The organism is Oribacterium sp. P6A1 (assembly GCF_000702885.1).
Taxonomy (GTDB): domain Bacteria; phylum Bacillota; class Clostridia; order Lachnospirales; family Lachnospiraceae; genus Oribacterium.
Window position 1 is genome coordinate 173015 of the sequence record NZ_JNKO01000001.1, and the last position, 57671, is coordinate 230685.

Genomic DNA, 57671 nt, shown 5'->3' on the forward strand with positions numbered 1-57671 from the left:
AAGAATGATTCCTCGTAGGCTTCTATAGCTCTACCGTATTTTCCCATACGTAAGTATGTATCCCCAAGCATATTCAAAAATACATGTCTTTCAATATTTTTGAGTTTCTTGTATTCACTCTCAAAGCGTGATATCTCAGCCTGAGTATAATAGTTGCTTTCCCTGAGTATCATGAGGAGCAGTCTTTCCTGATTGCCGTCATCCCCCGCCATCATGAACTGCTCAAGTCTGGCGGCAAGTATCCCCATGTTAAGCTCATCTCTGAGCCATGCAGTGAGCTTATGATCAACAAATTCCGAAGGAATGATAACGGGATATCTGTAGATCACATAGCTGAGCTCCTGAATCGACCATAGATCAATATCTAATTGTTCATAGTAAAACGGATGTCTCGCACCCTTATTACATAATAGTAAAGCCATGAATTTTTCCTATCGTTATTTTTCCGATAAATCGATTTCTTCTACAATTTCTTTATCCGAGGCAGGGAAAATGTCTCCGAACCCCAGATCCCTGACAGTCACCTTAAGGGTGTCGGCATCTGTGAACTCCGTGGACATACGTATCCTGGTTGTACGTTTGTCTCTCTCAGGAAATGTATCAAGCATCATGCGCAGTCTCAAAGGTCTCTGAGGCTTCGATATGGATGTTACCTGAAAATCAATGTAATCCTGATCATCAAGTATCATCTCATAGCAAGAGCTTGTATCCATCCAGCTTTCACCAGCGCGGACAATGGGAAGAGTCTCCGATTTCTCATTCAGAGTAACCTTGACAGAAACATCTGCTCTTGAGCGTGTATCGCAAAGTATCATGTACTCTTCATTCTTTCCCTCAGCCTTGTTCCTGACACATATCTCGGCACCAATGGCAAACATTCCGGGCTCTATGAGAACTCTTCTTCTCTTGCAGATATAGTTCATGAAATTTGTGGCAAAATTGGTATCCTGAAAACCTCTTCCGGACAGGAATACAGCTGAATATGATTTGTTGTTCATAACTCTGTCCGCCACTGTAGTGAGTATCTTATCTGCAATCTTACCCCCCGAAGTGGTTTTCAGTATATCCAGACTAAATGCCTCATCCTCCGCTTCAGAACCTACCATAACATATCGCTTTGTACCTCTTGAAACATGCATCTCATAGTAGTACAGACACTGATTGTTAAGCTCAAACATGCCCACCATACGGTTAAACAGGCTATTGTCCTGATCAAGAACAAAATGTGCAAAGCTTTCGGTATGACTCATGATGTAGACATTATCCTCTGCCACCCCTGCTTTTATCATAGCTTCCTTAAGCTTACTCACTATATCACGGTTGGGCTTTCTTATGGTAATGGCCACGATGTCATCTTCGGTCTTATTGCTGTCCTTGCCTAAAAGCTCACGAAAATAACGGGCCAGAATATCTATCGCCTTGTATTTAACCCTGGAAATGGTGGCAGTACCGTTTTTTTCAAGAAGACTTAACAGCTTGTCCACGATGACTCCGGAACCTGCAAGAGTTGCCTTGTAGGCATCCTCTCCGATGGTCCATTTGTCCTCTGTTTTGTCCTTGGCGATAACAGTCGGCTGAAACCTCGATACTGTTTTATCATTTATGCAGATGCACGTATAATCATCATTTAGTGAAATTCCAATATAGCGATTCACTTAATTATTGCTCCTTATCTTTTGTTTCGATCAACTCTTTGGTAAAAAGCTCATCGATAACCGACTCATTTTTCACATAGCGAAGCATGACTTCGCGAAGCTCCCTGTCGTTGTCCAGACCAAGCAGGTCGGACATCTCATTCAGGATATCAAAGGTATCTCCCTTATGGCGCACACATTTATCAGCCTTGATGGTGCCGCTATCCGCTACATCTTCTCCTCTTGTTTCATCAAAGATCTGGTATTCCGCCTTCTCTCTGGAGAAAAGAGTAATGGGCCGAACATAAATGTTCTGGTAGACTCTGCTGATCTCTTCTTCCTCAAAATCCTGTTCATCCGGAAGTATCCTCATCTGGAGTGTAGGTCTTACATACTTATCCCCATGATACTCTATATAGTATTTATCCATTACCCAATCCGGGATACGAATTACATCACTCAATGTTCTTGTATACTTGAACACCAGCTTCTTCTGAATAAGAAAATCGATAACATCCTGTAAGACCATCTTTTCTTCACCGGTCAGTTTCTTGTTCTCTGCCATATGCCTTGACATGGCAAGAAGATATATCATAGGTACTCTTTCTTTTATCCTCTCATCCCTGACGATTCCATAAATGTCTTCAAAAACATCATCTGATATCTTCTGTCCATGGATGAAATAATCTATAGCACGCTTTGTGATATATGCCCGTATCAGGACATTCTGTGTATTAGGCTGTTTTCTGTATATATGATATACATCGTCAAGACCATCTTCAGCCCAGCAGAAAAGCATCTGAGCCAGAAGTCTTTCTGTCATGTCTTCAGTATCGGCCTTGGTTTTTATTCCCTGACGGAGTATAGCGATCATATCAGCGGAAATTCCGTTGTACTCCTTAAGAAGGTAATTCAGGATATCCTTATCGCTTGTACCCATCTTAAAGATCTTACGGGCAAGCAGCATGACATCCTTTGAATGTGAGACTTTCTCATCATTAATAAGAAAACGTCCAAGCTTTTCAAGATACTGACGCTTTATTCCGGAATCTTCAGTCTGAAGCAAAAGCTCGTAGGCATCCTCAAAAAGATTGAGTTTTATATATGTCCTGATAAGAATATCTCTGTCCTCATCATTATGACTTGTGATATCAATGTTTCTTAAGAACGTGATATCTGAATCATCAATAAGCCTGTCTGAATCTTTTGTAAAGGATTCATGATATATAAGTGCCGCATGCTCAAGATATGAACGATAAGGTCTTGAAATGTCCATATCAGCCGCCACCTGTTCTATAAGTCTGAGCTGATCTATGGTCCTGATACCCTTCTCTGCGATCTTTTTGGCCCTGACAAGCTTAAGCATGGCATGCTCAGGCAATATCTCAAAGCACTTCCTTTCAAGATCCTCCTTGTGCATGATACGGGTCAGACTATGTTCTACATCGATATATCTGTTACCGTAATCATCCTGGAAAAGAAGTTCACTGTTGTCAAAGAATACAGGAACATAGGCGGATCCGTCCTTTAACTGATAGACCTCTTCTCTGTTGAGCTCTCTGTACTTGATCACAACATAACTCATTCTTTGATCAGTTGTGGTCACCCTGCATGAACGAAGTATAGCCGGAAGAACCGAAGCTATCCTTTCATCGATCATATCAGAAAGGATCATCCTGTCATAAATTACACTGAGTCGTTTGTTAAAAGCCGATTTAAGCAGTTTGTCTATGGCGAAGCTCTGTATCTTATGCTCATACCTCTGATAAACGTCATCCGACTCCGAAAAATTCATGAGAATATTGTAGTAAAGCGGAAGCTTCATATTATCTTCCATAGTGCTTTCATAATCAAAGTACAGATAGACTTCCCTGGGGAGTCTGCCGCTCCATCCCTTAGGCATGGCAAACATATAATACTCATAAAGACGGGTAATATTGGAGCCCATTTCTATGGCTCTCTGATAAATATCAAATGCCATCTTATCTGTAGCGCCTTCTCTTATACAAATTCCGGCGGCCTTTTCTATAAGCGGTTTGTCATCTACCTCCAGGGCAAAAACATCCTGAAGCTTTGATGAATCCTCATGCTCCGATGATTCAGCTCTGCACTCACAGGCTTCTGAATTCACTGAAGCTCTGTTTTCCTGATTTATTGCAGAAAGAAACTGCTCTAATGCGATCTTTCTGTCGTGTCCGCTTTTCAATCCCTGGTATATGGTATAAAGCCTTGAATCATGCATGAATCCGGCTTCTTTAAAATCATCGTAATCAAAAACACGCACAGCAAAATCAGGGTCTTCTTTACAGAAAGCAGCAAAATCTTCCGCTGTATGAAGCCCCGAAATAATTTCATTGGATTTATATGATGAACGGACATCAAAAGAATAGGTCACCTTTACCTCGCCTCCGTTCGATACGATATAAAGCTGGCCTTCGATCTTGTCACCATCTTTCATCTTACGTGTATCTACTACACATCTGATGAGAGAACGTATGCCTCCAAAAGCATCCTTCTGTACAGTGACATGTGGATTATCAGAATATATAAGTCCCTTTAACAGTATTCCGTTTTCTGAATATATAATGAGTTCAAATTTTGCAAGCTCACCGATATCAACAGTACCCTTGAATGATGTATCACTCAATTTGAGAACCGGTCTGTCAAGCTCAACTATCCCCCGTGCAAGTTTATTTATGCGTTCTTTCATTCTATATGTTCTCCTGGAAAATCTCCATGAAAGTATATATTAACACAGAAAAAGACCTTGTTAAAGTAAATTTCAAGGTTTGGCGCTATTTCACTAAGCTTATGCGGTTATGAACATTGAAATACAGCTGTTTTCTTGATATCATAATCAGACAATATATTAACAAAGGAAATATAAGTATGATAACAGAACCACTTACATTATACAAACTAATGATTCTTTATTTATTAAAGACCGTAAATTACCCTTTAACAAATAATCAACTGAGCGGTTTTTTTCTGGATTACGAATATACTACATATTTTACTCTTCAACAAGCCATCTCGGATCTGGACGATGCGGGGCTTATCAAAACGCATCCAAGCAAAAAGTCCACAAGATATGAAATCACCCAGGAAGGATCCAATACCATTGAGCTTTTCGGCAACGATATCTCTTCCGGCGCAGTGGAAGATATGAACAGGTTCCTGAAGGAAAACAAGATGAAGCTACGTCAGGAGTCTTCGAACTACACAGATTATTACGAGACTGAAACCGGCGATTACATCGTTCATGCCGAGGTAAGGGAAGAAAACAATATTCTTTATGCCCTTGATATCAATGTTCCGGACAAGGATTCCGCAGAGCGCATGTGTGCCAAATGGGGAGAAAAAAATCAGGAGATTTATGCATTCGTTGTGAAAAATCTTCTCAGCTGAGCTTTTCAATTTTTAAGCTATAAAAAAAGTGTTTCCGCTGTGGAAACACTTTTTTTATTACTTATTCCTTCTTTATATCCGGCGTATATCATTCCGTTTAATAAAGCCTAAAGGAAAAGTCAAAATCACTTATCTGATGCCGCCTCAGCGATTACTTCTTCCGGCTTCTCGGCATCGAGTTTCCTGATATCCTCTCCTGTCTTTGAAGAAAGGAGCTTTTCTGCAGAAACCAGCTTTACACAAAGTGTGAAAAGATTTGCTGCTGTCTTCAGATCATCAAGAGGAGGATATGTAGGAGCGATACGTATGTTTGTATCTTCAGGATCCTTATGATAAGGGAAGGTAGCTCCGGCATCCGTAAGCTTTACTCCTGCTTTCTTGCAATGATCCACTACAGACTTTGCGCATCCCGGAATAGTATCGAAGCTGATAAAGTATCCTCCGTTTGGCTTTGTCCACTCTCCGATTCCCAGGCCTTCAAGATTCTTAGCAAAAACATTTTCAACCATCTCAAACTTAGGTCTGATGATTTCCGCATGCTTACGCATGTGCTCAACCATACCGTGGATGTCACCGAAGAAACGAACATGTCGAAGCTGATTTACCTTGTCATATCCGATGGTCTGATGCTTCATCTGACTTCTGATATCATCAAGGTTGTTGGATGATGTTGCAAGTGCGGCGATTCCGGAACCCGGGAAAGTAATCTTTGATGTGGAAGCAAACTTATATACCATATCAGGATTACCGGCGCGCTTACACTCTGCAAGAATCTCGATAAGATAATCCTGATTCTTGTCATACAGATGGTGAATACCGTAAGCATTGTCCCAATAAATACGGAAGTCCTTGGCAGCAGGCTGAAGTCTTGCAAAACGGCGGACAGTTTCATCATTATAGCTGTATCCCTGAGGATTTGAATACTTCGGAACACACCAGATTCCCTTTATAGTTTCATCTTCCTTTACAAGCTTCTCAACCATGTCCATATCCGGACCTGTGGGAGTCATGGGAACATTGATCATCTCTATACCGAAATATTCAGTGATACCGAAATGTCTGTCATATCCGGGTACAGGGCAGAGCCACTTAACCTTATCAAGCTTGCTCCATGGAGTATTGCCCATTACACCGTGTGTCATGGATCTTGAGATGGAGTCATACATTACGTTCAATGATGAATTACCGTAAATAATGATATTGTCCGGATTGTTTTCCATCATATCCGAAAGAAGCACCTTTGCCTCATCGATACCTCCCAGAACGCCGTAATTTCTACAATCGGTTCCGTCTTCACAGTACATATCGGCTCCACTTGTAAGAGCATCCATAAGACCCATGCTGAGATCAAGCTGCTCCTTGCATGGCTTACCACGGCTCATGTCAAGACTCATCTCCATAGCCTGATATCTTGCGTACTCTTTCTTAAGTTCCACAAGCTCCTTTTGAAGCTCTTCTTTTGTCATCTGTGTGTAAGCTTTCATCAGTGGCCTCCTGCCAAAAATATATTTTTGCCGCCGAGATCGAAAAAGTTCAGGTTTTCAGGAACTGTTTTGATCCGTAAAAAGAATGATCGTTAAATTTCAAACTTTTACATCCGAGTATAATCAAAAAGCCCGATGCATGCAAGCATCGGGCATCAAAAAAAAGCTTTTTCGGCTATATCAGATATAACAGGGAGATCATCCGGATATCATGGCTTCATTTTTCTCCAGGGCAGATACTCTTGTGGAAAGAAACTTTTCTTCTCTCTGTGCATCCTCATCATCAGGATACTGATTTAGGTAGGCCTTTATTTCATTATAAGCCTCTTCCCACTGAGCGGTTTTCTCATAATAAACCACCTTGTCATACTGTAAATCCCTGTCATTCCTGATACCCAGAGCTTCCGCTCCATCAATTTTTTCTTTGGCGGTATCGGTATCACCTGCATCCAGTGCCTCAGAAGCCTCCTTTACCATCCTTTTGGCATCAAGCTGTGCCTGAAATTTGATGTACTCATCTTTATCTCCATTCACTTCTCTGAGAGTTTTGAGTGACTTTTCGGCAGCTTCCAGGTCTCCGCTCATGTATTCAGCCTCTGCTCTGTACATCAGTATGTCAAACTGAAGCTCACCTACTTTTCCGTCACTTAACTCCATAGCCTCATTAAAGGTTTCAACCGCCTTTTCATACTTGGCCTTCTGAAGCTCTTCTATACCCTGAAGTCTCAGTTCATCAACCTTTTTCGAAGAACATGCCGTAAGAAGCAGCATGAGTCCAAGCATCATACCTATGGAAATACGTTTTATGATAATGCTATATTCTGACATTTTATCAATAATCCCCAACTTTATATATCAATCACTTTTGGACTTTAAAGTCCCTGCTTTATATATTCCCCTTGAAAAACGTCACCTGATTTTAATTCTTGCCTGTCGAACCAAATCCACCTCTGTCTTCGTTTCCGAGAGATTCAACCTCATCAAATACGATATGAGGCTGGTGCTCAATGATCCTGAACTGGCAGATACGGTCATTCACATGAAGCTCCGTATCTCTTGTGGCGAAAACCGGCATACGGATTATGTCATTGTCACCGCAGTATGTTTCATCAATAACTCCGAGAGAGTTAGTCTGTATAAGTCCGAAATTCTTGAATGTTGAACTTCTTGGGGCAAGAAGCATCTCATATCCGTCGGGAACCTGAAGTGATATGCCCATGCTGATTAGCTTAAAATCCCCTTTTCTGAGGCTGACATTTTCAGCAACTCTAAGATCGATCCAGTCACTCTTTCCTGCAATATACTCAAGCTTTTCGATTTCCTGTGAATGATACTTTATCTTAATTGTCTTCTCCATAATTCTCCTTATTATCTTCCTCTTCTAAAGATTCTTCTTTTGCTTCCGGAGCGGTAACTTCTTCCTGTGTCAATGTTTCTTCATCTGCTTCCTCATCCGAATCATCAGGCTGAGCCGCCCCCATGATGTCAACCACCTCATCATTGACTTCCTTCTTTATTTCTTCCTCCATCTCAGGATTAAGATTCGGAAGATTATCAAGAGAGCTTATGCCGAATCTTCTCAGGAACTCCTCAGTAGTGGCAAACAGTGCAGGTCTTCCCGGAGCATTGAGACGTCCCACCTCATAGGCAAGGCCATACTCAACCAGCTTATTGACAGCATGATCCGATGAAACACCTCTGACCCTTTCAATTTCAGCCTTGGTAACAGGCTGTTTATACGCGATTATGGCAAGAGTCTCCATGATAATATCTGTAAGCACAGGTTTCTTGGGATGCTTGGCCACTCTTATAAGAGCATCAAAACACTCGGGATTTGTTGCCATCTGATAGTGATTGGCAACCATCTGTATGATGATTCCGCCCTTTCGCTCTTCATATTTCTTCATAAGTCTTTCAATAGCCTTTTTTGCAGGTCTTTCGCCGCAGTCAAGGGCTGTCTTTATCTCTTCCAGACTTACGGAATTTCCCTTTGTATATAAAAGAGCTTCTACTATATTTTCCTCTTGGGTAAGCTCATCATTGAACTCTCTGTCGATTTCCATGGCAAGCTTTTTCTCTATGGAATCAAGCTCCGGATCCTCATCGATAGGTAATCTCAATTGTTCATTTTTACTCATTGATTACAAGTCCTCCAGATTTGTAAGATCAAGATCTTCATCCGACTGATTGGGATCCAGTACCTCGGTTATATCCATATCACCGAAGGGGGTTTCCTGAACCAAGGTGATACGTCCCATCTTCATAAGCTCAAGAATGGCAAGAAAACTTACCACCACATCCATCTTATCCTTTTTCTTTCGTATCATATGACGGAAAGAAAACTTATGGTGTCCTCTGACATATTTAAGTACATCACGTATACGTCCCTCAAGAGAAATCTTTTCCTTCTTGATGACACCGAACTTTGAACGTACCTTATCGATAGAATCTTCCTTACGTCTCATTACATCTTCAAAAACAGTCTTGAGACTTTCGAGGGTCACCTTTTTCAAAAGATCATCAAGATCTATAGGCGGTACATACTTTTCAACCTCCTTTGGAATGGTAGGTCCTTTATAGTAGTATCGGTCTGCATCATCCTCCCTTTCCTGAAGGATCTGTCCCATAAGCTTATATTTTCTGTATTCGAGAAGTCTCGCCACAAGTTCTGCTCTCGGGTCTACTTCCTCACCGGTCTCTTCATCAACCTCTCTCGGAAGAAGCATCCTTGATTTTATTTCAAGAAGGGTTGCGGCCATAACAAGGAAATCCGAAACTATATCCAGATTTTCCTCTTCCATATGGCTGACATAATCCAGATACTCTGCAGTGATCTGAACTATGGGAATATCAAATATATCGATCTTATCCCTCTCGATAAGATGCAGTAAAAGGTCAAGGGGACCTTCAAATTTATCAAGTTTATATGTGATTTCAGGCATATTACTATTCCCCGGGTTTAAGTGTTATCAGACTGATCTCCGGTCTGTTATTGATTCTGATGTTTACTGAATGGGTCCCAAGTCCGCGGTTGGCTATAAGTGTCCCGTTTTTATATTTATGCTCTCCGGCACTTTCTTTGACAAAAAACTGATACTGTGGTGTCATCAGGGCTCCTAAATACGGAATATATACAGTTCCTCCGTGATAGTGACCCGAAAGAACCAGATCCGCACCATATTCAATTACATTTTTATAATGCATAGGCGTGTGGATCATCACAATATGGAACTTATCCCCGTCAGGTGTGCCTGCCATTCCTGTAATCTGACTTTCAGTCAATTCTTCACCCTTTCTAAGAAAAAGCGGAGTGTAATATCTCATAGGGAGTGAAATACCGGTTATATCAAAATCCTCAAAAGAAACAGAGCTGTTATCAAGCACACAAACCTTTAGAAGTGCACTCTTCAGCTCTTCTGCACGATCTTTTGAAATGTCCTGTATATATTTATCATATTTTACAGTGTCTTTGCAATCATCGAAACCCGCTTTCTGAAACAGACGCTGTTCGTGATTACCATAGGAAAAATATATTTTATACTTTTTTTCCAGCTTTTCAAGAAGCTTTATACTGACCTTGACTGAGTCTCTGTCCTTATATTTTCTGTTTTCATGGACCTTATGTGACCTTATGAGATCACCGCCTATAAGTATAAAATCAGGATTAAGTTCATCTATTTTTTTTATCAGTTCCTCATTATCTTTTCCGAATTCTTTTTCATGAAGATCCGATATAAATACAAATTTATGCTCTGATTTCAGTCTTGGAGATGAAATAATATACTTATAAACTTTCAGTTTACTTCTTTCCCATTCAGATATAATTATAGTCACACTGACACATAACAGTGTTAAAATTATAAAAATCTTTGCCATAGAAAACATAATATGTATCCCCTTATAATAGCCATCATGCATCAAAATTTATAATTATTCAAAGCAGTTAATTGACAGACAGGTGAGCCGGGAGAGCCTGTTATCAATTACCGGTCATCCTAAGCACTGCTTAGGCAACCGCAAAACGTAAGGCGATGCAAAAGGATTTGCAGCCTCCAAGTGATGCATGTGCAGCAATAGAATATTGATTATATATTAATCAATATCAAAACCCCAAAGTTTTATCATAAAACTTGTCCAATAGTTAAAAGGAAGTAATTATGGATCTCAATTTATTCGAACCGGCATCTTATGACGACATAATATCTTATGCACCATTCTGGCGTACTCTGAAAAAGAAGAAACTATCTCAATACGATCTGATCACCAAAATGGATATCTCTTCCAGTTTGATCCAAAAACTGAGGACAGATAAACCCATCACATTAAAATCCATCGCCATGTTATGTTTAAAGCTGGGAATAGCACCTACAGATGTCTTTATGTTCTGCATTGACAGAGATAAACCTAACTAATTATATCATAACGACCAATACAGCGTTTGACGGTCTTATCACGGTAATCTCCCATCAAAGATGGTCGATTTCGCGTTGCCCGTCAAGTCCTGCATTGGTCTTTTATGCAAGCATAACGCCCAATGCAGCGTTTGACGGTCTTATCACGAAAAATGTCGGGTGCATTTCGCTCCCGACACTCTTATATCCTTTTCAGGACTGTTTATATTTCTTTCTGACCCTCTGAATTCTCATTCAGCTCTGCCTGCTCAGTAACTTCCTGAGCTGCATACATGGCTCTCACTTCTTCAAATGGTGTCTTACCGCCTTCTGCAGAAGCTTCGGTTGTCGCTGAAGTTTCATCAGCATTTGCCATTTCCGAAGATCCCGATACTGCATCTTCTCCTGTCACTGACGGGGCTGTTTCGGAATCTGCCGCATACTTCTCAGGATGAAGCTTTCTGTCTTCCTCCTTCTGAACGTCATGAAGAATGTGAAGGAATTCTTTACCGGTTATGGTTTCTCTCTCGATAAGATACTCGGCTATGCGGTCAAGTGCAAATCTGTTTTTGCTGAGGATATCCTTAGCTTCTTCGTAGCACTCCTTAAGTATGCGCATAACTTCGATATCAACCTGAGTGGCAGTATCATCTCCACAATTCATAACAGAACGTCCTGTATTGAGATACAGAGATTCCTGAGTGGCAAGTCCCATAAGTCCGAACTTTTCTGTCATACCGTACTGGGTAACCATGGCTCTGGCAAGTTTAGTTGCCTTTTCTATATCATTGGATGCACCTGTTGTAACTGTATCAAATACAATCTCCTCAGCTGCTCTTCCGCCGAGATATCCCACAAGCATGGCATGAAGCTCAGCCTTTGTGTTGAGATACTTCTCTTCTTCCGGAACCTGCATTACATAACCGAGAGCTCCCATGGTTCTCGGAACAATGGTTATCTTCTGAACAGGCTCGGCATCCTTCTGGATAGCTGATACAAGGGCATGTCCAACCTCATGATAGGAAACTATACGTCTCTCTTCCTGTGAAAGGATACGATCCTTCTTTTCCTTACCTACCAGTACAACTTCAACCGCTTCAAAAAGATCTGCCTGGGATACTTTCTTGCGTCCATGCTTGACAGCTGTGATAGCAGCTTCATTCATCATGTTTGCAAGATCAGCTCCTACTGCGCCGGAGGTGGCAAGGGCGATTTCATTAAAATCAACTGTCTCATCCAGCTGGACATCCTTTGCATGAACCTTCAGGATGTTTACACGTCCTTTAAGATCAGGCTTTTCAACCACGATACGTCTGTCAAAACGTCCCGGTCTCAGGAGGGCAGGATCGAGAATCTCAGGTCTGTTGGTGGCACCCATGACCATGATTCCCTTTGAGGCATCGAAACCATCCATCTCTGAAAGAAGCTGGTTAAGTGTCTGCTCACGCTCATCATTTCCGCCGTAACGTGTATCTCTTGTTTTACCTATGGCATCGATCTCATCTATAAATATAATACAGGGAGCGGACTGTGTGGCATTCTTAAAAAGGTCTCTTACACGACTGGCACCTACACCGACGAACATCTCCACGAAATCGGAACCCGAAAGGCTGTAGAAAGGAACCTGAGCCTCTCCGGCAACAGCCTTGGCAAGAAGAGTCTTACCTGTTCCGGGAGGTCCCACAAGAAGGGCACCCTTCGGAAGCTTGGCGCCGATGGCAGTATACTTTGTCGGATTATGGAGAAAGTCTACGATCTCCACCAGGGATTCCTTGGCCTCGTCCTCACCTGCCACATCCTTGAAGGTAACTCCTGTTTCCTTCTGCATATACATCTTGGCAGTTGACTTACCAACCCCCATGATACCGCCGCCACCGTTACCCATACGGCGCATGGTCATATTCATAATGATAAAGATAAGTACGAAAGGAATAACTATGCTTATCATGGCTTCCATGATATATCCCGAATTATCCGGCTTCGACTTATATATATCAATGTTATGACGCAGCATACGGTCCACAAGATTCTCAGCATCAGCATTGATAGGAACAACAAAATATCTGATGTTCATCTGATTCAGGTACTGGCTGTACTGATCCATGTTGGGAGCGTCGCCAATACTAGATTTATCAACTGTCGCCTTCGGATAGATAGTAATATCCGAATCTCTCCACTCTACTCTGGAAATCTGATTTCCATCAATCATGGAAATAAATTCCGTATAGCTTACCTCCTGTGTCACACCGGATACGAAAAATCCTCTTATCAATGTGTATACAAAGAAAGTAATAACCGCCGCTATGATCAAAATGATAAATGTCTGGCTAGAATGATTAAATCTCTTCCCGTCATTACCTTTGCTGTTATTATTATCCATTTAATTCTCCATCCCCTGATATGAAGTTATACTTACTGCTTTTAACAGTTATTTTAATTATAAAGAAGCACTGACGTAAAATCAAGGAAATGGATGTGAAGCATAACTTCACAAAAAAAGTATTTTTCTTCTTATTTTTCAAAAAAATCATCCGAAAGGCTTTCCTTATCTTTCGAATTCATGGATAAATATTCCTGACCGTAGCTTTGGCTCGAACCATGTGGACTTTGGCGGCATAAGAAGCTGATGATCCGCAACATTTATCAGCTCGTCTATTCCTGTGGGATGCATAAGGAAAGCAACTGCCGGACCGGTTTCCTCAATGGTTCCGTCCATCACATGACCGTATGTATACTGACTTACTTTCTTCTCAAGCTCCTTTATGCCCCTGATACCGCCCACAAACTCGATACGCTTGTCGGTTCTCGGATCCCTGATTCCAAGAAGGGGTGACAGAATAAGGTCCTGAAGTATGGAAACATCCAGGGATCTCACAGGATCATTTTTACGTTCCTCCACTACCTGATCCTTGGCTCTTAAAAGGAACCATTCACCCGAAATATACATCAGCATCTCACCTTTAACCTTCGGTACAAATGCTTCCTTCACATTGAATACAACAAAATTTTCTTCTATGCTGAGCATCAGGTCTTCAGGGGCAAGTCCTCTTATGTCTTTAACAATACGGTTGTAGTCCATTATCTTAAGCTCGTTGTCCGGAAACAGAACAGAAAGAAAGAAATTGAACTCCTCTTCTCCTGTGTAATCAGGATGCTCCTTACGGCGCATAAGTCCAACTTTTACAGCACTTGCCGCACGATGATGTCCGTCAGCAATGTAGGTGGCAGGTACCGATGCAAACTCCGTCATAAGTCTTGAAACAAGCTTATCATCATCTATTTTCCATACTCTGTGGCGTATATTATCATCTGATACGAAATCATAAAGAGCAGCCTTCTGTTTCTCAGAATCAACTATTTCTGTAATTTCTTTTCTTTCACGATAGGCAAGGAATATAGGCCCCGTCTGGCATGAACAGCTGTCTACATGTCTTATACGGTCCTGCTCCTTCTCTTCCACAGTATTCTCATGCTTCTTGCAGACATTGCTGAGATAATCATCTATGGAGCTTAATGCAGCGATACCCGTCTGGGTACGTCCATCCATGGTGAGTTCATATATGTAATAGCAGGGTACCTCATCCTTTACATAAATGCCGGCTTCTATTTCGGAGTTCAGCATCTCGGAGGCTTTTTTATATACCTCCCGGCTGTACATATCGTAGTCTTCCGGAAACTGGGTTTCAGGTCTGTCTATATTCAAAAAAGAAAGGGGATGGCCCTTAACCTTTTCTCTTGCTTCCTGCCTTGAATAAACATCATAGGGAAGTGCCGCCACCTCACTGACCGCCTCTCTGTTTGGACGTATAGCCTTAAATGGTTTTACTACTGCCATGATCTACCTGTTCCTTTCTCTTGTTGAATGTTAAATTCCGAATGGTCCGTCTGAAATCAGCTTGACGGCCAACGCGGAATCAGCCGGAGGAAATCCCTCCGACTGATTATTGTATATCCTAAATATGAACTTATCAAATTCGAATTAAAAGACATAAACAGGTTTCACAATATTCCGCCCACAGAGATGAACAGCGGAGCAAAAACAAGTGATATGACCGTCATAAGCTTTATGAGAATATTTATGGATGGCCCTGAAGTATCCTTGAAGGGATCACCCACAGTATCGCCTACAACAGCTGCCTTATGGGCCTCGGAGCCCTTACCTCCGTTATTACCATCCTCTATATACTTCTTTGCATTATCCCAGGCACCTCCGGAATTTGACATAAATATGGCCAGCATGACTCCTGATACCAGTGCACCCGCAAGCAGGCCTCCCAGAGCTGCCACTCCCAGTAAAAGTCCTGTAAGAAGCGGAGCTGCCACAGCAAGCACACCGGGAATTATCATTTCACGAAGAGCAGCCGTTGTTGATATACCGACACATGACTTATAGTCCGGACGTTTTGTTCCTTCCATGATTTCCGGATCTTGATGAAACTGCCTGCGAACTTCCTCAATCATGGAATAGGCCGCTCTGGACACCGAATTCATGGTGAAGGCGCTGAAAATAAAGGGAAGCATACCTCCTATAAGAAGTCCGATGGTCACTCTCGTCTCCAGTATGTTGATGCTTGAAAGATTAACAGAATCAGCATAGGAAACAAACAGTGCCAATGCTGTAAGAGCAGCAGATCCTATGGCAAAGCCTTTCCCCATGGCCGCGGTTGTATTTCCCACAGCATCAAGCTTATCGGTTATGCTTCTCACGGATTCATCAAGACCTGACATCTCTGCGATTCCGCCGGCATTGTCCGCAATGGGACCGTAGGCATCCACTGCAACTGTTATTCCCGCCGTGCTCAGCATCCCGACGGCTGAAAGTGCTATTCCGTACAGACCCATGGCTGTATAAGCAACAAAAATCCCTATACATATAAGTATAATGGGAACAGCCGTAGACCTCATGCCCACAGCAAGTCCGGATATTATATTCGTTCCGGCTCCGGTTTCCGATTCCTTTGCTATCTCCCTTACAGGCTTATAATCACCTGAAGTGTAAAACTCCGTAACTCCGCCTATCAAAACTCCCACTATGAGTCCGGCTATGACAGGTACAGAAGCCCTGATGCTTCCGAATATAAGAAAGCTGGCCAGAACAGAAACAACGAACACTACTGCGCTTGCTATGAAGCTGGCACGATTAAGTGACTTATGAGGATTCAATACTTTTTCATCCTCATTTTTTTCTTCATCTGCGGTTTCTTCGGTGGATATCTTCTTTTTTCTGTCTCCTTTTCCCACAAACAATGATCCGAATATTGCAGCCCCGAGTCCGAAACCTGCTATCAGAAGCGGATATATCACTCCCTGACCTTCCGAAAAGGCCGCTATTCCCAAAGTAAGGGCGGATACCAGAGCTCCCACATAGGATTCAAAAAGATCTGCTCCCATACCTGCAACATCACCTACATTGTCACCTACGTTATCCGCAATAACAGCCGGATTTCTCGGATCATCCTCCGGAATCCCGGCTTCCACCTTGCCTACAAGATCTGCACCAACATCCGCAGCTTTAGTATAGATTCCTCCGCCAACACGGGCAAACAGCGCTATGGAGCTTGCTCCAAGAGAAAATCCTGATAGAACCCCCACATCCTTTGTAAAAATATATATGGCCGAAATTCCCAGAACGCCGAAACCTGCAACACACATTCCCATGACAGATCCGCCTGCAAAGGCTATCTGAAGAGCAGAATCCATTCCCTTCGTCATGGCGGCATTGGCTGTACGTACATTTGCCCTGGTTGCTATGGTCATACCGAAAAAGCCCGCAAGAGTAGAAAAGAATGCCCCGGCAAGAAAACAGGCTGCACTAAGCCAGGAGCCTATTCCAAAACCTATAAGTACAAAAAGAGCCGCTACGAACAGAATAAGTATCCTGTATTCAGCGAGTAAAAAAGCATGCGCCCCCTCGGAAATCGCACCTGCGATCTCCTTCATCTTTTCATTTCCTTCTTCAGCACCGGCAACACGTCCTGACTGAAATCCTGCAAAGATCAATGCACAGAAGCCAAGAACAGGAACAAGATACAATAATGCGTCAAATGATATCATATTCGATCCTCCCGATTACTAAATGATCCATGATCCGGCTACCTTAGGTTTCATGGATCAACCATGTGGAAACTCTGTTAAACTAATGTTTTTGGCTGCTTTAAAGATCAACTGAATATTCATATTTATTACTTATAATTATAAAGAATTATTGTGCTTATATCGTAATTTTAAATAATTTTAATAAATCAAAGTGCAAAAAAACGCTGTACCACAAATGATATGTACCCTTCTTATCGGTTTGTCCGGTAAAGAGGGCACATATCAAATTCGGTGCAGCGTTTTTTATACTATACTATTCTATTCTCTTATATTTTACTTAGCCTGTCAGGCATCCACACTATATTACTTAACCTTACGGACTCTCAGAATTCCTTCAATCTTTCCGAGATTCTCAAGACCGTCATCTGTTAAATGCTGATCGATATCCATAAGAGTATATGCGTAATTGCCTTTTGACTTGTTCTGAAGGCCGTCAATGTTTATACCGGCGTCACCAAGGGCCTTTGTTATCTGTCCCAGCATGTTAGGGATGTTTCTGTGCAGAATCGCAATTCTTCCTCCACTCTGGCAGACTCCCATATCTGTATCCGGGAAATTTACCGAATGATGGATATTACCGTTATCAAGATAATCCTGAACCTCTTCCACAGCCATTACCGCACAGTTATCCTCTGCTTCCTCTGTGGAAGCCCCAAGATGAGGAAGTACCACCGCACCATGCATGTTTGCCGACTTAGCATTAGGGAAATCAGTGACATAGGTCTTTACCTTACCCTTATTGAGAGCCTGAGCCATATCATCATCATTTACCAGAGTGTCACGGGCAAAATTAAGGATATGTACTCCATCCTTCATTCTGCTGATGGAGTCCTTATTGATCATTCCCTTTGTTGAATCAAGGGCCGGTACATGAACAGTGATGTAATCACACTTCTCATAGATTTCATCCACAACTGCTGCATGATGTACCTTCTGACTGAGGTTCCATGCGGAATTAACAGACAGATACGGATCATATCCGTAGACATCCATTCCGAGATCGACTGCAGCATTGGCAACAAGTACACCGATGGCTCCGAGTCCGATAACTCCCAGCTTTTTACCCTTTATCTCGGTTCCCGCAAAGTTTTTCTTTGCCTTTTCAGCATTCTTTGCGATATCAGGATCTTCTGCATTCTGCCTGATCCATTCTGCTCCGCCTATTACATCACGGCTTGCAAGCATAAGTCCTGCTACCACAAGCTCTTTAACGGCATTTGCATTGGCACCGGGAGTATTGAATACAACGATTCCCTGCTCTGCGCACTTATCAAGGGGAATATTGTTTACTCCCGCTCCTGCACGTCCGATGGCACGGAGGGTAACAGGAAAATCCATAGACTTCATATCAGCTGAACGTACAAGTACAGCTGCAGCATTATCGATCTGATCCACAAGTGTGTAGCCCTTACGGAATTTTGTTGTTCCAACACGGCTTATATTGTTAAGGCAAAAAATTTCACGATCTTTCATTTTACTCTCCTCACTTGTTGTTCTTCTCGAAGTTATCCATGAACTCCACAAGCTTTACAACACCTTCCTTAGGCATGGCATTGTAAATGGAAGCTCTCATACCGCCGACTGTACGATGACCCTTAAGGTTTTTGAATCCTGCTGCAGAAGCCTCTGCAATGAACTTCTTATCCAGTTCTTCATTTCCTGTTATGAAAGGAACATTCATAAGGGATCTGTCCTTGGGAACAACAGTACCCTTGAACATTTGAGAACCATCAAGGAAATCATAGAGTATCTTTGCCTTCTCTTCGTTTCTCTCCTTCATAACAGAGAGTCCGCCCATTTCCTTTAACCACTTGAACACAAGTCCGCATACATAGATGTTGTAGCAAGGAGGTGTATTGTAAAGTGACTTGTTGTCTGCATGTGTCTTGTAACGAAGCATGGTTGGAGTACCCGGAAGAACATCCTCTGTGATGAGATCTTCACGGATAACAACTATGGTCACGCCGGCAGGACCTACATTCTTCTGAACTCCGCCCCAGAGAACACCGTACTTTGAAACATCCATAGGTTCGCTTAAGAACATGGAAGAAACATCTGAAACAAGTGTCTTTCCCTTTGTGTTGGGGAGTTCCTTAATTGTGGTGCCGTAAATCGTGTTGTTCTGGCAAATGTATACGTAATCCGCATCATCATCTATATCAAGGTTACTTAAGTCCGGGATATATGAAAAGGTTTTGTCCTGAGAGCTTGCAACGATATTAACCTTACCGTACATCTCGGCTTCCCTGGCTGCCTTCTTTGCCCACTGACCTGTAACGATGTAATCAGCAACTTTATTCTTCATCAGGTTCATGGGAACCATGGCGAACTGTGTGTTTCCTCCACCCTGAAGGAAAAGTACCTTGTAATTATCGGGAACAGAAAGGAGCTCACGAAAATCAGCTTCTGCCGTATCCAGAATGTTCTCATACTCCTTGGATCTATGTGACATCTCCATGACTGACATACCCGATCCATGGTAATCAAGCATCTCTGCTGCACAAGTTTTAAGAACTTCTTCCGGTAAAACTGCAGGTCCTGCACTGAAATTGTAAACTCTGCTCATCTTCATAATCTCCTTTGAAAAAAACTAATATTTAAGAATTAGCCAAGGCAACGATAACAACAGGTTATATCTTCTATTTATTATCTTTCCTCCCGGACATGACCATAATATAGCACCATTTTGCTTTATCTAGTATATAAAATATTTTTATGTATTAATACAGATGCAATTCACTTTATAAGCTCTGCTATTTTATCTCCCATTTCGTCGGTATGAAGCTTTTTAAGTCCTTCTGCGCTGTCATCCATGATATCTCCGGTTCTGTATCCCTGTGCCAATGCTTCTGCCACAGCATTCTCAATGGAATCAGCTTCCTTCGTTAGATTAAAGGAGTATCTGAGCATCATGGCAGCACTAAGAATGGTTGCAAGAGGATTCGCGATATTCATTCCGGCAATATCAGGAGCCGATCCTCCTGAGGGTTCATAAAGGCCGAAGCTGTCTTCACGGAGAGATGCTGAAGGAAGCATACCGAGGGATCCTGCAATCTCAGCCATTTCATCGGAAAGTATATCTCCGAACATATTCTCGGTTGCAACCACGTCAAACTGTGCCGGATTTCTTACAAGCTGCATGGCAGTAGAATCCACAAGTGCATTCTCAAGCTCCACCTCCGGATAATCTGCGGCAACCTCTGCAAAAATCCTGCGCCACAATCTGGAGGAATCGAGAACATTGGCCTTATCAACCGAAGTCACCTTTTTATTTCTCTTCATGGCAATTTCGAAAGCCTTCTTTGCTATACGTCTTATCTCATAATCGTGGTATTCCAATGTATCTATGGCGACTTCTTCTCCATCCACAACCTCTGTCTTACGCTTACCGAAATAAAGACCTCCCGTAAGCTCTCTTACCATCATGACGTCAAAGCCCTTGTCGGCTATGGACTCACGAAGAGGGCAGGCTTTCTTAAGCTCAGGATAAAGGTGTGCAGGCCTCAGATTACAGAACAGTCCCAGAGACTTTCTAAGCTTCAGAAGACCTGCCTCGGGTCTCTTCTCAGGTGGAAGTTCGTACCACTTTGACTGACCAACCTTTCCTCCGATGGACCCCATGAGAACTGCATCCGAAGCCTTGCACTTCTCTATGGTCTCATCTGTGAGAGGTTCTCCGTAAGCATCTATGGAACAGCCTCCCATAAGTACCTCTTCAAAGCTAAAGCTGTGTCCGTAAACCTCACTAACCCTCAGAAGGACCTTCCGGGCTTCTGCCACGATCTCAGGGCCTATGCCGTCTCCCGGAATAGTTGTTATTTTAAAATTCATAGGTTTTTCTCCTTTATTTCACTAACCTTCATGACGCTTTTCCCGTAGCCGGATGAAACACCGGAGAACTTCACAAGCATCATACATATTTTGTCGTCATAACTCTTATATATATTATAATACCGAGCCATTCTGATAGTACAAATATATTTCCGATATGACTGTTATCACTTTCAGGTAAATTTCAAGACACGAGACTCTTCACTTACAGTAGATTTAACCGGGATCCGGCATAAAGCTCCTGTCCTCAGGAAAGCTAAATATAAACAGGCAATTGTTCCGGGGACTAAGGTCAGGAGACTTTTTCGCCCTGAAATGCTGAATGCAGGATAATCCTGTCCTGTTATCTCTAACAGGCAAACTGTATATACACTGATATATATGCTATGATGTGATTGTCAAAAAGTTCATCAGCCTGCATCTCCTTTTACTCTCTCGAGACGGAGAAGACTTATGACACTTATATCCTCTTTATTTTTTAATAATCTCTCTAAAGGATGGAATCATGGAACATCACGACTTTAAATTACATTCTGATTATGCCCCCACAGGTGACCAGCCAAACGCCATAGACCTTCTGGTGTCCGGTTTCAAGGATGGAAATCAGTTTGAGACCCTGCTTGGTGTCACAGGTTCAGGAAAGACCTTTACCATGGCAAATGTCATTCAGGCCGTAAAGAAACCGACTCTTATCATTTCCCACAACAAGACACTGGCAGCCCAGCTCTATTCGGAGATGAAGGAATTTTTTCCCGAGAATGCGGTTGAATACTTTGTGTCTTACTACGATTATTACCAGCCTGAGGCTTACGTTCCTTCTACTGATACATATATAGAAAAGGATTCAGACATTAACGATGAAATCGACAAGCTGAGAAACTCAGCCATGGCTTCCCTTGCAGAAAGAGATGATGTCATCGTTGTTTCATCGGTTTCCTGCATATACGGTCTCGGTGCTCCGACAGAGTATCTCAATATGGCCATATCTCTTCGCCCGGGAATGCAGAAGGACAGAGACCGGTTTATACGGCAGCTCATAGACATTCAGTACAACCGAAACGATATGGACTTTAAACGCGGCACCTTCCGTGTTATGGGAGATGTGGTTGATGTATTTCCTGCCAGCGAAGGTGAAGAAGCCTACAGAGTTGAGTTTTTCGGTGATGAAATAGACCGTATAACCCGTATCAATGCTCTCACCGCCAAAGCGACGGCCACCATGGAACACATCATGATCTTCCCCGCAAGCCCCTATGTCATCCCTCAGGAAAAGCTTAACCTTGCCTGTGAAAACATACTTTCGGAACTTGAGGAAAGAGTCAGGTACTTTAAGGACAATGATAAGCTGATTGAGGCACAGCGTATTTCCGAAAGAACCAATTATGACGTGGAAATGCTTAAAGAAACAGGCTTCTGCTCCGGCATAGAGAATTACACAAGACACCTTAACTTTGCAAAGCCCGGAGAACCGCCTTATACACTTATGGATTATTTCCCGGATGATTACCTGATAATTATAGACGAGTCCCATGTTACCCTTCCGCAGGTAAGAGGTATGTACAACGGTAATCTCTCCAGAAAGACCACCCTTGTGGATTTCGGCTTCAGACTCCCCTCTGCTCTCGATAACAGACCCTTGAATTTCGAAGAGTTCGAGCAGAAGGTGGATCAGATGCTTTTCGTTTCAGCGACCCCGGGTGATTATGAGGGTGAACACGAGCTGATGAGAGCCGAGCAGATCATCAGACCTACCGGTCTCCTTGATCCCGAGATCGATGTACGTCCCACAAAGGGCCAGATCGATGACCTTATATCCGAGATCAAAAAAGAAACCAGAAAGAAAAACAAGATCCTCGTCACCACCCTTACCAAAAGAATGGCTGAAGATCTCACCAAATACCTTAAGGACGCAGACATTCGCGTTAAGTATCTCCACTCGGATATAGATACCCTGGAGCGTGCCTCCATCATACGTGATATGCGTCTCGATAAATTTGATGTACTTGTGGGAATCAACCTTTTGAGAGAAGGTCTTGATATACCTGAAGTTGCACTGGTGGCCATCCTGGATGCGGATAAGGAAGGCTTCCTCCGTTCAGAAACCTCACTTATACAGACAGTAGGAAGAGCTGCCAGAAATTCCGAAGGCCATGTAATCATGTACGCCGACAACATTACCGACTCCATGAGGCGTACCATTACAGAAACAGAACGCCGTCGTAAAGTTCAGATGGAATACAACAGGGAACACGGCATCACCCCTACCACCATAAAGAAAGCCGTTGCGGATCTTATAGCTATTTCAAAGGCAACCAACATTGACGACGAAAAGCACGGACTCAAGAAGGATATCGAATCCATGACTCATCAGGAACTCGATAAACTGATCAGAGAACTCACAAAGAAGATGCGTGCCGCAGCTGCCGAGCTCAATTTCGAAGACGCCGCAAAATACCGCGACAAGATAGAAGAAATCCGAAAAACCATGAACAAAGAAGACTGATTTCAGAAAATTCCGTGTTAACTGCACTAAGTCTTACTTGTTGAAAGAACTGCCTGCTCTTTATCGGATGTATGAGGCACACTACATATGCATGGAAAATGCGGCAGGGACATGTCCCGCCGCATTTTCCGTATCATTTTGCACCCCACCGCATTTTCACGAAAAAAGAGGGTCGCACCCGCAACCCTCTAAACTGAAATCACATATAGTTCTTGTCCTTCACCGCATCCCTTGTCTTATCCCAGGTGGGCTTGCACTTCTTGTAGTGTCTCCTGTAATACTCACTGTACATTACATCCACAAGGAAAAGCTGGGAAATCTCCGCGGAAGTTGAACCATCCTGAAGGGTACCCTCATTGGCACCGCAAAGAAGAAGAATATCCGCATACTGGGTAAGCTGTGACTTCGTGAACCTGGTGATAACTATGGTTCTGGCTCCGGCCTTCTTTGCAGACTTTGCAATCTCAACAGTATCCTTTGTGGAACCGGAATATGAGAAAATAAGTGCTACATCATTGCTGGTAAGAGTGGAGGCCATAATAAGCTGCATATGAGCATCCATATTACATGCCACCTTAGGCTCGATACGAAGGAATTTGTTCATGGCCTTCATAGCAGTAAGCATAGAGGTTCCGACTCCGAAAAATACTATACGTTTTGCATCCGTAAGAGCATTCATGGCCTCAGTCATCTGCTTGCTGTCGATAAGAGAATATGTTTCCTGAATAGCGGAGATATTCTCAGAAAGAACCTTCTTGGCAAGTTCAGCTATATCATCTTCCAATGTAATGGTCTTGTCCTCTGTGACTGAAAGTGAAGAATCATTGGACCTCATGCTAAGAGACAGCATCATCTTGAATTCCTGATATCCCTTTACATTCATGGTCTTACAAAATCTGAAAACAGATGTATCACCAACATCACAGGCTTCGGCCAGATCAGAAATAGACATAAATAGCACCTGTCTCGGATTTGCCAAAATATAATCTGCGACCTTTTTCTCAGCCTTGGTAAATTGATTATATGCTGAACGAATTTTAGTAATGTAATCCTCCTGCATCGCTTTCTCCTCTCAAAGTGTCAAATTGCAAACACAACAAAAAAACGAAATTAAATTCTTGAATTATCATAGCATGAGCGAAAATTTATTTCAATTAAAAGAATATTAAAAAATATCACTTTCATTTTGATTATTAGAATTTTACTTACGTTTATTCACGGCTTGTATTTTTGAACTTTATGCCTTATAATTAGGCAGTTGATATTTCAATTTAATATTGTTTCTATAGCTTAACAGGATAGAGCGCAGGCCTCCGACGCCTGTAGTGACGGTTCGAGTCCGTCTAGGAACAGAAAAACCCTGAATCTTCCGATTCAGGGTTTTTTCGTCAAAATCTGTCACCTGTTCAACCTGTTTGCAGGAAGTTACATATTACATCCAAAGTGAAATCGGGTTCGGAGCTTCTCTCTTACCCGATTTCACACATAGTGTATTACCTTTTAATACCTAAACCAATCAAGGTCTCCTGGTGCCGCAGTTTGTACAGAAATTACCTGTATTTTCTGTTCCGCACTCAGGGCAGAACCAGTTAGCCGGCTTTGGTCTTGGCTTTCCGCAGTTGGTACAGAAGTTTCCGTTATTGCTGCTTCCGCACTCACATGTCCAGCCTCCTGCCTGCATCTTAGGAGCTTCAGCTCCACCTGTCGCACCTGCTGCACCTACAACTCCCTGAGGAGCAGTCTGAGGTGCCTGGCCCATAGGAGCTCCCTGAGGCATCTGACCCTGCTGCATCTGATTCTGCTGAGCCATGCCGTAAAGATTGTTCATGTTCATGCCGCCTGCCATGTTTGCCATGTTCATGCCGGCAAATGCCATCATAGGACCTGTGCTTGTATTGTTGGCAGCATCCTTCATTGCCTGAGCCTGAGCAGCTGCAAGTGTAGCACCTGCCATACTAGGATCACGAAGTGTGGCATTGAGCTGAAGGGTCTGGATCTTCTGAGCATCCTCATCGGAGATGGTTGCCGAACTGAGTCCGAAGGCAGCGATCTCTACGCCGTAGTTCTTTCCCCATGTCTCTGTAAGATGTACATTAAGAGCTGCAGCAATATCATCTGCATGAGCCGGAAGCTCTGAATAACGGATGCCCTTGGCGGATACATCTGCAAATGCAGGCTGAAGAGCTGTAAGAAGCTCAGACTTAAGCTGTGAATCGATACGGTCACGTGTGAACTCATCTGTTACATTGCCGCAGAGTTTCTTGTAGAAAAGAATAGGATCTGAGAGTCTGTAGCTGTATTCACCATGGCAGCGTACTCCGAACTCTACATCAAGATTGATGTTCCTGTCGATAAGACGGAAAGGAATAGGATTCTGTGTTCCGTACTTGTTTCCGATGATATCCTTGGTGTTAAAGAAGTAGATTCTCTGATCTGTGGCTGTATCACCGCCGAATGCCACACGCTTTTTCCACTGGTTGAAGGAATCGATAATTCCCTTACCGAGTCCGCCGTAGAAAATAGAAGGCTCTGTTGATGAATCCCATGTAAACTGTCCCGGCTCAGCACTGAATTCAACAATCGCACCGTTATCAACGATGATCATGCACTGTCCCTCATTTACAGCGATCACAGCTCCGTTTGAAATAAGATTGTCAGAACCCTTTGTGTTGAAATTGTTCTTTGCCTTGCGAGGTGTTCCCTTCTTCATCAGAACGTTCTCACTCATTGAGTCGCAATAGAAGTATTCACGCCACTGATCGGCAAGAACGGTATTGATCGCACCCGCAGCAACCTGCAAAAGTCCCATAAAACTTCCTCCTCTAAACTATATAATCTCTTGTGGGTTAAGAAGCTCGAAGATCATGGCATAAATACACAACCCGAAACTTTTTCCCTTTGTCATTTATTATAAAACAATTTTTTTCCGCTAACAATAATAGATACTTTCAATATTTTCACTTTCGAATAAATCTTTCTTTTTTTACTCATATTGAAATTATGGGGAAATTTCATATCCTATGATATAATGATATAAGTGTCATAAGTCTTCCTCCACTTGTGCTTGCACAAAAGTGGAGGATAGACTTCATGACACGCCCCACATGGAGCACGAAAGGACGATTTATCGGCCTGAGAGTGCGGAATGTGGGATGAACGCGAGAGCGCATAGCGCGAAGCGGTCCTATATCGACTTTTGCCACTCACGTTTTTTATATCATAGAAAAAAAGGAGAATTACCATGGATCTGATACCAAGCTTTTCCGTTGACCATACCAAGATCATTCCCGGCATCTTCACCAGCAGAGTTGATGATGTGAATGGTTCAAAGATCACCACTTATGACATAAGAGTCACAAAACCCAATGTTGAGCCTGCTGTTGATGTAGCCGCCATGCATTCACTTGAGCATATCATCGCAACATATTTAAGGAACGATCCTGAGTGGAAGGATGAAGTCATTTACTGGGGTCCCATGGGATGCCTTACAGGTTTCTATCTCATCCTTAAGGGCAGCCGTGCACCTAAGGAAATATTCGATCTTCTCTACAGAGCTTTTGACTCCGTGAAGAACTCCGAAGAGGTACCGGGATCAACAGCCGAAAACTGCGGAAACTGCCTCATGCATAATCTTCCTATAGCCAAGTGGCATGCAGCTAAATTCGCCGCTTATTTAAAGGAGAACGAAAACAACGATCTTATCTTCGAGTATCCTAAGACAGAAAGACTCGTCACAGATGACGGCCGTCAGTTCTTCGATTCATAAGGTATTTTTAATCCGAAAGTTTTATTACATATTGAGAAGTAACCGGAACATGCCGTAAAAACTTTAATATTTTCATCCGCTTCAAAGAATTCATGATTTACAAAGAAAGCTAATGAAATAAAGACTTTAAACATTAAAAAACTCTCCTGAAGGTTCTTAATTCCTTCAGAAGAGTTTTTTCTTTATATGCAATTCTATTTTATTTACAAAAACACGTTTACCGGATCAATGCTTCCGGGCGCCTTATAAATGGAATCCCGGTATCACATCCGACCAGTCATTGATTCCTATGACCGCCTTTGCAAATTCCGAAACCTGCAGGGAACTTGCCGGATCATCTATAAATTTAAACACCTCTCTTGCCGGCTTTGCAAGAAGCAGTCCATCTGAGCCTGTAGTTGAGAGTCCGAAGTAAAGACCGTCCTTTGTCTCTCCTGCGTTATCTAGCTGACGGGAAAGCATATAGGCATCGATATCAGGATTGTTCTCAACGATGTAGTGACCGTAGGCAACTGCAGCAGCCTGTTCTGTCTGTGCATCCTTGCTGAGATTCTTTACAGAACTAAATCCCTGCTCTGTCATGAAAATGTTTCTGACGGAACCGTTATTGTCAAGCATCTGAGCGTTATGCATATAGTTTGTAAGTACACTAAGATTGATGTAGCTTACAACAGGCGATGTCACATCCTGTGTGACCTTTCCGGATGACTCATCATCCCAGAAAACAGGGTCAGTCAGAGGATACGGGTAAGGATGTATGGCGAGAGCCCAGTTGGTTCTTCCCTCTTCCTCATCGAGAGAAGCGAAGGTATCGAGTACGTCCTTTCCGGGATACTTTCTTACAGAGCCTGACTCTGTAGGAATAGTCCAATAGTAATCCAGTGAGAACATAACGTTGTCATTGGCAGAAACCGACTTTATGGCATTGTAAAATACCCTGAAGGTCCTCTGGAAGATTCTTGTGTATTCCTCTACTGCATAATTTCCAACATAATTCCAGAACTGATTGTTTATCTCGTTTCCTATTACCCAGTTTGTGATCTTTCCATGGCTGTTATGACCGTTATATCTGTTGGCAAGGAAGGAAGCCATGGCCTTCACCATTTGGAATCCTTCCTCTGTTTCAACATTGAAACCATAGTACAGTGCTGCATCTTGGGACTGAACGGCAGTTCCCGGTCTGTACAGATCAGGCTGCTGGCTGTTCCAGCCGTTGACTATTCCTGCAGTAACCGCTATTCCGCTGGCACTGAGCCGGTTTATCTCCTGATCCAGCTGATTTATAAGACCTGAGTCAAAGGAATAAGTTTTTCCCTCAAAGCTGTAATTTATGCCGCTGCCGAAAAGCTGGCTTGTGGTTATGGCTATGAACGCATGCTTAATGTTAAGGTCGATGGCATCATCTATAATATTGGGGTCAACCATCAGACCCTTCTTTCCGAGGTTAAGAGCCGGACTCTGGTCAGCGGCTATAGCCTCCGGGTTCGATATATAGCATCTGTTCGACACGATGTAGTATCCGTCTTTATGAGGTACGGCAAGCACGAAAGCATCATAAAGTCTGTTGCTTCCATCCTCCCTGAAAAGATCCACCGTAAAGGTCAGCTTTCCGTCACTGATGTTTCTGGATACAAGATAATCATTTCTGCCGGAAAGATCCGTCTCGTATGGTTTCATATCAAAGAGATAAACCTCATTGACCTGACCTGCAATTGCCGATGCATCAACAGTTACGTTTATCTTTGTCGGATCGTAAGGATTAAGTGTTACGCTTTTAACTCCCGCATAGCCTGAGACTACCGTAGAAGCATTGAGGGAATCCCTGGTTGTATAGTCAATTTTATAACTGTATGCGGTTTTTGAAGCTGATGTTCCGGGTTCATAACCTGTTGATGCTGAAGCTGTCACTGATGTACCTGCTACAGGCCCATTCACTGAATTAACATCCACTCCTCTTCCCACAACATCTGCAAAGACTGAAGTTCCTGAAGCAGTCATGATGACTCCGGTCAAAAGCAGAGTGAGCATACTCTTTTTATTTAGTTTTAATGTCATTTACTTTTCCTTTCGATAAATCAATGAACTTCAAGGAAAGAGACCACTGCCTCCGCCCTTTGACTAAGGATAGCATCATGGTTTTTTTCATCCTATAGCTTTTTTCTTAAGCTTAAAAACCTTTTGATTAAGATTATAAAAAAGAACTACACAAAAGGATAAAGTTCCTTAAGTGTAGTTCGAATAAAATCACTTGTAATATAAGTCTGAAATATACGGAATCCCGAATACTCCCTCAAAAATCGTCATCTCTTCCCGGAAGTCTCATGCTTCTACAGAGTTTGCAATTTTTTTATAGGTATCTTCATCTACAAGTCCGAAATAGAAATCCTCATAGTTTTTATGGTCAGTTCCATAGTAAACTCTTACATCATAGCAGCGGTCCGTAAACCTGTATGCGGTACCGTCCTCCGCATCTTCCATGAACACATCCTCAGGAAGCATGGTGAGCTCCTCTCCCATACTTACCACCTTTTTCAGAACACGGTTTGAAACTCCCGCATCCTGTTCTTCCACATATTCATTGATGTAAAAAATCACATCCGCCTCTGAATAATATTCGGAAACCAGATGAAATGCGGCATTCTCGGAAACAATAAATGCTGTTTTATCCTTCTTTGTAACAGGATCGTTTACCTTGGAAACGATATGTTCACTGTCAACCACTATCTGTATGGGGCAGGCGGCGCCAACACCCTTAACGCTTGTCTGGGCAAATGCCTGCAAACCAAGAGATACTGTAATCCCTGCTGCCGCAAACATGCACCTGATGATATTTTTCAATAGCATGAATGTACAAAGCTCCTTCTTAAGACTTCATGTCAATAGTAAAAAACTACGATATGTAGGAATATTTAATCTTTTATACAATAGCATTATATGATAAAAGGCGGATTGAGACAACCCAATCCGCCTATATGTAAACTAAACTTAAGACTACGTAGATATTTGTGCAAAAAGCTTTAGAAAAATAACAGTACCCATAAGAAAGTTTTTATGAAAAAGAAAACTTATATCCATCAGGAGAAGATCTTTACAAAATTCTTCTTGCCGCGCTGAACAACAACACCGTCCTTAAAATCCTCTGCTGTGTAAGATGTCTTAATATCTGTAACCTTTTCACCTGCTACCTGAACACCGCCCTGCTGAACATTCTGACGAGCCTCGGATCTTGACTTGGCTAGTCCTGAAACCGCAAGGATTCCGCAGATATCGATGGCACCGTCTCTGTAGTCCTCCGCCTTAAGAGTGTACTTCGGCATGTTCTCACTGTCACCACCGCCTACGAATATAGCCTTGGCAGCTGAGTCAGCCTTATCAGCCTCTTCCTTTCCGTGAACAAGCTCAGTAAGTGAGTAAGCAAGTCTCTCCTTAGCCTTGTTAAGCTCTGCACCTTCCCACTTAGCCATCTCCTCAATTTCAGAAAGAGGAATGAATGTAAGAAGTTTAAGGCACTTGATAACGTCAGCATCGTCTACATTTCTCCAGTACTGGTAGAAATCATAGGGAGTTGTCTTCTCAGGATCAAGCCATACAGCACCGCTTGCTGTCTTACCCATCTTCTTTCCTTCCTTGTTGGTAAGAAGTGTGATGGTAAGGGCGTGGGCATCCTTTGCTTCCTTCTTACGGATGAGCTCTGTTCCGGCAAGCATGTTTGACCACTGGTCATCACCGCCGAACTCCATATTACATCCGTAATCCTTGAAGAGACGATAGAAATCATATCCCTGCATAAGCATGTATGAAAACTCAAGGAATGTAAGTCCCTGCTCCATACGATTAACGTAACATCTTGCACGAAGCATATCGTTTACCGAGAAGCAAGGTCCGATCTCACGCATAAAATCAAGGAAATTAAGATTTCTGAGCCAGTCGGCATTGTTCACAAGCATAGCCTTGCCTTCACCAAACTCGATAAAACGGCTCATCTGCTTCTTAAAGCACTCACAGTTATGATCGATCTGCTCGATAGTCATCATGGTACGCATGTCTGAACGTCCTGAAGGATCTCCTATCATAGCTGTTCCGCCGCCTACAAGAGCTATAGGCTTGTTTCCGGCTTCCTGAAGACGCTTCATAAGTGTCAATGCCATAAAGTGTCCAACATGCAGAGAATCAGCAGTCGGATCAAAACCAATATAGAATGTAGCCTTACCGTTATTTACAAGCTCTTTGATTTCTTTCTCATTTGTCACCTGTGCGATCAGGCCTCTGGCTACTAATTCTTCGTAAACACCCATCGAATTATTTCTCCTTACTGTTACTTTTAAATTCAGAGTAATCATAGCGCCAAAGGAATACGTTTCCTTTTGACCCTGGTTACATATTATACAATACCCCAAGCCAAATGCAAACATTCAACTTGGGGTACGGTCATTTTACATTTTAATAAACATCACCGGAATCATCCGAAACTATGTTTTAATACAATATCAGTCATCAAACTTTGTGATCTGAATATAATCATAAACATTTGAAATAAGTCTCTTTGTATCTTCCCATCCGATACATGCATCTGTAATGGACTTTCCGTATATATGATCCTCTACCTTACAGCTGCCCTCTTCTATATAGGATTCAACCATAAGGCCCTTTACAAAACGGGCAAGCTCTGTTGAATACTTACGTGAATGCATGATCTCCTGTGCTATACGGAGCTGCTCCTTGTACTTCTTTGCCGAATTGCAGTGATTTGTATCAACAACAACAGCCGGATTTAAAAGCTCCTTCTTTGTATAGAGATTATAAAGAAGTCTCAGATCCTCGTAATGGTAGTTTGGAAGAATCTGGCCATGCTTTGACTGTGAGCCTCTGAGTATGGCATGGGTATACGGGTTTCCGTCTGACTTTACTTCCCACTCTCTGAAGATAAAATCATGAGGATGCTGTCCTGCATAAATCGAGTTAAGCATCACTCCGAAATCTCCGGATGTAGGATTCTTCATACCTGTTGGAACATCTATTCCTGAAGCCACGAGTCTGTGCTGCTGGTTTTCAACCGAACGGGCACCAACCGCCACATAGCTCATGATATCGCTGAGATAACGTAAATTATCAGGATAAAGCATCTCATCCGCAGTTGACATGCCTGTCTGTGCCAGAACCTCCATGTGGAGCTTTCTGATGGCTGCAATACCGCCTAAAACATTGGCCTCCTTCTCAGGATCAGGCTGATGAAGCATGCCCTTATAGCCCTGACCTGTGGTACGAGGCTTGTTGGTATAGATACGGGGCACGATCATGATGCTGTCCTTTACCTGATCAGCAATCTCTTTAAGACGATTGCAGTAATCAAGAACCGGATCCGGATGATCCGCCGAACATGGTCCGATGATAAGAAGAAACTTCTTTGAATCGCCCCTGAAAATTGCCTTGATTTCCTCATCACGCTCTGCCTTGATCTTTGCAAGATCTGCAGAAAGAGGAATCTGCTCTCTGATTTCCGCACTTGACGGAAGCTTAGTCCTGAATTCAAATCCCATAGTTACTCTCCTTTTTATGCGAGGGTCTTCATATCTACCCTTCCCTTGGACCTGCAAATACTTCGGATGGCAACGCTTGCTCCCATACGAAACTCCGCATCTGCCGGCCGCATAATAGAAAGTATAGTCTCACGAAGTTATAAAATCAAGTAATCAAAGAGCATATAACCCATAACCTTATTTAAGTATGTATACAGCCTTTGGATCAAAGTCAAGATATGCCTCTTCCGATACCTCGTAGATCTTACGGTTCACGGGATTATAATCTGAAAGCTGTATCTCCAGGTCTCCAACCCTGAGACGGTAGTACTGATAGGATCCCATGAATGTGGATAATGATACGGTTCCCTTGAGTATACCCTTGTCACTGAGTCTTGCATTTTCAGGACGGATAACCAGAAATGCATCCTCACCTGCATCTACATTTATGTGATTCTTAACAGTAATCTTCTCACCGAAAACATCAATATCCGCCGTTCCGAAAACATCGTCCACAGCTTCAACCTTAGCAGGTATAAAATTGGCCTCTCCTATAAAGTCCGCAACAAATTTCGATGCCGGATGATAGTAGATTTCTCTCGGAGAACCTATCTGCTCCATCTTACCCTTGCTCATGATGATTATCTGATCGGATATGCTCATGGCTTCCGACTGGTCATGTGTTACGTAAATCGCTGTGATACCTACCTTCTGCTGTATACGGCGTATCTCGGTACGCATGGTAACACGAAGCTTTGCATCAAGATTGCTGAGAGGTTCATCAAAGAGAAGCACTCCCGGTTCCAGAACCAGAGCTCTTGCAAGGGCAACTCTTTGCTGCTGTCCTCCGGAAAGCTGATTGGTCATTCGTGACTCCATCCCCTCCATCTCAACAAGCTTCAGAATGTTTATGACCTTCTCGTGTATTTCTTCCTTGGGAAGTTTCCTTAATTTCAGGCCATAGGCAACATTATCGAAAACATTGTAATGGGGAAGCAGGGCATAACTCTGAAATACCATGGCCGTATCACGTTTATTCGGTGTAAGTTCATTTACAGCCTCAGTACCTATGTAAATCTGACCTTCATCGGGAGACTCAAACCCCGCTACCATTCTCAGGGTTGTGGTTTTGCCACATCCCGAAGGCCCCAGAAGAGTCACAAAGGTTCCGGGCTCGATATTCAGATTCATATCCTTTACAGCATAAAACTGTTTTTTTGTTTTTGGGTCAATGTATATCTTTGAGATATGCTCAAGAAGCACACCCTTCTTTTCTGAAGTCTTCATCAGTCTTCCTCCTTAACAGTTCTGCTGGTTCCGAAATGTTTTATGATGAGATTCATTACCGCAACCGCAGTATATGTAATCATTATGAGCACAGTTGCGTAGGCGCAGGCAACTCCGTAATTACCCTTCTCTGCCTGCTCGTTTATCTGACAGGTTATCATGAGGAAATCAGGTGTTACCAGCAGGATAACAGCAGAAATTGCGGTTATGGACCTGACGAAGGCTGTTACCAGTCCGCTAAGGAAGGAATCCTTTATAAGCGGAAGTGTCACTGTGGTAAATACCTCTGCGCTGTTTGCACCCATGTCATAAGCAGATTCCTCTATGGATTTGTCTATCTGCCTGAGTGCCGAAATACCGGAACGTGTTCCTGTGGGAAGTGATCGCACCACAAAAACTATGATAAGGATAAGACCTGTTCCGTATATCTGCTGCAATGCTCCTGTTCTGAAAAGTCCGTTGGCATAGCCTCTTATGTAGCCGATACCCAAAACCGTACCGGGCACCGCCATGGCCAGCATGGATACGAACTCTATAAAGCCCTTTCCTCTGAATTTCTTTTTTACCACAAGATATGAAATGATCATGGATAAAAGCGCTGTTACAGGGGCTGCAATAAAGGAAAGTACGAAGGAATCCTGGAAAGCTTCGAGACCGGAAGTCTTCATCATATACTGGAACCATTTAAGGGTTAAACTGTAATCTCTTCCCCAGAGCTTAAACAGGGCTCCGAAGGGCACCATAATATACATAAGGGTTACAAATACAGCAACTATGCTGCAGAATACGGTAAGAGGTACTCTTACACTTCTGTCTTCTATGGGCATCCTTCCTCTTGTTGCCTTTCCCGTAAGAGTTGCAGCGGTACGCTTCTCAAGATAATACTTCTGTATCAGGAAAAGAATTACTGTAAGAGACAGAAGCACCACAGACATGGCAGCAGCACCGGTACTGTCAAAGGCCCCTGTTACCTGAAGATAGATGGTAGTGGCAAGGGTGTCGTAGGATCCGCCTATCATCATGGGGTTTGCGAAATCCGCAACTGACTCGATGAAGGTAACGAGAAAAGCATTACCGAGACCCGGAAGCATCAGGGGAAAGGTGACCGTGGAAAATACCTGCCATCTGGTTGCTCCCATGTCTCTTGTGGCTTCCTCCAAAGACGGATCTATGTTTTTCAGCAGTCCCTTAAGCATCATATAGCATACCGGGAAGAAGGTAAGTATCTGAACTATGGCGATACCCTTAAGTCCGTAGATATTGGAATCATAGATATGAAGTATGGATCTCGTGATGATTCCGGATCTTCCGAAAAGCATGATCATGGACAGGGAAAGAACAAAAGGAGGAGAAACCACGGGAAGTGTGGACACCACATTAAATAGTTTTTCCAGAATAACGGATCTCAGCTTTACATATACTTCAACATAGGCAAAAAGCAGACCTATGGCAGTAGATGCAATGCCCACAAGAAATCCCAGTACCAGTGTGTTCTTAAAGGCTGTACGGAATCGTTCCATGCTGAGGACTCTGCTGAAAACCTCCATAGATACCTTACCGTCTACCATGATGCTGTCTATGAGCAGCATAAAAAGCGGATAAAGTATAAACAGCAGCAAAAAAACTATAAGCACCACTATGGTACTGACCATGATGGGATCAGAAAAGAATTTTTGTCGTTCAAGCTTAGCGCTTTGTGAACCAGCCATAAATCCCCCTTTTTAAAAAGCTGCGTAAAGTCAGAAGCTTCACGCAGCGTAAATGTTTATTCCGGATTATTCGGTAAGGAATCTGCCTGAATCTGCAGAATCAGCTGTGCTTCCGAGAGCCTCGAAGAAATCTTCGATGTACTTCTCTGTATTAGCCTTTGCATCCTCAAAGTCATAATCGATAGTGTTGTTCATATCAAGACCGAACTCTGTAGCTTCCTTTGGCTGCTCGGCATTGGAAAGTACCAGGAACTGATATGAGCCGTTATCCTTGGCAAGATTTACACAATCAGGTGAAAGAGCATATTCGATCCAGAGCTTTGCTGCGTTTGGATGTTTTGCTCCCTTGAATATAGCTGTAGCACCGATTTCATAAGAGGTTCCGTCTGATGGTACTACAAGACCGATATTGTCATAGCCCTGAAGGATCTGGTAGATGCCGTCATGAAGGAATCCTATACCGATAACGCACTCTCCCGGGCCTACCATCTTTGATGGACCTGAACCGGACTTTGTGTACTGGGTAATGTTCTTATCCAGCTTCTTAAAATACTCCATAGCCTCGTCGTGGCCCTTCATCTGTACCATGGTGTTAATGACAAGCTTTGCGGTTCCTGCTGTATTCGGATTTGACAGCATGATGAGTCCCTTGTACTCTTCCTTTGTAAGATCATCCCATGACTTCGGAGCCTCAAGACCCAGTCTCTGAAGTTCCTCGTTATTAACCATAAATCCAAGGATTCCCTTATAGATTCCATACCAGCAATTTGTAGGATCCTTATACTGATCACCTATGAGATTTACTGCATTCTTGGCATCATACTGTTCAAGAAGACCGTCCTTTACAGCTTCATTGTAAGGATCTGTGGTTCCGCCGAACCATACATCTCCGGAAGGATTTCCTCCCTCTTCCTTGATCTTTGTATAAACCTCCGAGGTTGATAATCTCTGGTACTGTACCTTTATCCCGTAGAGCTTTTCAAAGTTCTTACATGCTGCAGCAAGATACTCTTCCTCACATGAACCGTAAACAGTAAGTTCGCCTTCTGCCTTTGCGGCTTCCAGAAGATCATCCGAAGAATCTGCTGCCTCACTCTCAGCCTTTGTTTCTTCAGCTGCCTTTGTCTCCTGGGCCTGTGATTCCTGTGCCTTGGTTGTTTCAGCACTGCCGGAAGTATTTCCCGATGAAGAGCTTCCTCCGCAGCCTGCTATGGAAGCAGCCGTAATTGCCGCAGCCATAAGTACCGCTAATGTTTTTTTCATATAATTCCCCTCCTTGTTAATGAAAAATAAAAAATTTTTGGATATAAATTTCACGTACCAACCAACAAAGAAAATTATACCACCAGAGGGAAATATTGAAAATAATATTTTGTGCACAATGTCTTATATACAAAAAAACAGCACTCATATTTTGTATAAAATAGAGTGCTGCTTTTTTATATACGATATAACCACATTGCGCCGGTATGTGTGCCATCATAAGCCGGCGGCAGATACTTTACAAAAAGGAATTAAATCAAACGCCCTGGAAGATATGGAAAGCTCCGTCAACAGGAAGGATCACGCCTGTTACAAAGTTTGAGCCCTTAGGGCTGACAAGATAAAGAAGAGCTCCCACAAGATCTTCAGGATCTCCGAACTTCTCCATAGGTGTCGCATCTACAATATGCTTTGCACGGGGAGTAGGTGTTCCGTCCTCATTGAACTGAAGTGCATGGTTCTGTGTTGTATGGAAGAAGCCGGGAGCCACTGCATTAACTCTTATTCCGCTCTTGGCAAAATAGATGGCACACCACTCGGTAAAGCTTGCAACTCCTGCCTTACCTGCAGAGTAACCCGGTATTCTTGTAAGAGGATGATAAGCTGACATAGAGGAAATGTTGATGATGTTGGCATTGTCCTGACCAACCAGAACCTCTCCGAAAACCTGAGTCGGAAGCATGGTTCCGTAAATATTCAGGTCAAGCTCTTTATGAACGTTCTCAAGATCCTTTGTGAAGAATGTCTCTGCACCTTCCTCTGCCTCATGGAAATGATCCTGTGGAACCTGAGCTGCCTTAACTGCACCGCCTGCGCAGTTTACAAGGATGTTTATATGTCCCCACTTATCCAGTATCTCCTTACGGGATGCGAGAAGACTGTCTCTGTCGAGAACATTGGCAGAAACCGCCATGGCCTCTCCGCCGTCTTTTTCAATCTCTGAAACAACCTTGTCTCCGTTTTCCTTGCTTCTTCCGAGTACAGCAACCTTTGCACCGCATGCCGCAAGAGCTTTTGCATACATTCCTCCGATTACTCCTGTACCTCCTGTAACAACAGCAACTTCACCTGAAAGGTCGATTTTAAATGGTAAATTCATAATTCTTCTCCTCGTCTTTAGGAACCTCAGATACTTTCATGACACAGAGCCTTAGACTTCGAGCTGTTCATGACAGACTGGATTTCCATGGTCTATTCACAGGCTTTTTTCAGCACTGCTATCCAACAAATCTTCTGCATTATAGCAGATAATTAATTTTTATGTAAGCCCTTTCATTGGCTAAATTGCGTCATTTTTTCGTTTGTTTTTTCACAAACAAAGAGTGACCTGAACACCGGCCACTCTTCTTTATACTTAGCTTTTTAATTGTAATATCCTATGAAATGAGTATCAAAAGTCCACATCAAATCCACCGGGATTTTAAGAGATTACATTTAGCAACATCCTGTACTACTCCAAAGCGCCCTTGCTGTACTCGGCCCAGCTGAACTGATTCATGTACTCTCCTGTATACCTGACCTTTGCATTCTTTCTGTCCTTTTTCCACTCATACATATCACATTCGATCTTATCAGGCACTATGGCGATGGTACCTCTCTGGCGAACCACCACATCCGGAAAACCCGCCTCGGTAAGAGTTGAAACCATGTCCGCTCTTAAATTCTGCAGATATGATGACTTTCTTTCCGGATTTGCATCATCCTCCCAAAGAACTCCAAGTATTTCTCCATTGCTTGTAAGAGCACCGCACCTGTCAACAAGATATGCAAAAAGCTCCTTGGTCTTGTTATACTGAAAATGAAGAACCTGATTGTTCTTAAGCACTTCAAAATTGCCGAAGGTCTGTACCCTGAGCACATCCTTTTTCTCTTCCGTCTTTTCCAACGGATATCTGAGATCCTCAATTTCCCGTTTCACTTTCTCAAGTGTCACAGGCTTCATGATATATCCGCTGGCATGAAGATCCATGGCCTCCCCCACGTATTCACTGTATCCTGTGGTGAATATCACATTGATCTTCGGAAAACGTTCCTTCAGATGATCCGCAAACTGCATACCGTTGATATCTCTCATCTCTATATCAAGAAAAGCAATATCTATGTGCTTATTCTCCAGCTCTTCTATAGCCTTTAAAGCATTACGGTATGGAAATATCTCTGCGTCCGGCAATGCCTTCTTTATAACATCAGTCAGTCCCTCCAATGCAATCTTCTCGTCATCGATAGCAAGTATCTGCATAATCCAACTCCTTACTCCGGAACATCAAGTTCCTTTTTCCCGCCTTAAAACTATGAGTTTTAAATCAGGCTTTAACCCCTTAAGTCTTTATTTATCCGGTTTTTCCGTTCATTTCGAAAAGATGCTGCTTTTTTATAAACTTATAAAGAATCAAAACTGATACAATGATCATAAACATAAGTACCTGCCTGCTGAAAATCCGGTCCACAGCAGCTTTCCGGTAACTTATAGAGATCCATCCGGCTCCCAGCATGAGATGATAACCCACATTCATCAACAGGCTGTATGTTATATCCGGTTTGGCACCTTCCGGTCTTTCAGAACTGAAATAAGTTATATTATATTCTTTATCTGAATCATGAATCCCGCCAAGGTCATTTACAGCTTCCGCAAGATGACCTTCCATGTCAATGTTTCCATCAACCCTCACATCCTTTGTTTTATCAAGACCTAATGAATTGTTTGAGCTCTTCCCGACAAATCTTCGTTTCCTTCCTTTGCCGGCCCTGTCTTTTATAGATATAATTTTATCCTTACTTACGGATCCCGTAAACAGACTTTTTGAGGATCTTCCCGCAACATAATCCGCAATATTCCGGGTATTCTGAGTCCTGTCAAACACAAGACTGATAAGGAAAATCACAGGTATAAAAAGAAGTGTAAATGCTTTTCCCGTATGCAGCAGCATATAAAGCACCGTAACCATAACTGATGCGGTAAATACCGTTACATCTTTTCTTAACACAGTCATGCTGTGGGCATGATATATAAGTTCCTCAATAAAAGGAATCACCAGGATAAAAGTCATAAGCCCTGTAAGTTCAAACCGGCCACCCCTTATGAAATTCACCTCATAAAGACATCTGATATAAGCTTCGCCATCATAAACCATAAGAAACAGTGAAAGAAAAAGAGTTCCTAAAGCGATACCGGCTACAAAGTGAAGAAAATACTGGGTACCCACACTCTTTGCAGTAACCCCTTTACTGAATATCTTTTTTCCTTTTTTGGCAAGTCCTTTGAATTTTGCTTTCAGACTCTTCCCCTTCATATGGCAAAGGATCCTGTAATCCCTGAAAAGACTGAACTCTGACCTTAGATTCCGCCCCGATCTCTTCAGCAGGATATCCAGAATCAGAAGAAAAACGAGATTACCTAAAAGATGATAGACATTACCCTTACTTATATTGAACTGTTCTTCTGACATCCCGCTGTTTACCATCAGTCCAAGCTTAAAGACGGCATATATACACAGCAAATACAGCACCGGATATTTCATGATATCCGTAAGCACAGCCATGGCAGAGCCTATGTCCTTCCCTCTCAACGCCTTTATATCATCACAGGTGTTCTTCCTGAATATCTTCAGTTTCTCATACGGGGTTCTTCTTTTTTTGATTTTAGTATACTTATCCTGATTATCAAACTGCTCCAATGTTGCACCCCTCATTAGTAACGAAAAAAGTACTATGTATTAATATTTTCGTCAGAAAAACGCAACAAATAACCATCATAGCTTATTATTTCTTAGCCGCTGCCTGTCCTTTAATCTGTTAATTTCGGAACAGTGATTACCACAGTTGTTCCCCGGCCTATCTCACTTTTTATTTTGAGTGTGCCCTGACACTGAATTCTGAGACGTTCTCTCACATTCTGAATACCTATGTGGGAACGACCGTCATATTCTCTCTTCTTTTCCGAATAGCCTCCCACACCGTCATCATCTACGATTATTTCATATCTGTCCTCATATTCACGGCTTTTTATGGTTACAGTACCTCCGTCAGGGGACTTTCCTACTCCGTACTTAACCGCATTTTCAACTATCGGCTGGACAGTCAAAGCCGGAAGTTTGAAGTTTTTGGCCTGAATATCATAAATAATGTTCAGATCATCATCAAACCTCATTTTCTCAAGGGCAAGGTAATTCTTTATATGATCAAGTTCCTTTTCAAAGGGAACCGGGTCCTTGGTACGTAGGGAGTCCAGATTACCTCTAAGATAGTCGGAAAACTCACCTATGGCTTTCTGTGCCATCTCAGGATCCTTGGTACACAGGTAATAAATCGCATTTAAGGAATTGTAAAGAAAGTGAGGCTGAATCTGGCTCATCATGATGGAAAGCCTCTCCTGAGTCAAAGCATTTTCCTTTTCCTTAAGCTCGATGCTCTGCTGAACATGGATAAATGTATATACCATAAGCATACTGAGTGTTACGGAAAGATAAATAAGCAAAGATCCCACCTCAGGATAGTTCATGGTTATAACAAGCGCAACAAGAGGAAGGAACATGTATGAAATGATGGCCACAAAATCCAGAATCTCAAGTTTTTTACGGTGCCGGAATGTCAGAATGACATCAAACAGTATGATACTTGCACCAAGAATCTGAGAAAAGGCATACATGGGTCCGTGTATATATACTCCATCCTCTATATAGAACACCTGCCCGTGTACCGGTGATGTAACCCACATAAATATGCCCGCTATACATATGGGAAGCCCGAAATGTCCCACCCAGACCGAAACCCTGGTCTTTTCACTGAGATAAAAATAAATATAGTAATTGAAGGCGGCAATGATGATATAAAGTAACGAAACAGAACTGATGGTCAGTATTTCATAAAGAACATTCACCATTCCGTTATATTCCAGAAGCCATGTAACCGCATCAAGAATAAGCATAAGAAAATTTGCAACAAGAATGACCATAAGACAGTTGTTTTTGATAGTTCTTTCAAATGTTGTGATTATGCCCGCAAACAGCACAAGTACAATAAGTGCTGCATAAAATTCAGAGCTAATCTTAACTAATAACATTTGTTTCCCTTTCATCACGGTCAATCCACATTTACAACTTTAAATATACCATAAAATTAATATCCTTTTCTAATTTATTTATAAAAAGAAAAGCCGCCCGGGCCAGGAATAATTTGAAACAACTTCCTGTAAACCCGAACGGTTTTCCCTCTATTCTCTATTATCTATCAGGCAATTTCTGTTTTCTGCCGAAATCTGCAAATGCACTTACCGGCAGGTAGATATTTACATATCTTTTTCCCACAGGCCGGAATGCAGCTACCATTTGCTTCTCCGAATACTTCGAAAAACTCTTTGCTATCTCACCACGACTTATATTGTCTATGACATAACATACCATTTCCAAAAAATTCATCTTATTGATCTGATGTATATTATAGTAATCTGAATATGATTTACCGTTTACAAATATACTTTCGATTATTTCCCTTACCGCAAAGGGAGCCGAAACAAGATTTCTCCCCTTTTCTCCGAAACACTCCGTAAACCTCTTTGAGTAGGTCTCAATAAGATTTTTAGGTCTTTCATCGGTATCATCCCCCCACCAGAATCCGTTTGCTATTTTTCCATCTCTGTCATAGGGTGCATATACGATATTGAGAAACTCCTCATGTTTCTCCCGGGACTGAACTCCTCTTACAACATTTTTGATATATTCATCAAAACCAAAATCCGGAGGAACTATGGTGTGATGAACCGGAGGAACAAAAACTGTCTTAAACTCCAGTTCCTCATCTCCCCATATCTTAAATCTCTCATCACTCATAAGCAGGGCGCTGTTTGGAATCACCATATTCAATTCTCTGTTTTTCACGTTAGTATCCATATTGCTCCAATTACCGTTTCTGAATACAGCTTCTTGCATATCATATATTACAACCGAAAGTATCACAAAACAGTCACAGATTTATAGTAAAAAAATCCTTCCGTATCAAACAGTACGGAAGGATCATTATCTGTTTATTCTTTTTCTTTTCCGGTCATTTTCTGAAGCACATACAGAGTCAATACCATAAGCCCCAATCCTGCGAAAAGTGAAATAAATACATTCTTTGTAAGTCCCGCCACCAGATAAGTGATTGCCGAAACCGTTGCCGCAGTAAGTGCATACGGAAGCTGGGTTGAAACGTGATTGAGATGAACGCACTGTGCTCCGGCACTGGACATGATGGTAGTATCCGAAATCGGTGAACAGTGATCTCCGCAAACCGCACCTGCCATACATGCTGACATGGCGATGATCATCATAGTATGATCCGTATTTTCAAAACAGGCAACAACTATAGGAATAAGGATTCCGAAGGTTCCCCATGATGTACCCGATGCAAAGCTGAGACCTATGGCGAACAGGAAAATGATAAAAGGCAGAAATCCAAGAAAGTTCGCAGCCGAACCCTGTACCACTCCTGCAACATATTCCTTTGCACCAAGGCTGTCTGTCATAGCTTTAAGAGACCATGCAAATGTAAGAATCAGTATCGGCGAAATCATCTGCTTGAAACCTTCCGGAAGACTGTCCATACAATCATTGAAGGGAAGTACATTTCCTATCATATAGAAAACAATGGTAATAACAAGAGCCGCAAATGAACCAAGCACCAGACCTACGGAAGCATCTGAACCGGCAAAAGCATCGATAAAAGTCTCTCCGGAAAAGAAACCGCCGGAATAAATCATACCGATAACGCAGCATACTATAAGTGAAGCTATAGGCACAAGCATATTAAGGATATGACCGTCTTTTTTCTCGTTTTCAGTCTCTGCAGAATCAAAAGGTCTCTCACTTGTAGTATAGAGATCGTTGTTTTCTATAGCATTTAACTCATGCTTACGCATAGGGCCGTAATCTACCTTGAAAATTACAAGGAATACCATCATGGCAATAGTAAGGATGGCATAAAAATTGTAGGGTATGGTCTGCAGGAAAAGCTTCATTCCGTTCTCACCCTCAACGAATCCGGAAACTGCCGCTGCCCATGATGATATAGGTGCGATGATGCATATCGGAGCTGCAGTTGCATCAATAAGATATGCAAGCTTTGCACGGCTGACCTTGTGTTTATCGGTAACCGGACGCATAACCGAACCTACTGTAAGACAGTTAAAATAGTCATCGATAAAAATAAGACAGCCAAAGGCTATGGTTGCAAGCTGAGCTCCGGCCCTTGTCTTTATGTGGCTTGAAGCCCATCTGCCGAAGGCTGCAGAACCTCCGCTTCTGTTCATAAGCTGTACCATGGCTCCGAGAATTACAAGGAAACACAGGATACCCACATTATAGCTGTCGGAAAGAACAGAAATGATTCCGTCCCGGAATATATGATTTACGGTACCCTCAAAATCATATCCTGAATAAAGAAGGGCTCCTGTAAGTATTCCCATGAACAACGCACTGTAAACTTCCTTGGTGATAAGTGCGAGTCCTATAGCGATAAGCGGTGGAATGAGCGCCCAGAAAGACTGTTGGACACTATCCTGATCAGTCACAAATTTTGCGACAACCAAAAAAGCCACTACGATGCCGAGAGCACCGAAGGTAAAGAAGCGGTTGCTTTTTTTATCCATGATTTTCCCCTTTGTGTAAATTATAGTCACATAATAATACTATTATACAACCATTCATTCAAGGGGATATATACAGTGATTTTATAATTATGCAGTCTTTTTCGTAACCGTATCAGGACCGGCCTCGATAGTTTCTTCTGTATCTCCGGAAGAATCTGATGTTTCAGTGTTCTCCTGCTCATTAAGTATCTCTATCATCTCTCTGATCATATCCTCATCCTTCAGAGTGAACAGAAACTCTACTCTTCTTGAAGCCTCCATGTTTTCGCTTCCGTCCTCATTAAGAATAGGATCGGTATATGATTTTCCGTTGGTGGAGATCAGGTCTCTCATATCCGTGAGCTGTGCTCCGGTCAGTACGGCAGAATCATCTCCGAGACAATACTCTGCAACGGAATAAGCTCTCTTCTGGGAAAGATCCAGATTGAAGAGATAATTTCCCTGAGTATCCGTATGTCCCTCTATGGAAACAGCCGAAACATACTCCTTGTACTTGTCGCTGAGAAGGATATTTGCATATCTGGGAAGGAACTCCGCAAGGAATGATTTACCGCTGTCCTTAAGCTCCGCCTTGTTGTATTCGAAAAGTATGCTGGAATCCATGGTTATGGCTCCGGTCTTTTCATCCACCGATATATTGAGATTTGAGCCGGAAAACTCCTCCTTAAGCTCCTCAATAAGTTCTGATCTGATACCTATGATCCTGTCCAGCTTTGCCTGCTGCGTCTTCATGATCTCCTCGAACTCCGCAAGTAGCTGTGACTGTTCATTTAATGTTGCTTCCTGGGAATTCAGCTTATCCTCCTGGGTAAGCAAAAGCTCTCTCTGTGCCGCAAGCTCGGCCTTCTGGTCTTCCAGCTCTTCCCGCTGAGTCGCAACTACCTTTTTCTGCTCATCCAGCTCAGTGGCCTGAACCATAAGCTCCTGCTCTTTACCGTTAAGCTCCAGTTCTTTCTGATCGAACTGTATCTGGGAATGCAATGTTGTCAGCGCTATTATGAGAACAAAGCACAAAAGAAGTCCTGCCATCATATCCGAATACGACAGCCAATAGGTTGTTTCCCCATCCTGTTTGCGCTTATGTCCGTTTTTCTTCTTTACATCAAACATATTTCACAACACCCTTACACTCTTCTTGATATACCTGTGTTCCGTCTGTTTTCTTCCATGGCAAGAGCCAGATTATTTATGGAAGATGAAGCACGATCCACAGCATCCTGAAGATCTCTGTAGCTGTTATTCATGAGCTTTGGAAGCTGCTCATTAGCCTTCCTGATCTCCGCAACCTGCTGAACCAGATGGGATTCAACATTAACCAGATTACTGTCTATAACCTTGAAGGTATTGTCTATATTCTTAGGAAGCTGGTTTACAGAAAGTCTGATGGAATCCAAAAGTTCCTTCTGGGCCTTCAGTTCGTTCTGGAATACCTGAACCGACTGATTCAGCATATTTCTGTAATTCTCAAGATCTCTTAAGTACTGTCTGTCATCCGCTATAAGTTTCTGATTGGTTCCGTTGGATACCCAGAGGTCGTTCATACTGCGCTTCAGATCCTGCTGTATCTCAACAACACTTGCTGTAAAGCCTGCAAGCTGCTCCCCAAGAAGCTTTGACTCCTCGTTTATCCTGTGGGCTATTTCTCTTGTGCTTCCGGTTTCATCAAGCACCTGTTTCATCAGTGCGGCATTGCTGTTCTGGATGTTATAGCACTCATTTATAGTTGCATTGAGATTGGAAAAGGCACCATCCATCGACTTGTTCAACTCTATGATGAAAGCATTAACAACCGACTTGAGAGCATCCGCCTGATTCTGGGTTGCAATATTGACAAATTCGGTAAGAGTCCTGTTCATACGGTCGAACTGAGGATCAAGGACCTTTGAGAGATTCTCGCTCACCCTGACTCCCAGATCATCGATGGTTCCAAGCTGCTTTTCCTGAAGCTCTATCAGCCTGTTCACACTATCGAACTCACTGTCCGGAAGTACATACTTTTTATATGCCAATGCGAACTCACGTATCGCTGTCTCTGCCTCATCAAGCTTACGCTTGAATACATAGTTAAAAGTCAGAGAAAAGATCATACCGTATATAGAAGTATGGAAAGCAACCTTGATTCCGTTCATCAAAGGAGTGATGCTGTTGGTTATCTCCTGCGAAGAACCTGTATTAAAGCCCTGAAGACCTATGGAAAGACCTATAAAGGTTCCCAGGATTCCAAGTCCTGTCATGACTCCCGGAACCTGATTCAGCTGGTTTCTGTGCATGACACTGTCAATGATATCATCATTGAAATAGTCCTGAATGTCGCACTTGAAGCTGTGCTCTTTCATCTCATTGATACGGTCAAGTTCATACTGGTAGTCCTTATATATCTCAAGAAGATGTCCATCCTCAAAGAGCATATCCTGATTTTCCTTGTATCTGTCATACAGAAAGGCATGACTGTTCATGGCGTCATCACGTATCTTATATGTTACACGCATAAGATCGAAAATAATGTCATTCATAGGAACAAAGCAGTTGCGGTCAGAGCTTATCAAAATGACTGCAACTATAAAAAACATCGCCCCGTTGACGGCAATATTCGGAATTCCTTCTCCCTGCCCCGAGAATACATTGAGATAAACGCAAAGCCCCACCATTGCCACAAACACTACGGCAAGCAACCATTCATACCACTTCTTGTTCTGCATAACTTCTCCTCCGAAATTGGGAATTATTATTTAATTATAGCAACTTTCACTGAAATAAAACTTAATTTTGGACTCAAATATGTATTATTTTTTTAAATTTTTTTCACTGTTTATTTATCAATTTAAAAAAATTCTCATTCGTTTTTATCACTATTATGACAAAAATGTCATTCTAAGTTCTTTCGTAAAGAGTATAATATGATATCAGTGCCATAATATGGAGAAGCATTAGAAACGGAGATCATTATGAAAAAAAATGAATCAGATATTGTCGAAAAAAAGATATCATCGAATATAAGCCGAAAGACATCCATCGGAACTCTTTTTACCGATTTTCTGAAATTCGGTCTCTTCACCTTTGGCGGTGGGTGGAGCATTGTTGCCCAAATGGAAAAAATCTATGTTGAGGACAGAAAGGTTGTAAGCTCCCATGAACTCCTGGACCTTACAAGTGTAGGCAGGAGCCTTCCCGGAACCATGATTGGAAATATAGCCATTCTTTTCGGATACAGCCAGCAGGGTATCCCTGGAGCTCTGGTTTCACTGTTCGCCATGATACTCCCTCCGTTTCTGGTTCTTCTTATAGTAGCAAGCTGTTATACCGCTTTCAGAACAAATTTCTGGGTGGCTTCCGCCATGAGCGGCATAAGATGCGCGGTAGTTCCTATCATTCTGACCGCTGCACTCAAGATGTTCAACGGAGCCTTCAAGTTCCCTCCCTGCTATTTTGTTACGGTAATATGCGTACTCCTTTACGTGTTTTTCAATGTAAGCTGTGTTTACCTGGTTATATTCGGAGCAGTCTGCGGACTCATCATAAGCGATTTCTACGCCCGCAAGGAGGTTTGATATGTTCGACGTTTTAACAGTCCTTCAGCTCTACTGGAGCTTTTTGAAAATAGGCATTACAAGCTTCGGCGGCATGTCCATGATTCCTCTTATCACAAGCGAAATGATGGGACACGGATGGATGGAAGCTTCGGAAATTTCGGATATAGTTGCCATCGCAGAAATGACCCCAGGGCCTCTTGGTCTCAACTGCGCGACTTTTGCAGGTCTCAAGGCTGCCGGAATAGTGGGAGCCTGCGCTGCAAATCTCGGTGTATTAACCCCATCCTTCACTCTCGCAATTCTGGCGGCCATATTCTTTGCAAAGTTCAAAGAATCCACCATCATGCAGAGGATACTCGTGGGTGTACGTCCCTCCTGCATAGCCATGGTTATCGGAGTCATATTTACCCTGTCTATGTCCAACTACGTAACCGATGCCGGTATCTCACCTGTAGCTGTGATCATAAGCATAGTGGATATCGCCCTTCTCCGCTTTGCGAAGCTGGGGATACCCACTGTCATCATCATTAGTGCAGTTATCGGAATAGTAGTTTACGGCGTGGCCGGCTTCTGACCCACCGCTTTTCTCAGTTCCTCATTAAACTCAAGAAAATAGGACGCATGTTCGAGAAGAAGCCTTACATTTTTTTCTTCCTTCGCATCGTAATTGTCCACACCTATGAATCCGAAGAGTTTTCCGTTATTGTAGAACGGTACCTCGATTATATTCCTTATGCCATCACCGGACATAAGGCCCGCTCTCGTCGGATTTATATATTTACAGTTGTCAACATTTTTAATGACCATGCTGGTACCCGGCAGATAATCTTCTTTTCTTGATACATAGACTTCAAAATCTATGTCCTGCCATTTATCCATTACGGATTCCACTCCATCCCGGCACCATTCAAAGGAGTTGCTTAACTTATCTCCTATAAATTCCATAATGTAAATTCTGTCGGCCTTTATACTCCGGTTCAAGGTATTAAACAGGGTGTTAATGCTTATGTCATGCATCTCACTCTGCATGATCATCCTGTCCTTGAAACCTATCTCATTAACTATATGTTCTGCCATAGGTTCTTCCGACTGTTTGGCTTCATCGAACATTTTTACGAACACCGTGGAAAAAGTTCCCGCGGAGGTCGATGGTGCAGCAATAAAATTAACCCAGTGCTTCATGGAGTAGCTGAAGGTCCTTGAATAGATATACTCACCAAAAGCCGCACGATATCCTATATCCAGCCACTTCTGGTTTTTCATAGTATTAAACACTTCAGTGAATTTTTTTCCTGTCAGCTCCGAAAGGCGTTTTCCGGTGACTTCGCAGTATCTCTTATTGGCATACTGTATCTCTATATCTACCGGATTCTTTCCGTCTTCATCCATAATAAGCTTTGCAATAAGATAAGGCAGAGGCATATTGTTAAGATATCCACTGATAAGTTCTGAACTTCCGTCATTACCGTCAGATGATCCGTTTAGTTTCTGATTCAGTCTCCTGCTTGCCAGTTCGATTATCTCCTGAACCGTTTCTTTCTCGGCTCCCCTGGCAAATGCATATTCCCCGTGAACCATAACCTGACGACCGTCAATTTCCCTTATGGACTTAAGACTTTCCTTCCAGATATGCACAGTTGATATGATTTCTTCAGTATCCATATGGCGCTTTGCTATTCCGAAATGACATCCGAACAAACGGAATATGGATGCCACATGTCCAAAACATGCAACCATCCTTTCCGATACGGCCTTAACAAGCTTCTCTGCTATTTCACGACCGTAATCCTCTCTTATATCCTCAAACTCAGGTACTTCAAGAACAATATAGGCAAAGTCCTCTCCATTGGTCCTTAAATTATCATCAAGCTGGGTAAGGGTAAGGACCTGACCATAAGCATTCATGAAACCTGTAACAGGGTCTATAAGGCTTTCTCTCTTCAGTTCCTCCTTTGATTCCACATCCTGCTCTATATCTATCATATAACCCATGAGGCCTATGATTTCACCATTGTTATACACAGGGAATTTAGTGGCGGCAATATAATGAGTTACACCATCCACCACATTTTGTCCCACATTTTTTCTGATGATCTCACCCTCTTCAAGCACCCTCTCCTCATCGGATTTGAAAGGTCCGTCATCTATATGCCAGCCTACATCCTCATCGGTTTTCCCCAGGACCACATCCTGTGATTTAAAGCCATAGTATCTAAGGAAAGCATCAGTAACTCCCAGGAACCTTCTGTTTTTGTCTTTCCAGAAAAATCTGATATCCGAATGATGCCTTATGGCCGTCATCAGATCATCATTTATATTGTAGCCCTTATCTCCCGGTCTTAAATGCTCAACCCTATCCTTGAAAATCCGGGATACAGTCTCAATATCAAAAGGTTTTTCGCAGATAAGTGCTTTTCTGTTATCCACACCGGGAATAAGAACGATCTGAAACTCTGTCCATCTGTAGCTTCCGTCCGCATGCTTTACCCTGAATACATCAAAAAAGTTGGCTTCCCTCTGTTTAAGGATCTTTTTCCTGTAGTTTTCCGCTTTAATGAATTCTCTCCATCTGTTCACATCCTCAGGATGAATAAGCTGTGGTGAATACTCCTGATAATACTTATGAAGTCCTTTTACAACAGCCCCCACCTTTTCATCAGGCTGATTGCTGTATACCACAGTTCTTGTGTCTTCAGTAAAATCCAGAACATAGATGCAGTCGTAGACAGAAACAACATTTCGCATAATGAAGTCATACCTCTCCTGTCGTTCCTGCTCCTCAAACTGTTTTCCGTCTATTCCTGCAAGAATCATGCATCCCTTGCGACTGTCAGCCACATTCGTAAAACTGATGTGAAAATATCTGCCATTGGCAATATAATTCATTTCTTCTTCCTGATGACTTTTTCTTGCTCTTGCCGCAAGCTCCGTGAATCTCTGATGTGTAATGCTGCCACTTGCATTCATAATCGTCTCAACATCCACTTCATGGCCGTCATTCATCATAACAGCCATCTGATAGCACTTTTCATTATAGAAAAGAACCTTGAATCTGATTCCGTCATAAAACATAAGCGCCAATGCCTGCTGCATGACTATATCAATAAGACCTGTTTTCTCATAAACAGATTTTTCTTCCCTTGTCTCAAACAGAAGCCCCTGTTCCGACATACTTTTATATACTTCATTCACGGGAAGAGGCTTTGAATAGTAGTAACCCTGAATCTTTTCACAGCCTATGCTCTTCAGGAACTCTATCTGTTCTTCTGTTTCAACCCCCTCTGCCAGTGTGTGTATCCCCAGCTCCTTGGCCATTTTCACAGCCATCTTCATGATGATTCTGGATTTCTCACTGAAATCTCTCAGGAACAGCATATCTATCTTTATCTCATCGAACTGATAATCCTTGAGAAGATTAAGGGATGAAAAGCCTGAACCGAAATCATCCATCCATACTTCTATTCCCGATTCATTGAACCTGGTTATCTCCTGTTTTATAAGTTCCATGTTGTTTATAAGGGCAGTTTCGGTTATTTCCACACAGATACTGTTTCTGCGAAGGTCGTACTCTTCCAGCGATTCTATGATGACATCCACGGGACTGCAGCTGTCAAAATCCGAACGTGAGATATTGACAGAAACAGGCACCAGAGGATTTCCTATATTTTTATTTCTTGCCTGAAACTCGGCAACACGTTTTATGATAAATGTATCCAGACGGTACGAAAGACCGCTGTCCTCAAGAATGGGCACAAAATCCCCCGGAGATATGAATCCGTATACCGGATCTATCCATCTTGCCAATGCCTCGTATCCGCATACTCTCTCTGACAATGTACGCACCACAGGCTGGAGGTATAAATGTATCCACCCTTCATCAAGAGCCTGATCAAAATGACTAAGGATATATTCAGCCTTGACATAACGCTGGGCCATCTTCTCGTTAAACTTACCAAAACGGGAACCGTACTGAATCTTTTGGGCTTCACAGGCCATTCTTGCATAATCACAGGCCTGATGGACGGACATCCCCTCTTTCACATGGCAGATTCCTATCTTTACAGGCAGAGTCCTTCCCCCATTTGCTCCGTACATTTCCTGAATTATATCATTGAGCTTATCTTCAATAGCGATATTTTCACTGAATGCAAAAAATCTGTCTTCTCCGAATCTTGCACAGTTTTCTTCCGGAAAATATTTTCTTAGTATATCTGCAAATTCACAGAGTAATATGTCACCTTCCTTAATTCCATGCCTTGCATTAAATCCCTTCATTCCGCTGAGATTGAAATTGATCAGTACAGGAACAGTACCTTTTTGAATCCCTTCCTTTACGAATTTTTCCGCCAGATTCAAAAAGCTTGTTCTGTTGGGAAGTCCTGTAAGAAGATCCGGAATCTGTTCCAGATCCGACAGAAACGCATAGCAGACAGGACCGTCCTCCGTGTCCTCACTGTACCTTCCATAGTCCTCTATATATTTGATATTTCCGTATTTTGTCATGATACGGAAATCCTGTCGTTCAAAGCGGTCATCTTTTCTTTCAAACTGCCTTTTTATACTTTCCTGCACCTTTTTTACGTCTTCTTCATATATCATTCCGATATATGTGCCGCCGGTAAGTTCCATGAATTCATCTTCTGTTTCACACTCATACATTTTTAAAACTGCAGAATTGACATAGACTATCTCACCTTTGCCATAGCCAAGATAAACCATAAAACCGCCGGGCATGATATCAAGACCTTTAATCAAACGCTCAATATTTATTTTTAAATTATTGATGTTAAATCCTGTCCTCATTATTTCAATCTTCCTTAAATATACCTTGGGTGTTAGTCATTGACATCAAATCTGATATATCAACTGTTTACCGGTTTTAACAAAATCTGTTGTTTTAGTCACAAAACCACTAACCCGTATTCTATATATGGGTAATCGGCAATATAAAGGATTTGTAAAAGCATCATAAAGATATTTATGTGTAAAAAAAATTCCTTTGGGATAAAGAATGTATACGATACTATCTTTATCCCAAAGGAATCACTGTAAAATATTTATATTAATATAATCAGGAATTCTCACCCATCTCCGGTCTGAAAATAAAAGCTCTGTGCTTGATGAGAGCGAAATACAGAACACAACCAAGTATGCCGCAGCCCAGGACTTCTCCGGCGCCGACTGTAAGCGCCATAAACCATATAGGAAGAGTTACTGCATAGGCATAACGAAGCACAAAAGGTACCACTATCATATTGGCAATGATGGGAGGAAGACAGGCGATAAGCGGAGACTTCTTTCTGAGCATCCATGTACCGAAAGCTCCCACCAATGTGGCAAGACTTCCGCAAATAATATCCGGAAGAACTGCGCCTCCCATAGCGTTGCCGATTATACATCCTACGAACAGACCGGGAATGGCAGCCGGGGTGAACATGGGCAATATGGTAAGAGCCTCCGCTATACGAAGCTGAACCTCTCCGAATGAAATAGCGGCAAAAACATAGGTCAATGTCACATACAGGGCTGCAATCAGACCGGCCTGTGCCACAAATAAAACACCTTTATTCTTCATATTTTTCTCCTTTAGAATTTATTATCATTTGAATGTTCACGAAGGAACATATTCCTTTTTTAGAGCAACGTTCTATAAGATACCACTTGAAGCTTTAAAATACAAGGCCGCAAAATGCGTCCTTTTGTGTTCTCTGAAAATACCTGCCCATTTGTATTTCCTTCCACATGGCTGGTGTTATATTCCGATGCTTCAGAATCTGCCATGAGTCATGTGTAACGTGTCAAGAAGTCAAAAATCCCTCCGGACTTCATGTCCGGAGGGTAAAGTATAAAATTTCCTATAGAATTCTGGATCAGTTGGCAATGATTCCATCTATGAGATAATTGCTCACTCCAACCCTGACACGATTTCCGATCTCATGTCCGTAGAATGGATTGTTGAATCCCTTAACAAGGAATCTCATCTTATCGCCTGTTTCACAATCTGTTACACATACAAGATTGTTATTCCTGACCATTTCATCACTTACTGACTTAGTATTCATCGTTTTTAAAGCCTTTCTTGAATTAATAAATTAATATAAAAGAATAAGGTTTCAAATTAACCGTTTGACATAGTATAAGCCTTTTACATGAAAATGGAAGTGTTTTTGAGAACTTTATTATTTTTTAATTCATCTTTGTCACAAATGTACATTTTTTTAATTATCAGGCTATGGATTTAATCAAAGTTTTTTATTCCTTCTCTTTGATACCGATCTTTATTATAAATCCTGTATTCTGTAACTGCTTCATATATAGACAGAGTCTCTCATAAAGCGGTTCCGCCTGGTCTCCATACTCTTCCTTCAGCAAAGTACCGATTTCAAACACGCTTCTTTTGCCGTCTACGCATCCGAATATGAAATTTCCCATACCCTGAAGATGAATGTGGGATACTGCAGGCTTTTTAAAAAACTTCTGGGCTATCCTGTTGGTAAACCCCTTGTTCTCCATTTCAACAATGACCTCACCGGACGAAGAAATCGTCCAGTTGAGGTCACTGTTTATCTCAAATATGTAATCTAAGAAATTATCTTTGTTATTCATTTCCTATTTCCAATTGCAGCCTTAAGAACAGCTGCAGAAACAATAACTATAAGGATAAGCGCCTGAAGGTTTCCTGTTGGAATAACAGCGCTAAGGTCCATCTTCTCAGTGAGTTCCGCAACAGTGAGTACCGCAAGAAGCACACCTACTATACCTTCTCCTGCGATAAGTCCTGAACAGAAAAGAATTCCCTTTCCTGACTCGCCATTCTCGGCACCGAACTTCTTATCAGCAAACAGCTTGATAAGTCCTCCAAGCATGATGGTGGATGAAAGCTCAAGAGGAAGATAAAGTCCTATTGATACAGGAAGTGCAGCGATTCCGAGAATCTCAACTGTAATAGAGATAAATGCACCAATGAAAATGAGTGACCATGGAAGGTTTCCGTTCATAACACCTTCGATAATCATCTTCATCATGGTTGCCTGAGGAGCAGCAAGTTTGTCTGAACCAAATCCGTAAGCATTATCAAGAAGGATCATAACTCCGCCGATGGCAAGAGCTGAGGCAACAACTCCGAGAATCTCTCCGATCTGCTGCTTTTTAGGTGTTGCACCAAGGATATATCCGGTCTTTAAATCCTGTGATGTATCACCGGCCATACATGCAGCTATACAGATAACAGAACCGATGGCTATGGCACCCTGCATACCGTGTACTCCAACATCACCAGATACCTTAAGGCAGATTGTTGCAATAAGGATAGTTGCGATGGTCATACCTGAAACAGGGTTGTTGGAACTTCCTACCAGTCCAACCATTCTTGACGAAACTGCACTGAAAAAGAATCCGAATACTACTATAAGAAGTGCTCCAAGGAAGGTAACAGGCACAGCAGGTGTAAGCCAGATGGCAACAATGATGGCAGCGATACCACCAAGTACAAAACGGATATCCATATCAAGGGCTGTACGCTCGAAGGAAACCTGTCCTGCCTTTGAAATGCTCTTTATAGAGTCCACAAAAGTCCTGACTATAAGCGGAAGTGTCTTGATAAGACTGATGATACCCGCTGATGCAACGGCACCGGCACCGATATACTTAATGTAATTTGACCAGATTGCAGATGCGCCGCTTGACGCATAGAGCTCACTAACCGAAACACTTGCCGGATACATGACTATGTCACCGCCAAAAGTTACAATGGCAGGAATAAGAACGAACCATCCGAGGATACCACCGGCAAACATGTACGCAGAGATGCGTGGTCCGCAGATGTAGCCAACGGAAATAAGTGCAGGATAAACCTCTGCTGCAAACTCTGTTTTGAGAGCTTCAAGCTTAAGTACAAAAACACTCTGTACTGCCATGAGACCGTCAACCACAAACTTTACAAGAGCTCCGAGTCCCATACCGATGAATACTGACTTTGCGGAAGAACCCCCTTCCTCACCGGCAAGAAGGACCTCTGCACAGGCTGTTCCTTCCGGATAAGGAAGAACTCCGTGCTCCTGAACGATAAGTGCATTACGAAGAGGAACCATGAAGAATACTCCCAAAAGTCCTCCAAAAAGAGCAATAACCGTGATGGCAATGAGTGAAGGCTTATCCATCACTCCTTCCTTTGCCCAGATAAAGAGTGCCGGCATGGTGAAAATAGCACCGGCAGCAAGTGATTCACCTGCAGAACCTACAGTCTGAACCATGTTGCTTTCAAGAACCGAATCCTTCTGCATGATAACTCTGATTACTGCCATTGAAATAACAGCAGCGGGAATTGAGGCAGATACTGTCATACCTACTCTGAGACCCAGATATGCGTTAGCAGCACCAAATATAACAGCCAGGATGAGACCCATGATTATGGATGTGGGTGTCATCTCAGGAATCACCTTATCCGCAGGGATGTAAGGCTTAAATTCGTTATTCATTTTGTTTATATCTCCTAATTTATTACTTTGCAGGGATAAAGTATATCCGTACTTCCGAAGCTTTGCAATAAAAATAGACATTTTATACATTACAGTCGGAATACCTGTATATATATGCACAGCTTTGTAAATATTTCACAAAAATATTTTTAATAATTTTATTGATAAAATTCTGTCCTCATAAATTGAGCAAAAAAAATCGCGGTAAGATTTTTCTCTTACCGCAATTCCCCTAACTAAAACATACCCCTTCTGCATGTTCTTCACATAACTGTAACTATAAGTACTAAATACTCTTCTGATCTTCCGGTCCGTAATATCCGGCTTCAGCTGCACATGCCCATCTCTATTCCGGCAGTTGACTTTTCAATCTTTGCCAGCTGATTTATATAGTCCTCAGCACCCTGACTCATAATTCTCCTTATATCAAACTCGCATGGTCCTATACAGCTTTCATAAAGTCTTTCGGAACTCGCATCGTAATTAAGCTGAATAAATGTCTCAGTTCCTATGGTTTCATTGTGAACCTTCATGATGTGGAAATATCTGGGAGTAGCCACTACCGCATTGATCAGAGCCTTTCTGTTCGTTGTAAATTCGTAATCAAAACCTCTTCTTTTTGAAATTCTGTCAAGGTACCTGGAAAAATCAACCAGTATACCCACGTTCACAAAGGGTGTCCTGTGCTCATTTTTCATTTGTAATAAAAAAGCTGCTATGATGTTGGTCTCCGCTATCTTCATCTCCCTGCCCTCCGATCTTTAAAGACAAGCTAACGAATCGAATCGTCATAAACTCCTATCACAATCTAAATATATTACTTAGTCCGTTCTGATTTATTATGACATCATCATACTGTTTTACCAATCACAAAACTGTCACACTATACATATTTTTTTATTACATTTATTGACGAATTTTTCTGCATAAATTCTCATAAAGAAAAAAGTTGTTTCTTTCTATCTATAAATCTGTCAATGTTATCAAGATATTCCGGAATAGACTTCCCGTTATCACATCTCTCCACGCGTTTATGCGTAGGATCCCCGTCCTTTGAGGGAAGAACTACCTTTGTGCTGGTACCGGCACCGCAGCCCACCACCGTATGCTTCTCCTCCATCATAAGGATATTGTAGAGACATTCCTTGCCTT

At 42.4% G+C, this 57671-nt stretch carries 45 protein-coding genes and 1 tRNA gene (2 of these 46 running past the window's edge); 7 read left to right on the forward strand and 39 right to left on the reverse strand.

What is annotated here, in order from left to right; all coding sequences use genetic code 11:
- The 3 genes in view from T515_RS16210 to T515_RS00735 are tightly spaced (at most 15 nt apart) and all read right to left on the reverse strand, a layout consistent with a single transcriptional unit that may run on beyond the window.
- A protein-coding gene (locus T515_RS16210) for a hypothetical protein (RefSeq protein WP_155988217.1) crosses the window boundary here: on the reverse strand, positions 1 to 422 show its 5' portion. 370 nt of this gene lie to the left of the window's left edge; only the first 422 of its 792 coding nucleotides appear in the window; its start codon is at positions 420 to 422; the stop codon falls past the left edge of the window.
- A gap of 15 nt (positions 423 to 437) precedes the next feature.
- Complete coding sequence (locus T515_RS00730) at positions 438 to 1655, reverse strand: DUF5716 family protein (protein WP_036606440.1); 1218 nt, start codon at positions 1653 to 1655, stop codon at positions 438 to 440.
- A 4-nt stretch (positions 1656 to 1659) separates the two neighbouring features.
- Positions 1660 to 4344, reverse strand: a complete 2685-nt coding sequence (locus T515_RS00735; RefSeq protein WP_036606442.1) for a DUF5717 family protein — start codon at positions 4342 to 4344, stop codon at positions 1660 to 1662.
- A gap of 179 nt (positions 4345 to 4523) precedes the next feature.
- Between T515_RS00735 and T515_RS00740 the strand changes: the two genes are divergently transcribed.
- The gene (locus T515_RS00740) at positions 4524 to 5042 is read left to right on the forward strand and encodes a DUF4364 family protein (protein ID WP_036606443.1); all 519 of its coding nucleotides are present in this window, start codon (positions 4524 to 4526) and stop codon (positions 5040 to 5042) included.
- A gap of 125 nt (positions 5043 to 5167) precedes the next feature.
- On the opposite strand, the gene T515_RS00745 is transcribed toward T515_RS00740, so the two are convergent.
- The 6 genes from T515_RS00745 to T515_RS00770 all read right to left on the reverse strand — a co-directional run bounded on the left by T515_RS00745 (position 5168) and on the right by T515_RS00770 (position 10360).
- Complete coding sequence (locus tag T515_RS00745; RefSeq protein WP_051671288.1) at positions 5168 to 6526, reverse strand: aminotransferase; 1359 nt, start codon at positions 6524 to 6526, stop codon at positions 5168 to 5170.
- Between the two features lie 198 nt (positions 6527 to 6724).
- The gene (locus T515_RS00750) at positions 6725 to 7354 is read right to left on the reverse strand and encodes a tetratricopeptide repeat protein (RefSeq protein WP_051671289.1); all 630 of its coding nucleotides are present in this window, start codon (positions 7352 to 7354) and stop codon (positions 6725 to 6727) included.
- A 91-nt stretch (positions 7355 to 7445) separates the two neighbouring features.
- Positions 7446 to 7883, reverse strand: coding sequence for a dUTP diphosphatase (locus T515_RS00755; RefSeq protein WP_036606445.1), 438 nt, complete (start codon positions 7881 to 7883; stop codon positions 7446 to 7448).
- A complete protein-coding gene (gene scpB / locus T515_RS00760) occupies positions 7867 to 8664 on the reverse strand; it encodes an SMC-Scp complex subunit ScpB (protein WP_242839298.1) in 798 nt (265 codons plus the stop codon). The genes T515_RS00755 and scpB overlap by 17 nt, the downstream gene beginning before the upstream one ends.
- Positions 8665 to 8667: 3 nt before the next feature.
- On the reverse strand, positions 8668 to 9468 hold the full coding sequence (locus T515_RS00765) for a segregation and condensation protein A (protein WP_036606447.1): 801 nt from the start codon (positions 9466 to 9468) through the stop codon (positions 8668 to 8670).
- Between the two features lie 4 nt (positions 9469 to 9472).
- Positions 9473 to 10360: a metallophosphoesterase gene (locus T515_RS00770; RefSeq protein WP_197026376.1), complete on the reverse strand. Its 888-nt coding sequence runs from the start codon at positions 10358 to 10360 to the stop codon at positions 9473 to 9475.
- Positions 10361 to 10683: 323 nt separating this feature from the next.
- On the opposite strand from T515_RS00770, the gene T515_RS00775 reads away from it, so the two are divergent.
- A complete protein-coding gene (locus T515_RS00775) occupies positions 10684 to 10938 on the forward strand; it encodes a helix-turn-helix domain-containing protein (protein ID WP_081832598.1) in 255 nt (84 codons plus the stop codon).
- A 202-nt stretch (positions 10939 to 11140) separates the two neighbouring features.
- Here the strand turns inward: T515_RS00775 and ftsH are convergent, their stop codons facing one another.
- The 6 genes from ftsH to leuB all read right to left on the reverse strand — a co-directional run bounded on the left by ftsH (position 11141) and on the right by leuB (position 20844).
- Positions 11141 to 13297: an ATP-dependent zinc metalloprotease FtsH gene (gene ftsH, locus T515_RS00780; RefSeq protein WP_081832599.1), complete on the reverse strand. Its 2157-nt coding sequence runs from the start codon at positions 13295 to 13297 to the stop codon at positions 11141 to 11143.
- Between the two features lie 165 nt (positions 13298 to 13462).
- A complete protein-coding gene (locus tag T515_RS00785) occupies positions 13463 to 14752 on the reverse strand; it encodes a DUF1015 domain-containing protein (RefSeq protein WP_036606451.1) in 1290 nt (429 codons plus the stop codon).
- A 164-nt stretch (positions 14753 to 14916) separates the two neighbouring features.
- A complete protein-coding gene (locus T515_RS00790) occupies positions 14917 to 16971 on the reverse strand; it encodes a sodium-translocating pyrophosphatase (RefSeq protein ID WP_036606453.1) in 2055 nt (684 codons plus the stop codon).
- Positions 16972 to 17316: 345 nt separating this feature from the next.
- Positions 17317 to 18486, reverse strand: a complete 1170-nt coding sequence (locus T515_RS00795) for a phosphoglycerate dehydrogenase (protein WP_036606455.1) — start codon at positions 18484 to 18486, stop codon at positions 17317 to 17319.
- A 10-nt stretch (positions 18487 to 18496) separates the two neighbouring features.
- A complete protein-coding gene (gene serC, locus T515_RS00800) occupies positions 18497 to 19579 on the reverse strand; it encodes a 3-phosphoserine/phosphohydroxythreonine transaminase (protein ID WP_036606457.1) in 1083 nt (360 codons plus the stop codon).
- A 170-nt stretch (positions 19580 to 19749) separates the two neighbouring features.
- Positions 19750 to 20844: a 3-isopropylmalate dehydrogenase gene (gene leuB, locus T515_RS00805; protein ID WP_036606458.1), complete on the reverse strand. Its 1095-nt coding sequence runs from the start codon at positions 20842 to 20844 to the stop codon at positions 19750 to 19752.
- A gap of 505 nt (positions 20845 to 21349) precedes the next feature.
- On the opposite strand from leuB, the gene uvrB reads away from it, so the two are divergent.
- Positions 21350 to 23347: an excinuclease ABC subunit UvrB gene (gene uvrB / locus T515_RS00810; RefSeq protein ID WP_036606460.1), complete on the forward strand. Its 1998-nt coding sequence runs from the start codon at positions 21350 to 21352 to the stop codon at positions 23345 to 23347.
- A gap of 199 nt (positions 23348 to 23546) precedes the next feature.
- Here uvrB and T515_RS00815 read toward each other — a convergent pair whose 3' ends face one another.
- Positions 23547 to 24407 carry a MurR/RpiR family transcriptional regulator gene (locus T515_RS00815; RefSeq protein WP_036606462.1) on the reverse strand — a complete coding sequence of 287 codons (861 nt, stop codon included), beginning with the start codon at positions 24405 to 24407 and terminating at the stop codon, positions 23547 to 23549.
- Positions 24408 to 24626: 219 nt separating this feature from the next.
- Between T515_RS00815 and T515_RS00820 the strand changes: the two genes are divergently transcribed.
- A tRNA-Arg gene (locus T515_RS00820) sits at positions 24627 to 24699 on the forward strand.
- Positions 24700 to 24863: 164 nt separating this feature from the next.
- Here the strand turns inward: T515_RS00820 and T515_RS00825 are convergent.
- The gene (locus T515_RS00825) at positions 24864 to 26156 is read right to left on the reverse strand and encodes an SPFH domain-containing protein (protein ID WP_036606464.1); all 1293 of its coding nucleotides are present in this window, start codon (positions 26154 to 26156) and stop codon (positions 24864 to 24866) included.
- Positions 26157 to 26588: 432 nt separating this feature from the next.
- Here T515_RS00825 and T515_RS00830 point away from each other — a divergent pair, with 432 nt between their 5' ends.
- A complete protein-coding gene (locus T515_RS00830) occupies positions 26589 to 27113 on the forward strand; it encodes an S-ribosylhomocysteine lyase (protein ID WP_036606466.1) in 525 nt (174 codons plus the stop codon).
- 243 nt (positions 27114 to 27356) lie between these two features.
- Here the strand turns inward: T515_RS00830 and T515_RS00835 are convergent, their stop codons facing one another.
- From T515_RS00835 to T515_RS16220, 15 genes are all read right to left on the reverse strand, one after another.
- Entirely contained in the window at positions 27357 to 29168 is a 1812-nt protein-coding gene (locus tag T515_RS00835; protein WP_051671290.1) for a DUF5722 domain-containing protein, read from the reverse strand.
- 264 nt (positions 29169 to 29432) lie between these two features.
- Positions 29433 to 29957, reverse strand: a complete 525-nt coding sequence (locus T515_RS00840; RefSeq protein WP_051671291.1) for a hypothetical protein — start codon at positions 29955 to 29957, stop codon at positions 29433 to 29435.
- Positions 29958 to 30187: 230 nt separating this feature from the next.
- Complete coding sequence (tyrS, locus tag T515_RS00845; RefSeq protein WP_036606468.1) at positions 30188 to 31408, reverse strand: tyrosine--tRNA ligase; 1221 nt, start codon at positions 31406 to 31408, stop codon at positions 30188 to 30190.
- Between the two features lie 192 nt (positions 31409 to 31600).
- Positions 31601 to 32650 (reverse strand): 3-deoxy-7-phosphoheptulonate synthase, encoded by a 1050-nt coding sequence (locus T515_RS00850; RefSeq protein ID WP_036606469.1) that lies wholly within the window; start codon positions 32648 to 32650, stop codon positions 31601 to 31603.
- Between the two features lie 177 nt (positions 32651 to 32827).
- A complete protein-coding gene (locus T515_RS00855) occupies positions 32828 to 33916 on the reverse strand; it encodes an ABC transporter ATP-binding protein (protein ID WP_036606471.1) in 1089 nt (362 codons plus the stop codon).
- A complete protein-coding gene (locus T515_RS00860) occupies positions 33916 to 35625 on the reverse strand; it encodes an ABC transporter permease (protein WP_036606473.1) in 1710 nt (569 codons plus the stop codon). The genes T515_RS00855 and T515_RS00860 overlap by 1 nt, the downstream gene beginning before the upstream one ends.
- Positions 35626 to 35691: 66 nt before the next feature.
- Positions 35692 to 36888 carry an ABC transporter substrate-binding protein gene (locus tag T515_RS00865; protein ID WP_036606475.1) on the reverse strand — a complete coding sequence of 399 codons (1197 nt, stop codon included), beginning with the start codon at positions 36886 to 36888 and terminating at the stop codon, positions 35692 to 35694.
- Between the two features lie 256 nt (positions 36889 to 37144).
- Positions 37145 to 37987: an SDR family oxidoreductase gene (locus T515_RS00870; RefSeq protein WP_036606476.1), complete on the reverse strand. Its 843-nt coding sequence runs from the start codon at positions 37985 to 37987 to the stop codon at positions 37145 to 37147.
- 351 nt (positions 37988 to 38338) lie between these two features.
- Positions 38339 to 39127: a response regulator gene (locus tag T515_RS00875; RefSeq protein ID WP_036606478.1), complete on the reverse strand. Its 789-nt coding sequence runs from the start codon at positions 39125 to 39127 to the stop codon at positions 38339 to 38341.
- Between the two features lie 91 nt (positions 39128 to 39218).
- Complete coding sequence (locus tag T515_RS00880) at positions 39219 to 40562, reverse strand: CPBP family glutamic-type intramembrane protease (RefSeq protein WP_036606480.1); 1344 nt, start codon at positions 40560 to 40562, stop codon at positions 39219 to 39221.
- Positions 40563 to 40672: 110 nt separating this feature from the next.
- Positions 40673 to 41947, reverse strand: coding sequence for a sensor histidine kinase (locus T515_RS16215; protein WP_051671292.1), 1275 nt, complete (start codon positions 41945 to 41947; stop codon positions 40673 to 40675).
- Positions 41948 to 42107: 160 nt separating this feature from the next.
- Complete coding sequence (locus tag T515_RS00890) at positions 42108 to 42773, reverse strand: hypothetical protein (protein ID WP_155988218.1); 666 nt, start codon at positions 42771 to 42773, stop codon at positions 42108 to 42110.
- Positions 42774 to 42907: 134 nt separating this feature from the next.
- Positions 42908 to 44512: a Na+/H+ antiporter NhaC family protein gene (locus T515_RS00895; RefSeq protein WP_036606484.1), complete on the reverse strand. Its 1605-nt coding sequence runs from the start codon at positions 44510 to 44512 to the stop codon at positions 42908 to 42910.
- Between the two features lie 87 nt (positions 44513 to 44599).
- Complete coding sequence (locus T515_RS00900) at positions 44600 to 45622, reverse strand: OmpA family protein (RefSeq protein WP_051671293.1); 1023 nt, start codon at positions 45620 to 45622, stop codon at positions 44600 to 44602.
- 14 nt (positions 45623 to 45636) lie between these two features.
- Positions 45637 to 47211, reverse strand: coding sequence for a MotA/TolQ/ExbB proton channel family protein (locus T515_RS16220; RefSeq protein WP_051671294.1), 1575 nt, complete (start codon positions 47209 to 47211; stop codon positions 45637 to 45639).
- Positions 47212 to 47457: 246 nt separating this feature from the next.
- Between T515_RS16220 and T515_RS00910 the strand changes: the two genes are divergently transcribed.
- Both T515_RS00910 and T515_RS00915 read left to right on the forward strand, forming a co-directional pair.
- Positions 47458 to 48060, forward strand: a complete 603-nt coding sequence (locus tag T515_RS00910) for a chromate transporter (RefSeq protein ID WP_081832601.1) — start codon at positions 47458 to 47460, stop codon at positions 48058 to 48060.
- Position 48061: 1 nt separating this feature from the next.
- Complete coding sequence (locus T515_RS00915) at positions 48062 to 48616, forward strand: chromate transporter (RefSeq protein WP_036606486.1); 555 nt, start codon at positions 48062 to 48064, stop codon at positions 48614 to 48616.
- Here the strand turns inward: T515_RS00915 and T515_RS16225 are convergent.
- The 7 genes from T515_RS16225 to hemZ form a co-directional block, all read right to left on the reverse strand.
- Complete coding sequence (locus T515_RS16225; protein WP_051671295.1) at positions 48595 to 52845, reverse strand: EAL domain-containing protein; 4251 nt, start codon at positions 52843 to 52845, stop codon at positions 48595 to 48597. The genes T515_RS00915 and T515_RS16225 overlap by 22 nt on opposite strands.
- A 268-nt stretch (positions 52846 to 53113) precedes the next feature.
- On the reverse strand, positions 53114 to 53617 hold the full coding sequence (locus T515_RS00925) for a QueT transporter family protein (RefSeq protein ID WP_036606488.1): 504 nt from the start codon (positions 53615 to 53617) through the stop codon (positions 53114 to 53116).
- Between the two features lie 295 nt (positions 53618 to 53912).
- Positions 53913 to 54104: a hypothetical protein gene (locus T515_RS00930; RefSeq protein WP_036606490.1), complete on the reverse strand. Its 192-nt coding sequence runs from the start codon at positions 54102 to 54104 to the stop codon at positions 53913 to 53915.
- Positions 54105 to 54294: 190 nt separating this feature from the next.
- Positions 54295 to 54648 (reverse strand): PqqD family protein, encoded by a 354-nt coding sequence (locus T515_RS00935; protein ID WP_036606492.1) that lies wholly within the window; start codon positions 54646 to 54648, stop codon positions 54295 to 54297.
- The gene (locus tag T515_RS00940; protein WP_036606493.1) at positions 54645 to 56519 is read right to left on the reverse strand and encodes an OPT family oligopeptide transporter; all 1875 of its coding nucleotides are present in this window, start codon (positions 56517 to 56519) and stop codon (positions 54645 to 54647) included. The genes T515_RS00935 and T515_RS00940 overlap by 4 nt, the downstream gene beginning before the upstream one ends.
- Before the next feature lie 326 nt (positions 56520 to 56845).
- The gene (locus T515_RS00945; protein ID WP_036606495.1) at positions 56846 to 57262 is read right to left on the reverse strand and encodes a hypothetical protein; all 417 of its coding nucleotides are present in this window, start codon (positions 57260 to 57262) and stop codon (positions 56846 to 56848) included.
- 191 nt (positions 57263 to 57453) lie between these two features.
- On the reverse strand, positions 57454 to 57671 hold the 3' portion of the coding sequence (hemZ, locus tag T515_RS00950) for a coproporphyrinogen dehydrogenase HemZ (protein WP_036606497.1). Its footprint extends 1498 nt past the window's final position; the window shows 218 of its 1716 coding nt (coding positions 1499-1716); its start codon lies beyond the right edge, outside the window; its stop codon occupies positions 57454 to 57456.

Excerpts from the sequence above, each read along its gene's own strand:
- T515_RS00775 (WP_081832598.1), top strand. The coding sequence starts at position 10,684 with ATGGATCTCAATTTATTCGAACCGGCATCTTATGACGACATAATATCT.
- T515_RS00755 (WP_036606445.1), bottom strand. The coding sequence starts at position 7,883 with ATGGAGAAGACAATTAAGATAAAGTATCATTCACAGGAAATCGAAAAG.
- T515_RS00785 (WP_036606451.1), bottom strand. The coding sequence starts at position 14,752 with ATGGCAGTAGTAAAACCATTTAAGGCTATACGTCCAAACAGAGAGGCG.
- scpB (WP_242839298.1), bottom strand. The coding sequence starts at position 8,664 with ATGAGTAAAAATGAACAATTGAGATTACCTATCGATGAGGATCCGGAG.
- T515_RS00790 (WP_036606453.1), bottom strand. The coding sequence starts at position 16,971 with ATGATATCATTTGACGCATTATTGTATCTTGTTCCTGTTCTTGGCTTC.
- T515_RS00855 (WP_036606471.1), bottom strand. The coding sequence starts at position 33,916 with ATGAAGACTTCAGAAAAGAAGGGTGTGCTTCTTGAGCATATCTCAAAG.
- T515_RS00910 (WP_081832601.1), top strand. The coding sequence starts at position 47,458 with ATGAAAAAAAATGAATCAGATATTGTCGAAAAAAAGATATCATCGAAT.
- T515_RS00915 (WP_036606486.1), top strand. The coding sequence starts at position 48,062 with ATGTTCGACGTTTTAACAGTCCTTCAGCTCTACTGGAGCTTTTTGAAA.
- T515_RS00840 (WP_051671291.1), bottom strand. The coding sequence starts at position 29,957 with ATGCTATTGAAAAATATCATCAGGTGCATGTTTGCGGCAGCAGGGATT.
- T515_RS00865 (WP_036606475.1), bottom strand. The coding sequence starts at position 36,888 with ATGAAAAAAACATTAGCGGTACTTATGGCTGCGGCAATTACGGCTGCT.
- T515_RS00925 (WP_036606488.1), bottom strand. The coding sequence starts at position 53,617 with ATGAAGAATAAAGGTGTTTTATTTGTGGCACAGGCCGGTCTGATTGCA.
- T515_RS00930 (WP_036606490.1), bottom strand. The coding sequence starts at position 54,104 with ATGAATACTAAGTCAGTAAGTGATGAAATGGTCAGGAATAACAATCTT.
- T515_RS00945 (WP_036606495.1), bottom strand. The coding sequence starts at position 57,262 with ATGAAGATAGCGGAGACCAACATCATAGCAGCTTTTTTATTACAAATG.
- T515_RS00890 (WP_155988218.1), bottom strand. The coding sequence starts at position 42,773 with ATGGATACTAACGTGAAAAACAGAGAATTGAATATGGTGATTCCAAAC.
- T515_RS00870 (WP_036606476.1), bottom strand. The coding sequence starts at position 37,987 with ATGAATTTACCATTTAAAATCGACCTTTCAGGTGAAGTTGCTGTTGTT.
- T515_RS00825 (WP_036606464.1), bottom strand. The coding sequence starts at position 26,156 with ATGGGACTTTTGCAGGTTGCTGCGGGTGCGATCAATACCGTTCTTGCC.
- T515_RS00765 (WP_036606447.1), bottom strand. The coding sequence starts at position 9,468 with ATGCCTGAAATCACATATAAACTTGATAAATTTGAAGGTCCCCTTGAC.
- T515_RS00940 (WP_036606493.1), bottom strand. The coding sequence starts at position 56,519 with ATGAATAACGAATTTAAGCCTTACATCCCTGCGGATAAGGTGATTCCT.
- uvrB (WP_036606460.1), top strand. The coding sequence starts at position 21,350 with ATGGAACATCACGACTTTAAATTACATTCTGATTATGCCCCCACAGGT.
- T515_RS16215 (WP_051671292.1), bottom strand. The coding sequence starts at position 41,947 with ATGTTATTAGTTAAGATTAGCTCTGAATTTTATGCAGCACTTATTGTA.
- serC (WP_036606457.1), bottom strand. The coding sequence starts at position 19,579 with ATGAGCAGAGTTTACAATTTCAGTGCAGGACCTGCAGTTTTACCGGAA.
- T515_RS00835 (WP_051671290.1), bottom strand. The coding sequence starts at position 29,168 with ATGACATTAAAACTAAATAAAAAGAGTATGCTCACTCTGCTTTTGACC.
- T515_RS00815 (WP_036606462.1), bottom strand. The coding sequence starts at position 24,407 with ATGCAGGAGGATTACATTACTAAAATTCGTTCAGCATATAATCAATTT.
- T515_RS00935 (WP_036606492.1), bottom strand. The coding sequence starts at position 54,648 with ATGAATAACAAAGATAATTTCTTAGATTACATATTTGAGATAAACAGT.
- T515_RS00735 (WP_036606442.1), bottom strand. The coding sequence starts at position 4,344 with ATGAAAGAACGCATAAATAAACTTGCACGGGGGATAGTTGAGCTTGAC.
- T515_RS16220 (WP_051671294.1), bottom strand. The coding sequence starts at position 47,211 with ATGCAGAACAAGAAGTGGTATGAATGGTTGCTTGCCGTAGTGTTTGTG.
- T515_RS00750 (WP_051671289.1), bottom strand. The coding sequence starts at position 7,354 with ATGTCAGAATATAGCATTATCATAAAACGTATTTCCATAGGTATGATG.
- tyrS (WP_036606468.1), bottom strand. The coding sequence starts at position 31,408 with ATGGGTGTTTACGAAGAATTAGTAGCCAGAGGCCTGATCGCACAGGTG.
- T515_RS00900 (WP_051671293.1), bottom strand. The coding sequence starts at position 45,622 with ATGTTTGATGTAAAGAAGAAAAACGGACATAAGCGCAAACAGGATGGG.
- T515_RS00795 (WP_036606455.1), bottom strand. The coding sequence starts at position 18,486 with ATGAAAGATCGTGAAATTTTTTGCCTTAACAATATAAGCCGTGTTGGA.
- T515_RS00740 (WP_036606443.1), top strand. The coding sequence starts at position 4,524 with ATGATAACAGAACCACTTACATTATACAAACTAATGATTCTTTATTTA.
- leuB (WP_036606458.1), bottom strand. The coding sequence starts at position 20,844 with ATGAATTTTAAAATAACAACTATTCCGGGAGACGGCATAGGCCCTGAG.
- T515_RS00745 (WP_051671288.1), bottom strand. The coding sequence starts at position 6,526 with ATGAAAGCTTACACACAGATGACAAAAGAAGAGCTTCAAAAGGAGCTT.
- T515_RS00860 (WP_036606473.1), bottom strand. The coding sequence starts at position 35,625 with ATGGCTGGTTCACAAAGCGCTAAGCTTGAACGACAAAAATTCTTTTCT.
- ftsH (WP_081832599.1), bottom strand. The coding sequence starts at position 13,297 with ATGGATAATAATAACAGCAAAGGTAATGACGGGAAGAGATTTAATCAT.
- T515_RS00830 (WP_036606466.1), top strand. The coding sequence starts at position 26,589 with ATGGATCTGATACCAAGCTTTTCCGTTGACCATACCAAGATCATTCCC.
- T515_RS00850 (WP_036606469.1), bottom strand. The coding sequence starts at position 32,650 with ATGGGATTTGAATTCAGGACTAAGCTTCCGTCAAGTGCGGAAATCAGA.
- T515_RS00895 (WP_036606484.1), bottom strand. The coding sequence starts at position 44,512 with ATGGATAAAAAAAGCAACCGCTTCTTTACCTTCGGTGCTCTCGGCATC.
- T515_RS00875 (WP_036606478.1), bottom strand. The coding sequence starts at position 39,127 with ATGCAGATACTTGCTATCGATGACGAGAAGATTGCATTGGAGGGACTG.
- T515_RS16225 (WP_051671295.1), bottom strand. The coding sequence starts at position 52,845 with ATGAGGACAGGATTTAACATCAATAATTTAAAAATAAATATTGAGCGT.